Source organism: Flavitalea antarctica, from assembly GCF_054461535.1.
This window is the reverse complement of sequence record NZ_JBTLQG010000003.1, coordinates 115,344-173,014: the sequence shown is the minus strand read 5'-3', so window position 1 is coordinate 173,014 and position 57,671 is coordinate 115,344. Positions and strand designations below refer to the sequence as shown.

At 44.3% G+C, this 57,671-nt stretch carries 45 protein-coding genes and 2 tRNA genes (2 of these 47 cut by a window edge); 15 read left to right on the top strand and 32 right to left on the bottom strand.

Translation table 11 applies throughout. From position 1 onward, the window contains the following. Window positions 1–914: the 5' end (the start) of a putative type IX secretion system sortase PorU2 gene (gene porU2 / locus ACX0G7_RS05155; RefSeq protein WP_458922362.1), read on the bottom strand. It extends 4,141 nt beyond the left edge of the window; only the first 914 of its 5,055 coding nucleotides appear in the window; its start codon is at window positions 912–914; its stop codon lies off the left edge, out of view. A gap of 41 nt (window positions 915–955) precedes the next feature. Beyond that, on the bottom strand, window positions 956–2,065 hold the full coding sequence (locus ACX0G7_RS05150; RefSeq protein ID WP_458922361.1) for a putative type IX sorting system protein PorV2: 1,110 nt from the start codon (window positions 2,063–2,065) through the stop codon (window positions 956–958). Window positions 2,066–2,458: 393 nt separating this feature from the next. On the opposite strand from ACX0G7_RS05150, the gene tyrS reads away from it, so the two are divergent. Then, window positions 2,459–3,736 carry a tyrosine--tRNA ligase gene (tyrS, locus tag ACX0G7_RS05145; RefSeq protein ID WP_458922360.1) on the top strand — a complete coding sequence of 426 codons (1,278 nt, stop codon included), beginning with the start codon at window positions 2,459–2,461 and terminating at the stop codon, window positions 3,734–3,736. Between the two features lie 85 nt (window positions 3,737–3,821). After that, a tRNA-Gln gene (locus ACX0G7_RS05140) sits at window positions 3,822–3,892 on the top strand. A gap of 151 nt (window positions 3,893–4,043) precedes the next feature. Here ACX0G7_RS05140 and ACX0G7_RS05135 read toward each other — a convergent pair. The 6 genes from ACX0G7_RS05135 to ACX0G7_RS05110 form a co-directional block, all read right to left on the bottom strand. Further along, a complete protein-coding gene (locus ACX0G7_RS05135) occupies window positions 4,044–5,180 on the bottom strand; it encodes a cytochrome-c peroxidase (RefSeq protein WP_458922359.1) in 1,137 nt (378 codons plus the stop codon). 7 nt (window positions 5,181–5,187) lie between these two features. After that, a complete protein-coding gene (locus ACX0G7_RS05130) occupies window positions 5,188–5,544 on the bottom strand; it encodes a hypothetical protein (RefSeq protein WP_458922358.1) in 357 nt (118 codons plus the stop codon). A gap of 291 nt (window positions 5,545–5,835) precedes the next feature. Continuing rightward, a complete protein-coding gene (locus ACX0G7_RS05125) occupies window positions 5,836–7,206 on the bottom strand; it encodes a sugar porter family MFS transporter (RefSeq protein WP_458922357.1) in 1,371 nt (456 codons plus the stop codon). Between the two features lie 141 nt (window positions 7,207–7,347). Continuing rightward, complete coding sequence (locus ACX0G7_RS05120) at window positions 7,348–9,768, bottom strand: hypothetical protein (RefSeq protein WP_458922356.1); 2,421 nt, start codon at window positions 9,766–9,768, stop codon at window positions 7,348–7,350. A 19-nt stretch (window positions 9,769–9,787) separates the two neighbouring features. Then, a complete protein-coding gene (locus ACX0G7_RS05115) occupies window positions 9,788–11,467 on the bottom strand; it encodes a RagB/SusD family nutrient uptake outer membrane protein (RefSeq protein WP_458922355.1) in 1,680 nt (559 codons plus the stop codon). Between the two features lie 58 nt (window positions 11,468–11,525). Further along, the gene (locus ACX0G7_RS05110) at window positions 11,526–14,549 is read right to left on the bottom strand and encodes a SusC/RagA family TonB-linked outer membrane protein (protein WP_458922354.1); all 3,024 of its coding nucleotides are present in this window, start codon (window positions 14,547–14,549) and stop codon (window positions 11,526–11,528) included. Window positions 14,550–14,715: 166 nt separating this feature from the next. On the opposite strand from ACX0G7_RS05110, the gene ACX0G7_RS05105 reads away from it, so the two are divergent. Beyond that, the gene (locus ACX0G7_RS05105; RefSeq protein WP_458922353.1) at window positions 14,716–16,080 is read left to right on the top strand and encodes a hypothetical protein; all 1,365 of its coding nucleotides are present in this window, start codon (window positions 14,716–14,718) and stop codon (window positions 16,078–16,080) included. 85 nt (window positions 16,081–16,165) lie between these two features. On the opposite strand, the gene ACX0G7_RS05100 is transcribed toward ACX0G7_RS05105, so the two are convergent. Both ACX0G7_RS05100 and ACX0G7_RS05095 read right to left on the bottom strand, forming a co-directional pair. Beyond that, window positions 16,166–18,712 carry a glycoside hydrolase family 95 protein gene (locus tag ACX0G7_RS05100; RefSeq protein WP_458922352.1) on the bottom strand — a complete coding sequence of 849 codons (2,547 nt, stop codon included), beginning with the start codon at window positions 18,710–18,712 and terminating at the stop codon, window positions 16,166–16,168. Window positions 18,713–18,847: 135 nt separating this feature from the next. Then, window positions 18,848–20,698 carry a PAS domain S-box protein gene (locus ACX0G7_RS05095; protein WP_458922351.1) on the bottom strand — a complete coding sequence of 617 codons (1,851 nt, stop codon included), beginning with the start codon at window positions 20,696–20,698 and terminating at the stop codon, window positions 18,848–18,850. 572 nt (window positions 20,699–21,270) lie between these two features. Here ACX0G7_RS05095 and ACX0G7_RS05090 point away from each other — a divergent pair. Further along, window positions 21,271–22,440 carry a S8 family serine peptidase gene (locus ACX0G7_RS05090; RefSeq protein WP_458922350.1) on the top strand — a complete coding sequence of 390 codons (1,170 nt, stop codon included), beginning with the start codon at window positions 21,271–21,273 and terminating at the stop codon, window positions 22,438–22,440. Between the two features lie 40 nt (window positions 22,441–22,480). Next, window positions 22,481–23,596 carry a lipid-A-disaccharide synthase gene (lpxB, locus tag ACX0G7_RS05085; protein WP_458922349.1) on the top strand — a complete coding sequence of 372 codons (1,116 nt, stop codon included), beginning with the start codon at window positions 22,481–22,483 and terminating at the stop codon, window positions 23,594–23,596. 3 nt (window positions 23,597–23,599) lie between these two features. On the opposite strand, the gene ACX0G7_RS05080 is transcribed toward lpxB, so the two are convergent. The 8 genes from ACX0G7_RS05080 to ACX0G7_RS05045 all read right to left on the bottom strand — a co-directional run bounded on the left by ACX0G7_RS05080 (window position 23,600) and on the right by ACX0G7_RS05045 (window position 33,325). Then, window positions 23,600–23,788 carry a DUF6728 family protein gene (locus ACX0G7_RS05080; protein WP_458922348.1) on the bottom strand — a complete coding sequence of 63 codons (189 nt, stop codon included), beginning with the start codon at window positions 23,786–23,788 and terminating at the stop codon, window positions 23,600–23,602. 2 nt (window positions 23,789–23,790) lie between these two features. After that, window positions 23,791–25,089, bottom strand: coding sequence for an MFS transporter (locus tag ACX0G7_RS05075; RefSeq protein WP_458922347.1), 1,299 nt, complete (start codon window positions 25,087–25,089; stop codon window positions 23,791–23,793). Between the two features lie 7 nt (window positions 25,090–25,096). After that, the gene (locus ACX0G7_RS05070; protein WP_458922346.1) at window positions 25,097–25,759 is read right to left on the bottom strand and encodes a bifunctional 4-hydroxy-2-oxoglutarate aldolase/2-dehydro-3-deoxy-phosphogluconate aldolase; all 663 of its coding nucleotides are present in this window, start codon (window positions 25,757–25,759) and stop codon (window positions 25,097–25,099) included. Beyond that, a complete protein-coding gene (locus ACX0G7_RS05065; protein WP_458922345.1) occupies window positions 25,752–26,771 on the bottom strand; it encodes a PfkB family carbohydrate kinase in 1,020 nt (339 codons plus the stop codon). Before ACX0G7_RS05065 ends, ACX0G7_RS05070 begins: the two co-directional genes overlap by 8 nt. Further along, entirely contained in the window at window positions 26,771–28,171 is a 1,401-nt protein-coding gene (gene uxaC, locus ACX0G7_RS05060; protein ID WP_458922344.1) for a glucuronate isomerase, read from the bottom strand. The genes ACX0G7_RS05065 and uxaC overlap by 1 nt, the downstream gene beginning before the upstream one ends. Before the next feature lie 101 nt (window positions 28,172–28,272). Next, a complete protein-coding gene (locus ACX0G7_RS05055) occupies window positions 28,273–29,790 on the bottom strand; it encodes a tagaturonate reductase (RefSeq protein ID WP_458922343.1) in 1,518 nt (505 codons plus the stop codon). Window positions 29,791–30,097: 307 nt separating this feature from the next. Then, the gene (locus ACX0G7_RS05050; RefSeq protein ID WP_458922342.1) at window positions 30,098–30,532 is read right to left on the bottom strand and encodes a response regulator; all 435 of its coding nucleotides are present in this window, start codon (window positions 30,530–30,532) and stop codon (window positions 30,098–30,100) included. A 57-nt stretch (window positions 30,533–30,589) separates the two neighbouring features. After that, complete coding sequence (locus ACX0G7_RS05045) at window positions 30,590–33,325, bottom strand: sensor histidine kinase (RefSeq protein ID WP_458922341.1); 2,736 nt, start codon at window positions 33,323–33,325, stop codon at window positions 30,590–30,592. Window positions 33,326–33,485: 160 nt separating this feature from the next. On the opposite strand from ACX0G7_RS05045, the gene ACX0G7_RS05040 reads away from it, so the two are divergent. After that, the gene (locus tag ACX0G7_RS05040; RefSeq protein WP_458922340.1) at window positions 33,486–33,650 is read left to right on the top strand and encodes a phosphatidate cytidylyltransferase; all 165 of its coding nucleotides are present in this window, start codon (window positions 33,486–33,488) and stop codon (window positions 33,648–33,650) included. 241 nt (window positions 33,651–33,891) lie between these two features. Here the strand turns inward: ACX0G7_RS05040 and ACX0G7_RS05035 are convergent, their stop codons facing one another. From ACX0G7_RS05035 to ACX0G7_RS05020, 4 genes are all read right to left on the bottom strand, one after another. After that, window positions 33,892–34,290 (bottom strand): GlcG/HbpS family heme-binding protein, encoded by a 399-nt coding sequence (locus tag ACX0G7_RS05035; RefSeq protein ID WP_458922339.1) that lies wholly within the window; start codon window positions 34,288–34,290, stop codon window positions 33,892–33,894. Between the two features lie 34 nt (window positions 34,291–34,324). Beyond that, on the bottom strand, window positions 34,325–36,874 hold the full coding sequence (locus ACX0G7_RS05030) for a phosphocholine-specific phospholipase C (RefSeq protein ID WP_458922338.1): 2,550 nt from the start codon (window positions 36,872–36,874) through the stop codon (window positions 34,325–34,327). 4 nt (window positions 36,875–36,878) lie between these two features. After that, complete coding sequence (locus ACX0G7_RS05025) at window positions 36,879–39,152, bottom strand: cation:proton antiporter domain-containing protein (RefSeq protein WP_458922337.1); 2,274 nt, start codon at window positions 39,150–39,152, stop codon at window positions 36,879–36,881. Between the two features lie 80 nt (window positions 39,153–39,232). Then, window positions 39,233–40,051 (bottom strand): ion transporter, encoded by an 819-nt coding sequence (locus tag ACX0G7_RS05020; RefSeq protein WP_458922336.1) that lies wholly within the window; start codon window positions 40,049–40,051, stop codon window positions 39,233–39,235. A gap of 129 nt (window positions 40,052–40,180) precedes the next feature. On the opposite strand from ACX0G7_RS05020, the gene ACX0G7_RS05015 reads away from it, so the two are divergent. Then, complete coding sequence (locus tag ACX0G7_RS05015) at window positions 40,181–41,167, top strand: nucleoside hydrolase (RefSeq protein ID WP_458922335.1); 987 nt, start codon at window positions 40,181–40,183, stop codon at window positions 41,165–41,167. 107 nt (window positions 41,168–41,274) lie between these two features. Here ACX0G7_RS05015 and ACX0G7_RS05010 read toward each other — a convergent pair. From ACX0G7_RS05010 to ACX0G7_RS05000, 3 genes are all read right to left on the bottom strand, one after another. After that, window positions 41,275–41,347 (bottom strand) — tRNA-Ala (locus tag ACX0G7_RS05010). Window positions 41,348–41,541: 194 nt separating this feature from the next. Next, on the bottom strand, window positions 41,542–42,867 hold the full coding sequence (locus tag ACX0G7_RS05005) for a citrate (Si)-synthase, eukaryotic (protein ID WP_458922334.1): 1,326 nt from the start codon (window positions 42,865–42,867) through the stop codon (window positions 41,542–41,544). A 221-nt stretch (window positions 42,868–43,088) separates the two neighbouring features. Next, window positions 43,089–44,189 carry an LptF/LptG family permease gene (locus ACX0G7_RS05000; protein ID WP_458922333.1) on the bottom strand — a complete coding sequence of 367 codons (1,101 nt, stop codon included), beginning with the start codon at window positions 44,187–44,189 and terminating at the stop codon, window positions 43,089–43,091. Between the two features lie 109 nt (window positions 44,190–44,298). On the opposite strand from ACX0G7_RS05000, the gene ACX0G7_RS04995 reads away from it, so the two are divergent. After that, window positions 44,299–45,084, top strand: coding sequence for a carboxylesterase family protein (locus ACX0G7_RS04995; RefSeq protein ID WP_458922332.1), 786 nt, complete (start codon window positions 44,299–44,301; stop codon window positions 45,082–45,084). Between the two features lie 50 nt (window positions 45,085–45,134). Here the strand turns inward: ACX0G7_RS04995 and tgt are convergent, their stop codons facing one another. After that, window positions 45,135–46,274: a tRNA guanosine(34) transglycosylase Tgt gene (gene tgt, locus ACX0G7_RS04990; RefSeq protein ID WP_458922331.1), complete on the bottom strand. Its 1,140-nt coding sequence runs from the start codon at window positions 46,272–46,274 to the stop codon at window positions 45,135–45,137. 158 nt (window positions 46,275–46,432) lie between these two features. Between tgt and ACX0G7_RS04985 the strand changes: the two genes are divergently transcribed. From ACX0G7_RS04985 to ACX0G7_RS04975, 3 genes are all read left to right on the top strand, one after another. Further along, window positions 46,433–47,572, top strand: a complete 1,140-nt coding sequence (locus ACX0G7_RS04985) for a glycosyltransferase (RefSeq protein ID WP_458922330.1) — start codon at window positions 46,433–46,435, stop codon at window positions 47,570–47,572. Next, window positions 47,542–48,210 carry a 16S rRNA (guanine(527)-N(7))-methyltransferase RsmG gene (gene rsmG, locus ACX0G7_RS04980; RefSeq protein WP_458922329.1) on the top strand — a complete coding sequence of 223 codons (669 nt, stop codon included), beginning with the start codon at window positions 47,542–47,544 and terminating at the stop codon, window positions 48,208–48,210. Before ACX0G7_RS04985 ends, rsmG begins: the two co-directional genes overlap by 31 nt. A gap of 66 nt (window positions 48,211–48,276) precedes the next feature. Next, window positions 48,277–48,939 (top strand): response regulator, encoded by a 663-nt coding sequence (locus ACX0G7_RS04975; protein WP_458922328.1) that lies wholly within the window; start codon window positions 48,277–48,279, stop codon window positions 48,937–48,939. Window positions 48,940–49,162: 223 nt separating this feature from the next. On the opposite strand, the gene ACX0G7_RS04970 is transcribed toward ACX0G7_RS04975, so the two are convergent. Next, complete coding sequence (locus tag ACX0G7_RS04970) at window positions 49,163–51,145, bottom strand: M1 family metallopeptidase (protein WP_458922327.1); 1,983 nt, start codon at window positions 51,143–51,145, stop codon at window positions 49,163–49,165. Between the two features lie 231 nt (window positions 51,146–51,376). Here ACX0G7_RS04970 and ACX0G7_RS04965 point away from each other — a divergent pair, with 231 nt between their 5' ends. The 4 genes from ACX0G7_RS04965 (at window position 51,377) to ACX0G7_RS04950 (ending at window position 54,955) form a co-directional block, all read left to right on the top strand. After that, window positions 51,377–52,609: a TlpA family protein disulfide reductase gene (locus ACX0G7_RS04965; protein WP_458922326.1), complete on the top strand. Its 1,233-nt coding sequence runs from the start codon at window positions 51,377–51,379 to the stop codon at window positions 52,607–52,609. Between the two features lie 149 nt (window positions 52,610–52,758). Beyond that, a complete protein-coding gene (xseA, locus tag ACX0G7_RS04960; protein WP_458922325.1) occupies window positions 52,759–54,162 on the top strand; it encodes an exodeoxyribonuclease VII large subunit in 1,404 nt (467 codons plus the stop codon). Next, window positions 54,159–54,377, top strand: a complete 219-nt coding sequence (xseB, locus tag ACX0G7_RS04955; protein WP_458922324.1) for an exodeoxyribonuclease VII small subunit — start codon at window positions 54,159–54,161, stop codon at window positions 54,375–54,377. Before xseA ends, xseB begins: the two co-directional genes overlap by 4 nt. A 41-nt stretch (window positions 54,378–54,418) precedes the next feature. After that, window positions 54,419–54,955 carry an NADPH-dependent FMN reductase gene (locus ACX0G7_RS04950; RefSeq protein WP_458922323.1) on the top strand — a complete coding sequence of 179 codons (537 nt, stop codon included), beginning with the start codon at window positions 54,419–54,421 and terminating at the stop codon, window positions 54,953–54,955. Between the two features lie 19 nt (window positions 54,956–54,974). Here the strand turns inward: ACX0G7_RS04950 and ACX0G7_RS04945 are convergent, their stop codons facing one another. The 5 genes from ACX0G7_RS04945 to ACX0G7_RS04925 all read right to left on the bottom strand — a co-directional run. Continuing rightward, window positions 54,975–55,427, bottom strand: coding sequence for a PepSY-like domain-containing protein (locus ACX0G7_RS04945; protein ID WP_458922322.1), 453 nt, complete (start codon window positions 55,425–55,427; stop codon window positions 54,975–54,977). Between the two features lie 111 nt (window positions 55,428–55,538). Next, window positions 55,539–56,204: a 16S rRNA (cytidine(1402)-2'-O)-methyltransferase gene (gene rsmI / locus ACX0G7_RS04940; protein WP_458922321.1), complete on the bottom strand. Its 666-nt coding sequence runs from the start codon at window positions 56,202–56,204 to the stop codon at window positions 55,539–55,541. A 67-nt stretch (window positions 56,205–56,271) separates the two neighbouring features. Beyond that, window positions 56,272–56,517, bottom strand: coding sequence for a phosphoribosylformylglycinamidine synthase subunit PurS (gene purS / locus ACX0G7_RS04935; protein WP_458922320.1), 246 nt, complete (start codon window positions 56,515–56,517; stop codon window positions 56,272–56,274). A gap of 10 nt (window positions 56,518–56,527) precedes the next feature. Continuing rightward, entirely contained in the window at window positions 56,528–57,292 is a 765-nt protein-coding gene (pssA, locus tag ACX0G7_RS04930; protein WP_458922319.1) for a CDP-diacylglycerol--serine O-phosphatidyltransferase, read from the bottom strand. A 9-nt stretch (window positions 57,293–57,301) separates the two neighbouring features. Then, on the bottom strand, window positions 57,302–57,671 hold the end of the coding sequence (locus ACX0G7_RS04925; RefSeq protein WP_458922318.1) for an aminopeptidase P family protein. It continues 926 nt past the right edge of the window; only the last 370 of its 1,296 coding nucleotides appear in the window; its start codon lies off the right edge, out of view — the gene reads right to left on this strand; it ends in the stop codon at window positions 57,302–57,304.

The following is a 57,671-nucleotide window of genomic DNA, read 5'->3' as shown; positions in this document are numbered from 1 at the left end:
TTGCTTGCATTTCCGAAATCAAAAGTCCGTGGATAGATGATTTCATAATAAGAAGATACAACGCGATCAGTAGAGACGGCTGAATTATTAACCATCTGGATGGCAGCAGTACCGGATGCTATCAGGCTGGTTGGTAAAGGTATCGTTGCATTGATGTCATTGAAATAGTCCATCAGCGTGTCATTAACAACTGATCCGTTCACGCTCACCCGGATAGTTCGTGCATTTAAGGCATTACCCGATGCACCATACTTAAATGTCGATTGTGGACCTGCAGCATATACGGCCAAACCCCCAATGGATGAATTCAATGGGGAAGAAGGGGTGAAAGGCGGACTTGACCAATACTCACCTTTATCATACGATGATGAATAAACATATTCTCCGACCACTGCGGCAAAACCGGGATTCATCACGTTTGTGAAATAGTTGCCCGCAGTATGCATAAAATATGGCTCAACAGGCAAAGCGCTGATGTCTGGGTTATGTGCCTGATTTTTAAATTGAAACCCGGTCTGCGAAGTGTTTACACTAAGAAAATAGCTGGCAACTCCTGAAATAAGACTGGTCTTATCTGTGTGTTGGGAAGCCGGTAAACGGTATAGTGGCTTATCGGCTTTGCCATCGTTTATATCTGCCCAAAATTCCAGGAACCCGTTGGCCGGTAAAACACCCGTTGGTACAGACGGATAAAATGGAACCATTTTTCCATTGGACCATAGTTCGAAAAATTCCACTGGGGTATTGCCTATGCCGGCAGCATCAAGAACAGATTTCGGAATGCGGTACATACCCGCCGTTCCGATCTGGAATTTGTAATAGGTCTGATCAAACCGGATCCATTCATTATTGTACTGCTGTGCAAACCCGTTAAGACCGCAGAGTAAAAACAATAATGTAAAAAATCTTTTCATAAAATGAACTTTGTTCGTTCTCATGGGGGATAAGGGTAAGATTATTTGCTTTGTTTTTTCTTCAGATCAAGTTTCAAAGAAAAAACATGCGTAAATAAAGGATTTGATTGATTAGCCAGGTTGGTAAAGGCATAATCTATCTGAACAGTGGATATACGGAACCCAGCACCTACACCTGGCTGATATATCCAGACTTTTTTTGTGTTTGTGATATCGGCGTCATCCAGGGCCTGTTGAAAATTGTTAATACCACCTCTTACAAAAAACACGTTCTTATACCCCAGCTCAAGTCCGATCTTTGGGTCAGCACTAACGGTAGACCCCGAAAGCACAGTGTTCCGTCTTCCATCGAAATTGAGGTCCACATTTATTTCTGTAAGGAGATTCAGATTTTTGTTGATGGGAAAATTGTAAGCTCCGCCGATGATAAGCTTAGGCGCGGTAAGTTCAGTTGATTTTACTGGAATCTCATTCTGCGTCACATAAAAGACTTCGCGCATTTTGTCATTAAGGCTGAATGACCAGGCATTGAATGTTGTAGTGACATCACGTGCCATAACAGCCACCCGCCAACGCTTATCAACCAGTTGCACACCAGCGTCAAAACCAAAGCCCCAGGCAGTTGCAAAATCACCGGCCTTACGGTGAATCACCTTGGCATTGAAGCCCATATTGAGTTTACGTTCCTTCTTTAATAATTTCTGCTGAGCCATTGAAATCATAAAGGCATAATCCGCAGAAGAAAAGGTCTGTACGTTACTGAAGTTGATGGTACCATCGGGTTCTACAAGAAAGATGGTATTCGGAATATCATCTACTGCAAAACGAAGGAGGGATAAACCGATTACCCGCTTGTTATTTTTTAAAGGAAGTGTAACATTAGCATAGTCGTACTTGCCTATACCTGCGAAATATTCGGCATGCATAAGATTTACCTGGGGATTGTCTTTTACATTCACCAGTCCGGCAGGGTTCCAGTAGCCAGCGGTACCATCCTCCACCGAAGCAATCTGGGCCCCCGCCATCGCCAGTCCTCTCGCCCCTGCACCTATATTTAAAAACTCATTGGAATATTTCCGGAATTGAGAAAAGGATTGCTGCCATAACAGCAGTGTTAAGGAAAAAAATAGCAGGGAAAGGTTTTTTTTCATCGACCCGGGTTTCTTAATAAGCAATTAATTTCAAGACTACTTGCCATTTTCCGCACCTTTCACATCAATCATAGTTCGAGACTAAAAATGAAATAGTTCGGTATTGGAAGTTCAACAATGGCAAACGAACGGCAGGTGAAATTATTGCATATTTCAACTAAAGTTGCGCTATTCGTTACATTTGCGTAATTCGTTGATTCCCTTGATTTATGCAAGTGCTTTTAAACGAAATGCTACAGTATTATCTTTACAAAATACAGTTTTCCAGTCAGCGGCGAAAGCCCGGCGGATACCGGCGCGTCGCTTCTGATATTGTTTTTATTGCAAAATGCCAGATAACAGCCTGACTATTACTGTGATGGAGAATTCTCACAGAAACTATAATTTATATATATGAGTCTTTTAGAAGAATTGAAATGGCGGGGGATGTTACAGGATCTGATGCCCGGCACTGAGGAACAGCTACAAAAAGAAATGACGACCGGTTACATCGGGTTTGATCCAACCGCTGATTCTTTGCATATCGGCAGCCTGGTACCAATCCTTCTCCTGGTTCATCTCCAGCGGGCCGGACACAAACCCATCGCGCTGGTCGGTGGAGCTACGGGCATGATCGGCGACCCTTCCGGTAAAAGCCAGGAGAGAAATCTTTTAAACGAGGAGGTTCTCGAAAAAAATGTAAACGGGATAAGGAAGCAGCTTGAAAAATACCTCGATTTCAATCCCGCTTTGCCAAATGTTGCCGCGCTGGTCAATAACTACGACTGGTTCCGGACCATCAGTTTTATCGAGTTCCTGCGCGATACGGGAAAATACATTACTGTCAATTATATGATGGCCAAAGACAGTGTGAAAAAAAGGATCGAAGGAGAAGTGGGACTGAGTTACACCGAGTTTGCATACCAGCTGATGCAGGGATATGATTTTTATTGGCTATATAAGAACATGAACTGCAAACTCCAAATGGGTGGAAGTGATCAGTGGGGAAACATAACTACCGGCAGCGAGCTGGTCAGGCGCAAAGCAGGCGGCGAGGCTTTTGCATTTACCTGCCCCCTCATAAAAAAGGCCGATGGAGGTAAATTTGGTAAAACAGAAAAGGGAAATGTTTGGCTTGATCCTGAGCGGACCACTCCCTATGAGTTCTACCAGTTCTGGCTCAATGCCAAGGATTCCGATGCCGAAGAATGGATCAGGATCTTCACGTTCCTTGGCAAGGCCGAGATTGAGGCACTGATAGAAAAACATTATGAAAACCCGGGAAACCGTAGTTTACAGAAAGCACTCGCGAAAGAGGTGACGACATTCGTTCATGGCCAGGGAGAGTATGATAAAGCTATAGCGACTACTGATAAGTTGTTCGCAGACATGTCCGCGCCCGCGAGCGCTTTGAGTGAAGAAGATATTGCGTCGATGGAAGGTGTTGTGCGATTTGATTATCCTATTGATTCTATCCGGGCCGGCGCTGATCTGATCGGTTTTCTTGCGGAGACAAAGATCTTTCCAAGCAAGGGAGAGGCACGGAAGATGATTCAAAACGGTGGTATCAGCATTAACCGGGTGAAAGTGCCTGACATTGCCAGGCAATTATCAGGTGATGATCTTTTACATGGAAAATATATCCTTGTACAAAAAGGAAAAAAACATTACTATCTGGTTAATGGGATCTGATAAATAAAACTGCATTATTTGGAATGAATCATTCGATGCCTTATTTTTGCAGTCCTTTTTAGAAAATAAGCTAAGAAGAACGGATTGCCCGATAGTATAATGGCAGTACAACTGATTTTGGTTCAGTTTGTCTAGGTTCGAATCCTGGTCGGGCAACATACGGGACATTACAGGTAAGCTGTTTTGTCCCGTTTTCATTTTTATAGCCAGCTTCATTTAATGACCGATGAACTCGTGGTCAGCATTGACCGATAGCTTGCTGCTCTTCTTTTACCACATCCTTAATTTCCTGTTCTTCCTTGTCAGATTAAGGTGCTTTTGTTACATGATGAGGTCGAGGTGCTTTCACTAAACTATCAGGCCGCGTAGTGCTTGATACATTATCAGATCGCGGTGCCCCCCCATGGTTATCAAATCCCAGTGCCATATTTACCCCAGTAGATCGCGGTGTGGTTTCTTTATTATCAAACCCGGGTGCCGTTTCTTTATTATCAGATCCCCCTGCCTTTGCAAAGCGTTTATCAGTTAGGGATAAAAGGAAGGCCCTGATATCCTTTTTTTCTTCATCAGTTAATCCAAGCGGCCTGGTAAGAACGGTGTCGGTATATAAAGCATCCGGAACGATGCTTTTTGGATCATTGTAAAAATCAATTACCTCCGTTAATGTTTTGAATTTGCCATTGTGCATGTAGGGTGCAGTAAGTGCAATGTTCCTTAACGTTGGTGTTTTAAATTTCCCGACATCATCCGCAAGCCTTGTTACCATTGCGCGGCCGCTATCGTTAAGGTCATTACCATTGAAAAGACCGATATTACGGAACTCGTTCGCAGTGAAGTCAGCACCAAAATGACATTGGTTACATTTACCTTTTGTATTGAATAATTCAAAGCCGCGTTTTACAGAAGCGCTGACTGCATTTGAATCACCTGAAAATTTCCATTCATCAAAAGGGCTTTCACTTGTTTCCAATGTTCTTTCAAACGCAGCTATCGCAGTACTGAGGAGTGTTTTGTCGGGTGGTGCTCCATAAACTTTTTGAAAAAATTCATTATACACGTGATTTTTTCTTAGCCGGGCAACAGCGGAATCAATTGATAAATCCATTTCATCCGGGTTCTCGATCGGTGCTAATGCCTGTTCTTCAAGGGTCTTTGCCCGACCATCCCAGAACAATGAAACCCGCAACAACACATTCATAGCAGAAGGTGAATTTCGTTTCCCTTTTCGTCCAAACACCCCGGTGCTGACCGTAGCTGTATCTGCAAATGCAAATTCCGGAATATGGCAGGTTGCGCAACTGATCGTCATGTCCCGTGATAAGATGGGATCAGAGAATAACATTTTGCCGAGAGCAATTTCCTCCTTGCCTGCTTTGATCTTAAAAGAACTAAGCAATGGCATAGATGAAATAACAATTATAATAATTAGTATGAGCTTTCTCATTTCTCCACTATTTGACCCTGCCAAATATCAACCGCTCCATTCCTGCCTTTCTCTGTTCACAACTGTCCGCGACTGGCTGGAAACGAAGCGAATCGTTATTACTGAAGAAGATCATTTTGTATGTGCCCCTGGCTCCGTTACAACCATTATCTGTGAATGAAAAGATGTTTTCACTTACGGTGAACTTTCCGGAAACAAAAGGCTTCCTGTTAATAAAAGCTTCAAAGGTGTTGTCTTCCGTGAAAACTATTCCCGTTACATTGCCTTTTTCAGAAGGCTTGGTCTGCCAGCGTCCTGTAAGTTTATCATTGCCACCAAAGGCCAATGCAAAAACTGCTACAAAAGAAATGAGTCCTGTTTTCATTGTGATTTGTTTGAATTTTTTTTGAGATAAGTACTGCATGTCAGTTTACCAACTGGCGATTTAACTATTGAACAGATCAATTACCTCGCTCAAAATTGCAAGGAATGCCTGGCTGAAAAAATCACCACTATTAAGCTTTATCTAACCGCAATCGGGGAAGTATAAGATTGCCGGACCCACAATCCTTAGAAAGCAAAAAATTATCGATCCGCAGTTGGGAGCCTCCAGAAAGTAAAACACCCATGAACGATGTCATGGGTGTAAGGCAAAATGTTGAAGGATCATATAAGGTCAATGTTGTTTAAGATCATGCTCAATCTCTTCCAGCGTTCGTCCTTTTGTTTCAGGCATAAATTTCCAGATAAAAATAAATGACAACAGCATCATCAGGCTGTAAAAGATGAACGAATAAAATCCGCCGTTTTTACTCCCTTCAACAATGATGGGAAAAGTCCATGAAATTATTGCGGCCATTATCCAATGGGTAAAACTGCCAAGAGACACACCCTGGGAGCGCACCGAGTTTGGAAAAATTTCGGAGATGAACACCCATATAACCGCACCCTGGGAGAATGCAAAAAATGCGATGAAGCCAATCAGGTAAACAATTACTGCTGTACCTCCCCCGCCTTCTGACTGAAATGCCATAGCCGTTAATGCCAGGAAAATAAAATCGCCGGCCGCACCAATCAGCAACAATTTTTTCCGGCCAAACTTATCAATGAAATTCATGGCAAGTAAAGTAAAAAACAAATTTGCGGCCCCGATGTAAACAGATTGCTGAAATGCATTTTCCTTATTAAATCCAGCCATCTCAAAGATCCTTGGTGCATAATATATGATAGCATTGATACCCGATAGCTGGTTAAACATAGCCAGCAGCACAGCATAAAGAATCGGCTTATTGTATTTTCCACTAAACAAAGCCTCCCTGGCAGCAGGATCGATAAGCGCCTGTTCTTCCTTGATCATTCTTACGGCGTCATGCTCCCCTGTTTTTGCAAATACAACACCCGCTTCTTCTTCTCGTTTATTCAAGACCAGCCACCTTGGGCTCTCCGGAATAGTACGAAGCAGGATAGCAAACAGTGCTGATGGCACTATCATAATTCCAAGCATCCACCTCCAGCTGTCTTCTCCAATGCCCGATAACAGATAATTCATGAAAAAAGCGATCAGGATTCCCAATACGATGTTTACCTGGAAGGATCCGGCCAGGCGCCCACGAATTTTTGCAGGCGCTATTTCAGATATATACATGGGCCCAACAACCGAAGAAGCGCCAACTGCAACCCCACCTATGAATCTGAAAACGATAAAAAGCCCCCAGACCGGCGTAAATGCACAACCTATAGACGATAGCAGGTAGAGTATTGCGATAAAGGACAATACTGGCTTACGACCATATTTTTGCGCCGGTACCCCGGCAATCAATGAACCTACAACAGTACCGATAAGGCTGGCTGCAACAGTGAATCCGAGCCAGCCGGAACTGAGGGACCAGAGCTCCTGTATTGTTCTTTCTGCGCCGGAGATAACAGCAGTCTCAAAACCGAAAAGAAAACCGCCCAATGCCGCAATCAGGGAGGCCCTGACCGGATAACCATAACCTTTTAAAGAAGTGCTGGCGTTTGACCGGTCAGTTGCGGTATGTATTTGCATGGGGAATCAATTAAAGTTGGTTAACAAGTATCGTTCCGTTAAAGCTAATCAATCCAAGTGATTCTTCGATTTACATCATAAAAAAACCGCTGGTCTTTAAAAAAGAATCCAGCGGTTATCAACTGCCAAAACAAACCTTCGTTAAGTATATTTTATCCAGGCGGTGGCCTTGCAATTTTTGTCAGCTTTCGCTCTTATCCAATGAGCATTGAAGCCATCAGGAAAGTCAAAGTCAACCGTTTTGCCTGCTGGTACCCTGATCTTTTTGAACTCATGAAAACCATTATGGTCCACATCAACTTCAAGCGTAAATTCCACATCAGTATCAGAAGTAAGGCTGATACGCTTTTTGTCATAACCTGTCATCAGGAAAGGCAATGAATTTTCACCGGCTTTAACAGCCGCATCTTTCCAAAGACCACCTTCACCTACTGGCTTACCCAGCTTCCACAGATCATCAATGGCTCCGAACCACAAGCCGGTTGTTTTGTCGTTGTTGGTGAAATAATGGCCGTCGGCTGTAGCATCACTTTTTGCTCCACTGATCACCAGTAAACCTCTCCACGTGCAAAAATCCATGATCTTTTTCTTATGCGTCGTTACTGGTTTAATAGCTGCGAACCCACTCTCACGGCCTATTTCATACAATGTACCATGAGCATTAAACATATATCGCTCTGATTCAACTTCTCTTTTTGCCCTTGGCCAGCCGGCAGCGAAAGGCTTATCGTAAACGGCCGATGTTTTTGGTAGGCGGTAGGATCCCGTTCCATCTTTCACAATAACAGAGGCGGCATCGGTTTCAAATTCCTTTTTCAAAGCAAGGATCTTTGCAACCCGGTCAGAACTATCTGCCGCCGGAATTGAAAACTTAAGTTTTTCATCTACTTCCTGGTAGAGGGCACCGTTAGAAGCAACGTTAAGCACCTGGAGGTTTTTATTATGACCTGCGGGTCTTAGCAGTGAAGCACGTGCCTCGCCGGGACTTTCGATATCTGCCAGGCTGGCAAACATCTGGTCAGTCTTTTCATGTCCTTTTCCCTGGTAGTGAAAAAATGCGGACGCAGTACAGTTTTTATCTGATTTGATCCTGATCCAGTTAGCCTTGAAATCCGCCGGGAACAACAGGTATTCATATCCCTTGGCTCCAACTGTAACTGTTTTGAAAGTTTCCCATTTGTTGTTGCCATCACGGTCGATCTCCAATGTAAAGATCACCGGTGATGTGTTAGTGTGACTCAGGTGCAACACTTTCTTACCGGCGCCGTTAATCAGGTAAGCGTCTGAAGGTTCACCAGCTATAACTGCATCATTTATCCATGGCCCGCCCCAGCCGTTAACACTACCCCAGGTCTTCAGATCATCAAATTTCCCGAACCACAAATTAGACTGCGACCTGCCGGGATAAGCATTCTGAAGAATGGTTGTTTCATCAGTTGATAAGACCAGTCGACCGTTCCAGTCACAAAAATCAGGGATATAACGAAGATGGCTTCCTATCGGTGTGATGCCACCACTGTTGGCTCTCGTAAATGTTTTTGGAAAATCATAGAACATACCATGCATATCCATGAGCATCTTATTATTTCCTACTTCACGGATTCTTGGCCACTCGGTGTACCATCCGCCCCAATGGTCATAGGTATGTGTGGCTTTAGGCATACGATAAGTAAACCATTTACCACCGTCGAGTAATTTCAGGATCACTGATCTCTTGTCCCACCCAATGCTCCAGGCAGGTGCATTATTATCAGGACTGCCATAGATACCACCAGGTCCGGTAACATCAGTAAACTGTCGTCTTTCAACGATCTCCCATTTCTTGCCATCCCAGGTGGCCAGCACTCCCATCTCTTCTTTGTTTTTTGGCTCTCCGCCAACCTGCAAAAGCGCGGGATCAATATCAAACTTCTGGTGTTCGCCATTGTTGGCAAGTATGAGCCTGTTTTGTGCCGTGTAACCCCCTTTCCCATGCCACCCTGGAATGGGTTTCTGGAACAGTTTCTTGACTGCGAGTGTATGCACATTCACTTCAAACAGTGCACCTTCCATATCGTACATGTATACCATGTTGTCCGGATCAGTCAGGTGCGTGGCAGTTGCAGTCCAACGTCCAGGCATAACCGAAGGTGGTATAACACGTACCTTCCCTTTTGAGTCAATAAAATAAGGACCGGTTATCAGTTGGTCAGACTTTGTATGAATCAGCCTGTTGGCAGGAGTGCCCCCGACACTTTCAGGATGTATATGTAACTGTAGGTTTTCATCGATACTGTACAATTTGTCAGAACTTCCGCCGGGGCAATGTGCTGAATAAGTGACCATCCACAACTTGCCGGCCCAGGGTGTCACTGCACCAATTCCACCTTCGCCTCCGTTGCCCGCACAAAACAAGCCACCACCCTCATTGAAAACTGCAAGGTGCGGATAAACACCACTGATGTTCAGGTATTTTGATTCGGAGTTCTTTTTACCTGTAGTGTTATCACCGGATTGGGTAACACCATCAGTGCAACTCAGATGAAGGACGGACATTAAAAATATTACTGATAAAATCTTCATGCTCATTATTTAAAATTTGTTAATAGTTTGGATTCTGAGTAAGGTTTGGATTTACGCGCCTTTCAAGTGCGGGTATAGGCCACAGGTATTGCCGGTTCTTGTCGAAGCTTCTTTGTGCAACAACTTTTACGTCACTACCAAATACAGCATAATCTGCTATCCCGTCATCATCAATCGGAGTTATTCCGGGGAAAGGCCATTTGGCGCGATTTTGCGCCGCAGGGTCAGGTAACCCGATAACTGGTTTTGTCAAAGCTTTTTCAGCAAGTTTCCAACGGATAAGATCCATATAACGCAAACCTTCTTTTGCAAATTCGACCCTTCTTTCTCTTCTGAGGATCTTTCTTAGTTCGGCAGGAACCGTAGTTGTAACCGCAGGATACAAAGTTGTTTGTCCTACTGCCACGCCATACCCTCTTGCTCTCACGAGATTGATAGCATTGAGCACGGTAGCGTCTACCTGGCCCAGTTCAATCTTTGCTTCAGCATAGGTCAGTAGTATTTCGGCATAGCGTATGATCACTGCATCATTATCTTCAGAGACCTTATCAGCCCAACTCTGGTCTATCCCTTTTTTCCAGAGAAAACCAGTATAGCTGGCGAAAGTGGCTACGGTACGGCTGTCCCTGTTTGAAACTCTGCGGTTTTCTTTTGAACTGAATACGGTGAGGGTATCAGGGTGTGGCTGATAAGAATAGCCAAGCCATTGGGTGTTGAATTCGACAATCGTAGCCAGCAGCCGCGGGTCACGGTTTCTGAAAGGATCCAGCGGGTTATATAAAGGACTCTCATCTATGGGTCTTCCGTCACGGCATTCATAAGCGTCCATCATTTCTCTTGTTGGAATCTGTGCTCCGAATCCGCCTGCGTTTCTTGCGGTCTGATCCTGTACAACGCCACCTGCTGTAAACACCTTCTGCGCTTCATCTCTTGGAACACTGATGATCAATTCTGGACTTAACTCACCTGGTTTAAGAAACAACTGAGAATAATCTGCATGCAGGGTATATGCTCCTGCGCCGGTAAACTGCATAATGGCAAGTGATGCATCACGCGCAACCTCATACTTACCCATATATAAAGCAGTCCTCGCTTTAACGGCAAGTGCAGCACCCTTGGTGAGCCTCTTCACTCCTGTTCCATAACTCTGGGGAAGATTGGCTGCGGCAAAGTCTAGTTCCGAAAATATAAAAGTGAGGATCTCGTCTTTATTTGTTCTTGCTATGTCGTAAGACTCCTCAAGTGCAATAGGTTCTAACAGGAATGGCACATCCCCAAAATGCGTGATAAGCCTTGAAAACTGGTAAGCCCTGATCAGCCGCATCTCAGCTTCCAGGCGGGTCATTACCGCCGGTGGAGTTGTGGCCGCAGCGCGATCCATATTTGCCAGGTAAGTGTTCACCCTTGCTATCGCTTTGTAGCAAAGTGTCCAGTAGGCCTGCACGTTAGGATCTTCAGAGTTCATTGTGCCAAAGGTCACCGCGTTCCCCAGTTGTCCCCGGTGCCAGTAATTGTCTGTGAATTGCTCATTATCGTTACCCCAGAAATCAAGCCGGTACAAATCGTTTACCGCAAGTTCAAGCTCCGTTTGATTAGAGTAAAAAGTCTCGGTAGAAGGCTCTGACAATGGGGTCAGATCCAGTTTTGTGCAAGCTGGGATAATCGCAATGCAGGTTATGATGTATAATATCTTTTTCATGATTTTGATTTGTCAGTTGATGTTTTCTTTTCGCTTGATAATCCTGAGTTATGTGGTCTCAAAACCTGATTGAAGCACCGGCCATGAGTGTTGTAACCATGGGATAAGATGCACTTTCAGATTCGGGATCCCAATACTTTGGAAAATTGTGTTTTGCAAAAACATCATTTGCCGATACATAAAAGCGGAGTGACTGGATACCGGTTCTTTTCATCTTTTCCGCTTTGATGGTGTAGCCCAGCGTGATATTCTTTATCCGGAAATAGGAGCCATCAATCAGCCAGAAATCCGACATCTCATAGTTATTTGAAATTGATCTTGTCGACAATCTCGGATAACGCGCCTGGAGATTTTGTTCAGGCTTATTGGATTTTGTCCAGAACTTTCCGACCATTTCGAGTGGAACATTGCCAAAAGCTTCTGCAAAAGGTTGAACAATATCGCCACTCAAACGGCTGTTTCTCTTGCCCACACCCTGGAACACAAATCCGAAATCAAAGCTGTTGTAATCGAGCCTGATTGTGCCACCATACAGATAACGCGGTAAGGAACCTCCAAGCAAAACCTTATCGTCAGGTGTAAGCCGACCATCTTTATTCATGTCTACATATCTTACATCCCCTGCCGTGACATTTGTATTTAAACGGGGAGAGCCGACCGTATCTGCAATTGTCTGGTATAGCCCGTTTGACCGGTATCCAAACCATTCATTGAATTCACTTCCCTTGATGGTTGACTGTGCACCCAATATCTGCGTACCTTTCAGGTCGATGATCTCAGATTTTGCATCAGACAGGTTGAATGCAACGGAATAATTGACCTTGCCAATCCTGTCTCTCCATCCCATTTCAAGTTCCCATCCTTTCACATCGAGCTGGCCAGCGTTCTGGCTGGGTTTATCAAAGCCGAGATAAAGGGGTATATCAAGCGCCAGCAGTATATCAGTGGTCGTCTTTTTATAATAATCGGCAGTAAGCGTCAGGCGGTTATTGAAGAACGCAGCATCTAAACCTATGTCAGTCGTTTTGGTTGTTTCCCAGGAAATATTGTTAACAGCATAATCTACTTGTGCGCCACCATTCAGGGGAACCACTACTCCATTCTGGTAGAATAATGCATTTGTGAAACTGATGATTGCCTGGTAAGGATAAGTTCCGATCCTCTCGTTGCCAACCTCTCCATAGGAACCCCTGATTTTTAGAAATGAAAGCCAGCTTATGCCTTTCATAAAGTTCTCTTCGGACAGGGCCCAGCCCGCTGATACAGATGGGAATAATGCATCACGGTATTCTTTTCCGAAACGGGATGATTTGTCATAGCGGAGGTTACCCTGGAGATAATATTTATTCTTGAAATCGTAGGTCACCCGGCCAAAAAATGAACGTAACGCGAATTCACCGGCACTTCCTGAATTATCCCGTAATTCCTGGGATCCTGAATTGAGGTAAGGGAAATCGGTTAAGGCAAAACCACTCCTGGAGGCCGTCATCGATTCGAATGAGTTATAAATTTCTTCATAACCGCCAAGTACTCCGAGGCTATGTCCACCTGTGAACTGTTTGTTATAATCTGCCAGGAGTTGTCCTGTTAATACGATGTTTTCATTACGGCCCTCATTGAGAATAGTTCTTGGCCGGTTAGTAAATGAGCTAGCCGATCCATCGGGGTTGGTAAATGTAAGTCTCTTTGAAAAAGATTTGGTCTTATCGAAATCAAACGTTGGTGAAACAAGTGCGGTCAGCACAAGATCATTGATTGGTTTATAACGAAAGACCAATCTTCCCTGGATCTGGTTATAAGTTGATTTCAGTGTGCCTCCTTCGTTAAGTTCTGCAATCGGGTTCCTGCCATCTTTTGCCAGGGCATATCGTCCATCACTATAGAAATCATCATAAATACTCGGCATAACACGAGCCTCACGGATCGGATTGACAACAGGATTTTCACTTTCGGTACGCTTGAAGGCAATATCCAGGTTAGCGGAAAGTTTGTTGTTTATCTGGAGGTCGTTGTTGACACGCACGAGGTATCTTTCATAGTTACTGTTCACGTAAAACGCATCAGCATTGGAATACCCGATAGAAGCTTTCGTTTTTACTTTTCCTGTTCCCATCGTGAAAACAAGATCATGCCTCACCCTGGGAGCATAATCCTTTGTCATGATGGTTTCCTGCCAGTTAGTATTACCGAAAGGAAACTTATCCGGGTAAAGGCGGTTGCTGTCAGCGAAATTATCTATAAAGGCCTGGGGATAAGATCCCGTTGTCGCACCATCGTTTGTTTGTTGCTCATTGAAGTAACGCATGTATTCCGGAGCACTTGCATATTCGGGCAGCGCTGTCGGCTTCTGCCATCCGTATTCAAAGTTATATTCAAAACTGCTCTGGCCATCTTTAGCCCGTTTTGTTGAGATCAGGATAACACCTGCCGCACCCCGGGAACCATAGATCGCTGCTGAGGCTGCGTCTTTTAATACGGTGATGGTTTCAACGTCATTTGGGTTTACGTTGTCTATGTTGCTAACTGGAACGCCATCAAGTATGATCAGCGGACTATTGGTTCCCAAAGTGGTGATACCTCTGATAAGGATAGTACCACTGCTTCCCGGAGCTCCACTCGTCCTGGTAACGGATACACCCGAAACGGCACCCTGCAGTGCCTCGGAAACCTGGATCGTTTGCCGCCCGGCAACATCCTTACTTCCCAGTGTTGACACAGCACCTGTCAGGTCTTTTTTCTTTTGTGTGCCATAACCGATCACAACAACTTCATCCATGGACCGGTTAGCGGATTTCATCACGATAATAAGATCGTCAGTGCCGGAGACGTCGGCTACGACTGTTCCATAGTCAACCAGGGACAGTGTTATAGAACGCGTAGCTGTGGGAACTGTTAAACTGAATTTTCCTTCATCATCGGTGGATGTTCCGGACGAGCTGCCGGGTACCGTTACACTCACTCTTGGTAGTGGCGAGTTGGTTGCTGAATCAGTGACCGTACCCCTTACCGTCCTGGTCTGGCTAAAAGCTGGTAAGACGGCGATCAGCATCATGGAAAAAACAAAAAGCATTTTTTGTCTCATATAGGCAATCATTTTTATTTCCCTTTTTAAGGGTAGTTTTAGGTTTTGAAGCTTTAGCAGTTTAAATTTAGTTTTATAAGAAGGCGAACTGTTAAAACAGATTAACCAATCTGTTATCCAAAAATTTGGACAACCTAAACAACTGTAGATTAGTATCTTACACAACATGAAGCCGGGGAATGGACAATATGAAATCAAACAATCATTTTATCATCTTGATATTTCATGTCATGCCGTTGCTGATAAATTCGGCAAACCGGATTTTATACAATGGACCAATGGTGATTATTTAAGACTTAGCAGTATCCTGTTGCACGCCACTTCAGTTCAGATCAGTGCGAATACGTTGAAGAGAATTTTCGGTAAGTTAAAAACACCGGAAAGATATTACCCCCAGAAAGCTACAAGGGATGCCCTTGTCCAATACATTGGTTATGAGAACTGGGAACTCTTTGTTTTAAGCCATCCATTGCCGTCAAGGATCAGTCATGAAGATGATCACGATGAGAAGTTACCTGATTATGAGCCCGTCCCACAACAGGAGATCCATACGGTTATAACAAAAGCAAGGAAAGGCAAACAGAATCAATATATTATTGGTGGAATAATTACAACGCTTATCGTTGCATTGTTGATCTGGAAATTCAGTGGTACTGCTTCACCGCTGAGCCTCGATGATATTGATTTTTCATGTAAAAATCCCCAGGGAAGCAACCCCCACTCTGCCGTATTTTCTTTCCAGGTGGATAAAGATTTCGGGGGCGACCCGGGCAAGTTCACTATCAATTATGGCGATGGCCGGCCTGAAAGGCCAGTAAAGCAGGGAGTGTTGTTCACCCACTATTATGAAATTCCGGGAAGATATTTTGCAGTGCTTAAATATGATGGAGTGGCTGCAGATACGATACCAGTATATCTCAGAACCAACGGTTGGACAGCCACCGCAACGGTAGAAAGAGACACTATGCGCGTCTATCCTGTGCCCGGGGATTCGCTTTTTGTTTCCCAACATCTGTCTGTCTCCACTCTGGCGCTGCAACATGCGGGAGTGGATACAACAAAGACATTTTTTGTCGAATTCGTGAACACGCAGCCCACAAACATCAGTGGTGATAACTTTGAATTGTCGTGCCGGGTTAGTAGTTCCGAGGAAAGACCGGGAGTGAGGTGTTCACAGATCATGACAGAGATTTATGGTGAGAAAAGTTGTCACAGATTACTCATGATGAAGCCAGGATGTGAAGCCTGGACCAGGCTGACATTTTCCGAATTCTACCGGGACGGCCGCGAGGATGATCTGAATTTCCTGGCCGCGGATTTGTCCAAAGGTGGAAATCTGAAACTCAGGATTGAAAATAAAAAAGTCAGCGTTATCCTCAATGACGTTGAAGTCTACAAGGCTCAATATAATTTCCCGCTTAATAAGATCTACGGAATAAAAATTGCTTTTGCCGGCATTGGACACATTTATGATGTTTCAATAAAGGACCTGCAAACAGGGCTGCCCTTTAACAGCGGAATGGTCAACTAAATGATGACGCTCGTACAACTCAGGTATGACGCTCGTACAACTCAGGTATGACGCTCGTACAACTCAGAGATGACGCTCGTACAACTCAGGGCTTGAATGTATAAGTCTTTCCGGCGACGGTCGGAAAATCATATACATGGTCAATGTTGGTGTCAGTTGAAACGTGTAAGGATTCCGGGAAGAATTTATTGGGATTGCGACCCCTGGCCGCGGTTAGCGATCCGGATGATGTCTTCAACGGATGTGGCAACCTCAGCCGGCAATTACCACCGAACTTCGATTTAATAACCAGCTTTTCTATTCGCCCGCTTTTCCAGCTTAATTCAGTCAGCTCGAAACCACCACGTGCCAACAATCCTTTCACAGTACCTTCAGACCAGGCGGATGGTAACGCCGGAAGCAAATGGACCGTTCCGTCATGAGACTGGACCAGCATCTCACATATCCCGGCGGTCCCTGCGAAATTCCCATCAATCTGGAACGGTGGATGTGCATCAAAAAAATTCGGATAGGTTCCACCGCCGCTCATGTTTGTCCCTGAAACATCAACATATTTTAATAACTCTCTGATAAGTTTGTATGCATGATCCCCATCATGTAAACGTGCCCAGAAATTAATCTTCCAACCTTTACTCCAGCCGGTACCCTCATCCCCACGTATCGCCAGTGTTTTTTTGGCAGCTTCAGCAAATACGGGACTGTTGACAGGACTGATCTGTCGGCCCGGGTGAAGCCCATACAAGTGTGAGACGTGACGATGTTTTGGATCCGTCTCCTCATATTCTTTTGACCACTCCAATAACTGGCCCTTTGATCCGATCTGCAACGGGAAAAGATTTTTCAATGTTTCGGTTAACCCTGCCCGGTAGTCGTGATCAGTACCAAGTGCTTCCGAAGCTGCAATCAAATTGGTAAAAAGATCCCAGGTCACCGACATATCCATTGTTGCGGCAACCGAAACGGATTGTTGTTTTTTGTCAACATCAAAGAATTTATTTTCCGGTGATGTAGATGGAGCTGTGACCAGTTTCCCTGAGCTATCTTTTACGAGCCATCCCACGGTGAAAAGCGCAGCAGATTTCATGATCGGATAGGCAGTCTGGGCAAGGAACTTTTTATCTCCTGTAAAAAGATAATACTCCCAAAGATGCCTGGCCAGCCAGTTCCCGCCCATGAACCAGTTTGCCCACACAGGATCCCCAGTGCCCATATCACCAACTGCATTCGATAATGCCCAGATATCACTATTGTGATGCGCCACCCAACCATCAAGGTTATAATATTCTTTAGCCGTCTTTTTTCCGGATTGCGCCAGCGAGCCGATCCATTCATTCAGTGGCACCTGCATTTCATTAAGATTGGCAACACCAGCGGGCCAGTAATTCATTTCGGTGTTAATGTTAATGGTGTAGTTGGAACTCCATGGCGCTCTTAACTCGTGGTTCCATATGCCCTGGAGGTTTGCAGGTTGTCCCCCCGGCCGTGATGATGAAATTAAAAGGTATCTGCCATATTGGAAATAAAGTACCTCCACTCCCGGATCATAGGCACCGCTGGCATATGCCTTCAATCTTTTGTCAGATGGTAGCCAGGCATTCGTGTTTGTATTTTTCCCGCTATTCCTGGTAGTGGTGTCTTTAATTGCTAAGGATACCCGGCTAAAAAATTGTTGATAATCTTTTTTGTGTGCCTGGAGCAACTCGTTTGCACCAGCAGCGATTGCTTTATCGAGATTTGTTTTTACAATCTTACCTTCATCAACACCTTCCTTGTCAGGGCACTTATCAAACCCATTAAAGCTCGTGGCGGCGGTAAGATAGATGGTAAGTTCAGTCGCACCCTTAACCTTGATACCTGAAGTATCAGTATCGACATCACCATCCTTACTTGTGACCCTGATATTGAACTGAAAGCGCATACCATTACATCCCGAAGCATCCTCATAAATTACGGGCTGACGGCCTTTAGGATTATAATAGCTCGGATCAACTTTTGCCGGTGCTTTGCCTTGTAACCGCAACTCTGTTTTTCCCGCAGAGGAAACCTTGTAGCGCAATTGTGACGATGCCTTGATATCGAGGTTCAAACCTCCGCTTACTGAAGACCTCAATACAATCACCATTACGTTTGATGGCGCATTGATAAAATACTGCCTGGTAAATTTTGTTGAGCCAATCTCAAAAGCAGTGCTGGCAACTGCGGTATTAAGATCGAGATCCCTGTAATAGTTTTTGATCTCCCCACCGGGAAGGTCCTGGTGAATACGAAGATCTCCCATCGGCAGAAATGATTCCGTAAAACTTCCCTGCATCTTTCTTAACAGGCTGTCGGCGCGACTGAGATCATTATCCTGGAGAAGCGCCTTTCTGATTGCAGGCAGATGCGCTGATGCGCCAGGATTTAGATTACTTTTCACCGGGCCACCGGACCAAAGTGTTGTTTCATTCAACTGAATAAGTTCATCTCCTGCCCCGCCAAAGATCATAGCACCTATCTTCCCATTGCCTATTGGTAAAGCCTCAACCCAACGGGTTGCGGGCTGTTCATACCACAATTTAAGATCATGCTGTGCGGAAACTGCTGAAACAAAGAATAATAAAAACGCGAACGGGAGAAGAAATTGCTTTTTCATCTGGCTTTTAAACTTTACAACAGCCATAAATATATAGAAAATAGGCAGGTTCACTCCGTTAATCAATCTTACCCTCAAGGGTACAAAAAATTCCCCCGCTTTACGGCCATCAATCAGGACATAATAGAACGTTAGTTACAATCCGCTCGACTGTGGCATTACCGACTTGGTATTAAGGATCACTTTGAGTCTGCAACCCTGTCCCGGCATTGAATCTATTTCCATCTTCCCATTAAACACCTCCGCCCGGCTCATCATATTAGTGATACCAACTCCTTTCTGAACATTCTTGACGTTGAAACCTTTGCCATTGTCTTCGATGAAAAGAAAAATCTTTTCGCCTTCGGTACTTAATATAATATTGACATTGGAAGCATCCGCGTGTTTGAGGATATTGTTTAATTGTTCCTGGACAATGCGATATAAAGCCTGTTTCTGATCTTTAGTTAGCAGGTCCTCATCAAGGTCCTTTGCATCAATTGTGAAGCGCATTTTTTTTACTTCGTGGATGTTGCGGGTAAGTTCCTTGATTGACTGTTGCAACCCAACATCATCCAATACAGGCGTAATCAGCGATTTGGAAATCTTCCTGATCTCCTCGATAGCAAGGGTAATATTCTTCCGGCTTTTTTTAATCAATGGATTGCAATCTTCTTCTTCTTCGAGTATTACATCCAGGTATAACTTCGAAGTGGCCAGGATCTGGTTGATATTATCATGCAGTTCGCGACCAATATCTGATCTTTCTTTTTCCTGCGCACCGAGCACTGCTTCCGTAATCTGCTGACGTTTTATTTTCTGTTGCCGCACCAGTTGTTTTTGCAGGCGTCGCTCTTCAGTGATGTCATGAATATGTTCCTGAACCGCATTTTTTCCGAAATAATCTATCGGGTAATAGGTTACTTCAGCAATCATAGTTTCACCGCTTTTCTTCCGATGGCGCCATAATTTGGCTTTGTAGGTTCTTGACGGATAAGAAAAGTCGTTTCCTTCAGTGAGTTTCTGAAGATCCTCGTTCAGGTAAATATTGTTAAGACTCAGCGTCATAAATTCTTCCCGGCTATAACCATAGGTATCGATGGCGGCATCATTCACCTCAAGTATCCTTAAACTTTCGGCATCATATATCCATGCCGGATACGGATTGCGGTAAAACATCTGGCGATATTTTGCTTCAGAAGCCAGCACGACTTCTTCAACTCTTTTTCTTTCAGTTATATCCTGTGTTGACCCGATCATTCTTACAGGAAGATCGTTGTCGTAAATGATATAACCCCTGTCATGCACATAAGCGTAATCGCCGTCTTTTTTGCGCAATCGATATTGATCCTCCCAGGTGTTACCGCTTCCTTCGCGGATAGTCTGGGACAGCTTTTGAATCACACGGAGCTGATCCTCAGGATGAAGAAAACTTTCCCATTGTCCTCTTGGGGCATAGTTGTCTACAACGTCGTGGCCGAATAACCGCTTATAGGAATCACCCACCCAGAATATATTGTTGGAAGTAAGGTCCCTGTCCCAGATGGCATCATTTGTCGCCCGGACGACCATATTAAACCGTTCGTTACTCTGCGATAAGTTTTCTACCTGGTATTTTCTTTCCAGGCTATATTGAATGGATTTAGAAAGCAGGTTTTTGTTAAACTCTCCTTTTATCAGGTAGTCCTGAGCCCCGAGTTTTATTGCTTCCAGCGCAATATTTGCATCTGATAAACCCGAAAGTATGATCACAGGAATTTTATCAGTCACCCGGCGAAGGGCCAGGAAGGAATCAAGGCCTGAACTGTCTGGTAACGACAGGTCCAACAACACGAGATGTATAGTATGATTCTGAATTATTTCAGCGGCGTGCTGCACGCGGTCAGCCGAGTACAGATGTTCAATCCGCAGTTGGGTGGATCTCAACATGTCTTCAACCAGGAAAAGATCACCTGGATTGTCTTCCACGGTAAGAATATTTAAATAGCTGTAGGAGGTTACCTGCATGCAAGTTTTATTAATAAGGTAAATAGATTTAGTATGCGGGTTACCGCATAGTTGTCCGGTGTTGGAAGTCTGGAGGAGTTAAGGGGTATCAACTTCTTCCTGAAGGTAGCTGGCTTCCCGGTGCTGAGAATCAGGTAAATGGACAGAAAGGATGACGATACTAATTTAATAGTTAAAAGGCGCATACCAAAGCCGGGAGAGAGATATTTTACCTCCGGTCAAAAAAATTAATGTTGCATTGCGCTTTTTATATCTGTATAAAAGCGCGCGCATTCCGAACTAGTAGTTATCTGGGGACATATTTAAATGTTAATACTTATGTCGTTGATTATAAAACCGCCGGAAGAATGTCAGGACTGAATAGTTCTCCCCCGGAATAAATATACTGGTCGTAATGATTATTCCCACGCATTATCGACTAACCGTTAAAAGTTGGAACATAGTTTGCCGTATCAAGGCAAAGTTGTTAGCTTAACTCCTTTTCGATTCATAAGTCTTAACTCCATGTTAAACCTGCAGTTTTCTCTTACATCCTTACGCTATAAATCGTTTATAGTTGACAAATGATCGCTATGCATCAATTCGCTAAAATATCACTGGTCGCAGCATTAGCGGTTTCGATAATTGCCTGCAAAAAATCCACGGACGAGGGTTCGACAAGCCAGGAGATCTGTATTGTCGGTGCTGGTATCCGCAACGGCGTTGTTATCGATAGCCAGTATATAGTTTTGTATAAAACGTCTGCGTCGGATGAACAGACGATAACAACCCTGTCCGGCGATACCCGGCTGAATACGATGTTGAGAAGAAATAATCTTAGCAGTTCCCGGATCCTGACAAGGTTCGGGGGAGGTCGTTCCGGATTTATTGCGCGGATCAACAAAGATGAGGCTGAAAAACTTGCCGGTGATCCGATGGTCGATAGGATTGAGCAGGACCGCATCATTGCCCTGGGTTCATGTTTCACAGTTGCTGCACCTACACTGTTAACCTGGAACGTGAAGAAGACCGGGTATGGGGATGGTACAGGCAAAACTGCCTGGGTGATTGATACGGGGATTGAATCCACGCATCCGGACCTCAATGTCGATCTTTCACGCAGCCGCTCATTTATTACCAACGATGCTTCATTCGAAGACAAAAACGGACATGGAACCCATGTAGCCGGAATAATCGGGGCTAAAAACAACCTCTTTGGTGTGATGGGAGTGGCCTCAAATGCGACACTTGTTGCACTTAAGGTACTGAATGAAGAGGGTGAAGGTACCCTCGGCGGGATCGTTAAGGCACTGGCCTATGTGAATGCGAACGCAAAAGCAGGTGACGTTGTTAACATCAGCCTGGGGGAAGAAGAATCCTCGGATATTTTTGATAGCCAGGTAAAACAGACTGCCGCGAAAGGAATTTTTGTGACAATTGCTGCGGGGAACGAGGGGAAACCTGCCTCAGACTACTCGCCGGCAAGAGCGAATGCCCCGAATATCTACACGGTTTCAGCGATCGACAGCCTGAACAACTTCGCTTCTTTTTCCAATTATGGAAATGATGCGGTTGACTTCGCGGCGCCCGGCGTTCATATCCTTTCAACCTACACCAATAAAAGATATGCTTACCTGAGTGGTACTTCAATGGCTGCACCGCATGTTGCCGGCTTGTTACTGTTAAGCGGCAAGGGCATACAGATTGCGGGATATGCCAAAAACGATCCCGATGGCGACCCCGATCCTATCTCCATGAAATAAATGCTTTTCAGTACTTTGCAAAGAAAAGCAGGGACAAGGAATGCGTTATTACATCATTGCGGGCGAAGCCTCAGGCGATCTTCATGGCAGCAACCTGGTAAGGGAAATGAAAAACCTGGAAGGCGGTACCGAATTTCGCGGTTGGGGCGGCGACCTGATGCAAACAGCTGGTGTAGACATCATAAAACATTTCCGGGACCTCGCTTTCATGGGTTTTATCGAGGTCGTAAAAAATCTCCCCACAATTTTAAAGAATCTCTCATTCTGCAAACAGGATATTCTGCGTTATAAACCTGACGTGTTGATACTTATCGACTATCCGGGTTTCAACCTCCGTATTGCTGAATGGGCAAAGGAGCAAAAAATTCGCATAGTGTATTATATCTCCCCCCAGGTTTGGGCCTGGAAAGAATCGAGGGTGAAAAAAATACGCCGCCACGTGGACAAGATGCTGGTTATTCTGCCATTTGAAAAGCAGTTTTATCAAAAATGGAATTACAAGGTGGAATATGTCGGCCATCCCCTTGTCGGGGTCATTGAAGAGTATAAGAAAACGGGCAACAAGTCGCGGCTTTGCGACAAGCCAATTATCGCCCTTTTGCCCGGTAGCCGTAAACAGGAGATATTGGTGAAGTTGCCGGTAATGCTCGCTATGGCAAACCAATTTCCGGCATATCAGTTTATTGTGGCACAGGCACCGGGCCAGGAAGATGAATTTTACCGGCAACTGCTAAAAAACTATTCCAATGTCTCGGGCGTGACCAACGAGACCTATCGTTTGTTGTCGCAGGCCAGTGCAGCTTTAGTGACCTCTGGTACGGCAACACTTGAGACGGCATTGTTTGGCGTACCCGAAGTTGTTTGTTACAAAGGCAGTAAAATTTCTTACGAAATTGCCAAGAGGCTCATAAAGATCAAATATATCTCTCTTGTTAACCTGATCATGGACAAGGAAGTTGTTAAAGAACTGATCCAGGACGAGATGAATGAAAGCCAACTTGAAACCGAGCTCACAAAACTCCTGGAGGATCCGGCAAAAAAGGATCAACTCCGGCAAGACTATGCAGCATTAAAGCAACTGCTAAGCGAAGGTGGTGATGCTTCAAGGAATGCAGCGGAGTTAATCCTTGCCTTCTCCAAAGAGAGCCATACCTGATTTCTAGCTTTTCTTAAACACAAAAAACTTCAGGATCATTATTATTATCGCAGCAAGAAACATCAGGATAGAAATCCTGTTGATGCCATGCATGTATTTCATCCACTGAGTCTGCGGCTCATTGGGGTCTCTTTTTCTTAGATATAAATATTCTGCCAGTTTTCGACCGATACCCATACTTTCACTTTCCAATACTACAACTTAACGGTCTTCATTGTTGGCACCAGCAGGTGCATTATAATCCAGCTTAACAGGTAAGCAAAACCACAGGCAACGAACATGATCATGTAACCAGTGACAATGTTTCCCTCGGCTTTATAATAGTCGAACAACCAGCCGGCTATTTTGGCCACAACCATACCCCCCAGGCCACCGGCCATGCCGCCGATACCGGTAACTGAACCGACAGCTTTCTTCGGGAACATATCGGAAACCGTAGTAAAGATATTTGCACTCCAGGCCTGGTGCGCCGCTGCAGCGAAACCAATAATGAATATGGCGTACCACATGGCGGTGTTGCCGAAAAGCTGTGCAGTTACCACCGGCAAAGCACAGAAGGCATAAATCAGCATTGACGTTTTTCGTGCTCTGAAAACCGGCCAACCCTTGCGAATAAAATGGAGAGGTAACCATCCACCGAAAACACTTCCAAAGCCGGCGATTACATACACCACGGCAACAGGGATAGCTATTTCTGTCTGGCTCAAGCCATAACCGCCCTTCAAGAAGCTGGGTAGCCAGAAAAGATAGAACCACCAGACACCATCGGTCAGAAACTTACCTATTGCAAACGCCCAGGTTTGTTTGAACCCAAGCAATTTAACCCAGGAAACTTTTTCCTGTACTACCGTCTCGTCCACTTTTTCATCCTGGTCACTATGGATGTATTCATATTCAGCTTTCCCTAATAACTTATGTTTTTTGGGAACCTCATAAAATATGAACCAGAACAATAGCCAGATGAGTCCAACTGCGCCGGTTAATATAAAGGCCCATTTCCAGCCCCAGTTTGCTGCAATCCACGGGACAGTCAAGGGTGCTATTATTGCACCTATATTCGTCCCGGAATTGAAGATACCGGTTGCCAACGCCCGTTCTCTTTTGGGAAACCATTCTGCTATCGTCTTTATGGCGGCCGGAAAGTTACCCGCTTCGGTTACACCTAGTGCGGCCCTGGCAACAAAAAAGCCACCGGTACTGTTTACCAGTGCGTGACCCATGGCTGCTAAACTCCATAAAAACAAGGACGCTGCGTACCCCATTTTGGTCCCGAGTTTGTCGATAATTCTGCCGACAAAAAACATCCCGAAAGCGTATGCAAGTTGAAACGCCACTGTAATGTTTGCATAGTCAGTTTCGGTCCAGTTAAACTCTTCTTCCAGGTCGCTTTTTACGAGACTAATCACCTGCCTGTCGAGATAGTTGAATGTAGTAGCAAAAAAAACGAGGGCGCATATCGTCCACCGGTAGTTGCCGATTTTTGTCTGAGTCATGAAGGTGTTAGTTTTTAACAGAGTGAACGATGGCTAATGCTTTTGCAGAAGTTTCGCTTAGGGCCTTATATGATGCTTTGTCTAATACTTCTTTGGTGATTAGTTTACTCCCGAGTCCCACCGCAACTACACCAGCCTTGAACCAGGCACTGATACTTTCTTCAGTCAGATCGACACCACCGGTTGGCATAAACAGTATATCAGGAAATATATCCCTGATGGCTGAAATATAAGAAGGTCCCACCAGGCTTCCCGGAAATATTTTAACCAGTTTCGCGCCCGCAGTTTCGGCAACTGCAACTTCAGTAGGCGTAAGGCATCCGGGAACCCACAACAATCCGGCGGATTGTGTGAGTGCTGCAATTCCGGTATGAACAATTGGTGATATAATGAAATCTGCCCCGGCATCTATAAACGCCCTGGCATCCTGTTCGGTTTTGATGGTGCCTATACCGAGGTACATGCCCGGAAGTTTATCGTTAACAAGCTGCCTTATTATCCGGAAATTAGCAAGTGCCTGCGCTCCCCTGTTTGTAAACTCAAGTATACGCACTCCGCCTTCATAAAGTGCATTCGTTATGCCTGCGCATAACACCGGGTCTTCGTGATAAAAAAGTGGCACTACCCCCTGGGCGCGCACCGTACTTAGAATGTCTGTTGTATTAACCATGTTTTTTTATTGCAGCTTTTACCTGCCCGACTGATTTATCTGTTGCATCGCCCATTATGAAAAGCTTTTCATAAGCAGCGGCCGTGGCGAAATCCAGTGTCTCCTGGCTTGTATTGTTATGATAATGTCCATAGATGAGGCCGGCCATAAAACAATCACCACTGCCAACCTTATCGACCACATGATCAGTGTGATATTCTTCTGAAACAAATAACTTGTCAGATTCATAAAGAGTCGTGTAGTACTTTATTCCTGTTGCACCTTTATCAAAACGAAAAGTGTTTGCAACTGATTTACACACGGGGTACTGTTCACGTATGTAAGCCGACGTTCTCACCGATTGTTCAAGATAGGCATTTTTGTCATTCTGTTCATGAAGCGTGTGATCAATCGGAACGTTAAGCATGGTATTGGCAGCCCACACATTTCCCATCACCAGGTGACAGTACTGCACTAGTCCCGGCATTACGTCTGCACTGTTTAACCCGTATTTCCATAGTTTGGCGCGGTAATTCAGATCAACCGAAATAGTTATGCCTTTTGCTGTTGCAGCCTCGAGAGCTTCGCGGCAAACATCCGCGACTCCCTGGGAGATTGCCGGACAAATTGCACTGAAGTGAAACCACGTGACATCGTTCAGAACCTGGTTCCAATCGATCATTCCTGGCTGAAGTTCGGAAAACGACGAATGGGCACGATCATAGATCACCCCTGCGTTTTTTAGTTCCGATCCTACCGGAAGATAATAAGTCCCGATCCTGGTGCCACGGTATTGCATAACCGAACAGTCGATATTTTTTTGGGTGAGATAGCTGACGATCTGTTTTGATAACAGGTGATCGGGCACTGCCGAAAGATATGATACCGGTACATCCCATTTGGCGAGCGCCTGGGCAGCATTTAGTTCAGCCCCGCCCACGAAAATGGGAATAGACTGTTCTTTGATCCAGTCACCGCTCGCAGCGGGCGATAGTCTGAGCAGCAATTCGCCAAAACAAAGCACCTTTCCCATTACCAGTTAAAATAGTTTTTTGCGTTGTTAAAACAAATATCTTCAATCATTTTCCCTATCCAGGGAATGTCGTTTGGCAATTCGCCGTTTTCTATTTCTTCCCCAAAAAGATTACACAATATCCTTCGGAAATATTCATGTCGCGGATAGGAAAGAAAACTTCTTGAGTCCGTAAGCATACCAACAAACCTACTGATTAATCCCATGTTTGAAAGCGCATTCATCTGTTCGATCATCCCATGTTTCTGATCAAGGAACCACCATCCGGACCCAAATTGTATTTTGCCGGGAATAGTTCCATCATTGAAATTGCCCGCCATGGTCGCCATGAGTGCATTATCTGCCGGGTTCAGATTATAGACGATTGTTTTTGTGAGTTGATTTTTTGAATCGAGCCTGTTGAGGAACCTTGATAACGACTGGGCCTGGGGGAAGTCACCGATAGAGTCCCAACCCGTATCCGGTCCAAGCTCGCTAAGACGTCTCGTATTATTGTTACGGAGCGCACCTACATGGAACTGCTGGACCCACTGTTTCTCATGATCCCAGGTGGCGAAATGAACAAGCATGGCCGATTTGAATTTTTCATTTTCCTCTTCGCTCAGTGCTTGCCGGCTCCTGATTTTAGTGAATATGTTTTCAATTTCTGCGTCCGTATAGTCAGCGGCGTGGAGTCTTTCAAGGCCATGATCAGAAACGGTACATCCGTTTTCAGCAAAAAAATCGTGACGCTTTTTTAAGGCATCAAGGTATTGTTGAAAATTACCAATGGAAGTATCAGCAGCAGCTTCTACACGGTCGATATATTTATTCAGCACTGAAACATCATCAGACTGCATCGCCTTGTCGGGCCGGAAAGCGGGAAGAATCCTGATCTCAAAGCCTTCATTTCTTAGCTTTTGATGATGAGAGAGATCATCTAAGGGGTCATCTGTTGTACAGATCACCCTGACCTTCATTTTTTTTAGCAGGTTGCGGATAGAATAATCCTTTGTTTGAATTCTTGCGTTACACTCGTCATATATTCTTTTTGAGGAATCCGGATTCAGCACTTCACGAACTTCAAAGTAACGCAGCAATTCAAGATGCGTCCAATGATACAACGGGTTCCGCATCGTATAGGGGACAGTCTCCGCCCATTTGTGAAACTTTGCTTCGTCCGGCTGATTACCGGTGCAGTAACTTTCATCAACGCCATTTGTACGCATCGCGCGCCACTTATAGTGATCGCCGTAAAGCCAGCCCTGTGTTATGTTTTCAAAATTGTTATCCGCGGCAATCTGGTCAGGAGGCAGATGACAATGATAATCGATAATAGGCATTTTTACTGCGTAATCATGATATAGCTTTTCAGCAGTCTTCGATTGCAGCAGAAAATTTTCATCAAGAAATCTTTTCATATGTCAAAGCAATTTGAATTTGGTTGTTTTCAGATCAGGCAGGCAATTTGAATTCGGTTGTTTCAAATCAGGCAAGCACTTTCTATCTGGTTGTTTTCAGCTCAGGCAAGCACTTTGTTTTGTTGAAACTCGTTCAGCGCCTGTCTTGCCCCTTTCGCTATCAGGGCCTGCAGATGATCGTTTACTGCAACTGCGAAACCTGGTAATGCCGAAAGATCGGTTCCCCATAGCGTTGAGTCCTGTAATACTGATTCAACTATGCCGGAGCTTCCATGCTGTTGCCACAAGGCATCGAGTCGTGCAGCCTGGTCGTCCTGTATGGGATAAGGCTGACCGTTTAGTTCACCATAATATTTTCCATCTTCAGTTTTTGCCGCTTTCATAAATAAGATATAGGCAGCAAAACCAAGTGCTATAGAACGGGGCGGAGTGTTGTGATCTTCATAATATTTTGTGAGCACCGGCACGTTCCGCATCCTCATCTTCGAACTGTATTGCATAGTAATACTGATCCACTTGTGTTCGATTGCAGGATTTCTAAACCTGTCCAATACTTTTTTTCCGAAAGCGGAGGCCGTTCCCGGGTCGAGATGATAAGGAATACCGGATGCAATTTCATCCAACATAAGTGAAGCAATAAATTCAGACATATTGCCATCACTCATTGCTGCCTTAACCGTTTCGAATCCTGCCAGCACAGCAAGACCACAACTGAGGGTGTGAGTGCCGTTTAACATGCGCAACTTCAGTTCACGGTAGATATCTATATCGGGTTCAATGATCACACCTTCATCTGCACCGGCAAAAGAAAGCACTTCACGCACCTTATCATCGCCCTGAATTGCCCACAGGCGGTAAACTTCTGCCATAAGCATCAGTTCATCTTCAAAACCAAATTTTTGCTGGATTTCCTGCCTGATTTCTGCTGATGGTTTGCCGGGAACAATCCTGTCGACTAACGAACTGCAGAATTTGTTTGCAGTATTCAGCCAGTTGACAAATTCGTCCTCAAGATTATTAAAAGCACAAAGATCATTGAGTATCGCCTGTAATTTTTTGCCGTTATCAACGATTAGTTCGGTTGGAATAATGATCGTTCCGTTTTCAGGATCATTACCCAATTTTTTATATCGCTCGTATAAACAGGCAAGTAGTTTTGCAGGAAATGAAACCGGGGGATTCCCGGATATCGGTTCATTAACCAGGGTGATACCCACTTCGGTGGTATTTGAAATGATAATATTCATTTCAGGCTTCGCCGCACAATCAAGGATCTCCTTCCATGAAGACTGTGCTGAAAGCACCCGGCTGATTGACGAGGAGATAATATTTTCCTCGACTTCTTTCCCTGCGTCGATACCACGTACACAAATAGTATATAATCCATCCTGTTTTTCGAATGTTTCGGATTCGCTACCACTCATGGACTTCACAACCACGATGCGGCCATTGAACTTACCTGTCCGGTTTGCTTTATCAACAAAATAATCCGGCAGGCCCCTAAGCAGCACCCCGGTGCCGAACTGCAATATCTTTTCAGGTGTCCCGAAAATCCCCTCCGGAGGTAATTGAATATTATCGTTCTTTATAGATGAAACAGCACTTTTTGAAAGTATCATGACTAATGTATTAATTATACAACCACAATAGTTGCTTCAAGTTAAGGGTAACCGCTGTAAACAAAACCATTTGCAGGGAAAACAAAAGCGCGTTCTGAGATTCTTTTTCGACCTGTACAGAGATAGACCGGCAATCGTTTTCTAAACATTGATAATCAAGCAAAATACGAGTTACTAAGACAAGTCTACTCATATATTTGCACTTCGGCCCACTATTTTTTTAGTTTTTTTATGCAAACGTTCCCGATAACGTTGTAGTTGAGTGCTGGTGTTTACGATCTGCTTTAAACATCAGATGGGCACTGGCTTAATGGTGTGCAGGCAATTTGACAAGTGTGATCCAGAAATCTTTGATCATATGGACCACCTGCATAAATTTATTGAAGTCTACCGGTTTGGTAATATAACAATTTGCATGGTTGGAATAAGATTCCGTCACATCTTTTTCGGAATCCGAGGTTGTGAGGATAACCACTGGTATGGATTTTAATCTGTCATCTTTTTTGATGCGGGCAAGCACCTCTTTTCCATCGATCCGCGGAAGATTTATATCGAGTAAAATAAGATCGGGCTGGTCGGCACCGGTGTATTTCCCCTCCCGGTAAAGAAAAAGCAGCGCTTCTTCCCCATCCCGAACGACAACTATCCTGCTTGTTATATTCGCAATTTTAAGGGCCTCCACTGTTAACACAATGTCGCCTTCATTATCTTCTACCAACAATATCGTTACTTCTTTTTTCATGGGATTAATGTGCTTCAGTACCAGGTACGAGTTAACAATATATTTGGTTCGAAAGCCTTAAAACTTTGGCAATCTAATGAAAAAAGTGCTGCCTTTGCCGTGTTCGGATTCAACCCAGATGCTACCACCATGTCTTTCGACGATCTTTTTACAAATTGCGAGGCCTATGCCGGTGCCGGTATATTCGTTTTTGTTATGAAGCCGCTGGAAGATCACGAATATCTTTTCAAAGAATTTCTGATTTATGCCGATTCCACGATCTTTTACATAGAACTGCCAGTATTCCCGCTGGTCCTCATAGCCGACCTCGATATGAGGAGGCCCGGTATTGCTGTATTTAATGGCGTTACCAACGAGGTTTTGAAACAATTGATGTATCTGGCCTTTTTCCGCCTTTATCACCGGAAGTGGATGAATGATGAGTTCCGCCCCGGTTTCGCGGATGGCAAGGGTAAAAATGTTTCTGACTGATTTCAATACTTCGTTACAATCTACATCCACTGCAAGTTCCTTACTTGTTCCAATCCTGGAATATTGCAGTAGGTCCTGGATGAGGGTTTTCATCCTTTCCGCACCATCGATGGCAAAGTAGATATACTTCTTCGACGTGTCATCGAGATTACCCTCAAGCTTTTTTTCCAGCAACTGCAGAAAGCTGCTTACCATCCGCAGCGGTTCCTGCAAATCGTGAGAGGCAACATAAGCGAATCGTTCCAACTCAATATTTGAAGCCTGTAATTCCGCCGCCCGTTTTTTGAGGATCTCATTCAGTTCGGTAAGTTGCCTGGCAGTCATTTGCTTCTCAGTGGCATCTTTGAGTATCGCAAAGAAGGTACGATTTTCAGGTGACCAGATAGCGGTTGCTAACAACGAAATGATCTTCCCATCCTTTCTGAGATACCTGTTTTCACTATCCCTTACTATTGTTCCATTCATAATGGCGGTTTCCAGTTCAACACTGGCTGCTCTCTCTTCCGGATGCAACAGTTCGGAGTACTTCCGGCCGGTCAGTTCATCTGGTTTGTAGCCCAGCAGCCTTTCACAATTTGCACTTATCTGGATAAACCGGCCTTGTTCATCAAACAGGCATATGATGTCAAGGGAGGCTTCCATAAGATCCTGGATGCCATTCAATATTACCTGTTGTTGTTTATGTGCCTGTTCTAAAACTACCTGGGCTTCTTTGATGGCGGTTATATCTGTGGACATTGAACAGACTGCATAAACATTCTGATCCTGATCGTACAACGGAAATCTTACCACCAGGTAATGCAGCTTACCATTTTCAACCTGCCGTTCCATTTCGATGGAAGTGAGCTTTCGTTCCCTCGCCACTTCCTGCTCCCCTGCCATCATTGAATCAGCAAGATCCTTGGGAAAGAAATCATACGGGGTTTTGCCAAGAATTTCTTTCTCCGAACGATTGAGCACCTGCTGACTGCCTTTATTAACGAGCAGGTATCTTCCACTAAGATCACGTATGCTGATGATGCTGGCCGCATTGTCTATTACACTCCTCACAAAGAGCTCGCTTTTTCGCAGCGCAGCTTCAGCTGCATTGCGCGACATAGTATTACGGTAGATGATTACAAACATCGCAATCAGGATCAGTAAAACGATTATCTGTAGTATCGCAATTGTTCTTTGAGATCCCTGGACAGTTTTAGCATTGTCAAGGTTGCGGCGTCGCAATAACTCCTCCTCGGCCTGTTGAATTTCAGCAACCGTTTCCCTTAACCGGTCCATCAGTTTTTTTTCAGCACCCATCAACATCGTTGCGACCAGGGGCTCGACATAGCCACCTTTTTTGAAGTCGATAAGACGCTTCCGAAGAATGATGTTTTGTCTGGCGAGGCTCAACAAGGTATCCACCCGTTTTTTTTGATCCGGATTATCTTTAGTTAATTTCTTTACGTCTTCTATTATTTGAAAAATATCGACCGAACTTTTGTTATAAGGTTCCAGGAACTCTTCCCGACCCGTTATCAGAAAACCGCGGGTCGCGTTTTCGATATCCTGTGCTTCGTTCAGCACAAGCGATGTTTTAAGCAACACATCTTTTGTATGCCCGGTCAATTCTGAGCTGGCAATCAGTTTCTGATTATTAGCTGAAAATGAGAAAAACACTATTCCCAATAGCAAAATAGTCACCGCAAAATAGGCTGCCATCTTTTTTTCGAACGAAAACCTGATGTCCCTCAGGGGGCGGCTGTAAAAAATCCCAACGCAAAGCGCCATTAAGCTCAACGAAGTAGTCAGCGCTATATTGACAGCAAAGGGCATGCTTTCGAGATAGCTGAGACCAGAGATATAGTTGAAAGTAATGAACAGAGCAACAAAAAATACAAGGGGCAACAGTATCTGGACAAGCAATCGGGAAGTTGATCGTTCCAGTTTGATAAGCATTATGCCAACCGTCAGGAACATCAGGCAGGCCACCAGTTCTATCCGGCCGGGATGCGCATCGCCACCTACATCGTTTACAATCACCTGGTCGATCCCGATTTTTATCCCTGTAATATATTCAAGTAAGGTAAGTGAAGCGATGATCAGTATCGCATAAGCACAGGCAATGCCGACCTTAGATAAAAACCTTGTTTTTTTGCTCCTGTTGGAAATATATAAAGCGATCGCAGAAAATATCAGGCAAACGGCGGTATTGAATTTTGTAGATGCGATGCTTGAAAGGATGGGCCTGATATTTCCGAGGTCCGAAAACCAGCCGCCAACTGCAATAATGCCTACGGTGATAATGATAACAACAATAACGTTTGTCAGATAATTACGGATCATAGATTGTAAGCAGCTTTATAATGCTAACGAATCATTCAGTGGTTGTCAGGAATCATCCCCGGGGTTGGCCAAATGTACTGGATTTGATGAATATAGATTCAATGGCATGAATTTTATATCTCCATAATGGCATTTCTACTCATCATTACAAACTTGAAATATGAAGAAGCTCACCCTTAATCTTGGACTTTTTGCCCTGGTCTCGTCTTTTAGCAGTTGTGAATTGGTGGGAGACATTTTCTCCGCCGGAATGTGGGTTGGAGTGCTGATCGTGGTAGCTGTTATTGCACTGATCATCTGGCTTGTTGGCAGAGGAAGAAGATAGTGGTATTCAAACGCGTTGTTTTTAGAACTGATACAGCAACAAACACTGGTAAAAAAACCGGGGACCATTCTTTGCACCAAAGAAAGATCCCCGTTTTGTTATTGTGAGAAATGTTATTATCAGAACCGTTGCTGCCTGAACGCCAGGACATCTGCTTAAGAGGAAGACATCCGCTAAGACGAAGATATCCGGTTAAGAAGAATACATCGGGTTAAGAAGAATTCACCTTAACAGGAATAGATCAGACGGCTTTTGCCCCGGCCATGGCTACCGCATGATCGTTTTCCACACTGTCGCCCGAAACTCCGATGGCGCCGATAATGTTACCCGACTGATCCTTTATACATACACCTCCCGGAAATGAAATGAGTCCACCGTTCGAATGCTCAATATTATAAAGCGGACCACCGGGTTGAGAAAGTTTTCCAATTTCACCCGTATCCATGTTGAAATATCTTGCCGTACGTGCTTTCTTTTGTGAAATGTCTATAGATCCCAGCCACGCGTTATCCATATGCGCAAAAGCAATAAGGTTAGTGCCGGAGTCAACAACAGCAATGTTCATAAGCGTCTTAAGTTCGGTCGCTTTTTGTTTGGCTGCCTTAATTGCAACTTCTGCCTGTTCAAGTGTAATGTTCATTTAAAATGTATTTTGTTACGAAATGGAAATTTGATCAAGCCATTGCGGGATCAGTAGAACTGAACTTACCTGTTTCAACATGCCCGGCGAATTGTTTAAGAAAGGCGGGCTTGCTTCGTTCCTTTAAGATCACATCATACCAACCAAAACTTTTCGTAGTCGGAACAATTACTGTTTGGATCGCTTTTGCTGTACCCACAGCACCCAACGTGATTGTCTTATCAATGTTCTTATAAGTCTGATCAACAATCACTATGGTATATTGTTCGGTGCCAAGGTTGGAAATTTTAATCGCCACTTCTCCTGTTGCTTTTTTCTTGCCCCCGGTTGATAAATACAGGCACTTTACTTCAATTAAAGGATCGCTTGCATCACCCTGGAACCTGCGATAGAATCCATTCGGGCCATACAGTTGAAGATCGTATATACCGGATTCAAAATCTTTGAGCTGCCATTGATCAAACAATTGATCTCCTGCCTCTAATGCATAATTCCACAGCCGCATCTTTTCATAGCTTTCCTGGTTGATCGTTCTGTGTGAGGCAGCTGAATAGATCATAAAAGGACAGCCCGCGGAGGCCGCTCCAAAAAAAGCATTTGCCGCAGCCATGGTGATCTCAAAATCTTTCTTACCTGGTTTAAGATTCCCGTCTGCATATAACTCGTAAGGCAGTGGACAGGCAGTACGGGCCCCTTTTTCCTGGACCAGTAACGGAGACTGATTCGGATTCCTTTTTGCCTGTTCAATTTCTGTTCTTGCCAGCACGCGGTATCCTGAGGGATCCTTTTTAAACTGGGCCTTATGAACACTTTCATAAAATTCATTTTTCTTAACCGCAGCCGGAAAAGACACTTTCTGATTGCTATAGTCTTTGAATACTGCGGTAAGGTCGCCACATACCGCGCGTCGCCATGCAGAGATATTGGGTTCACTGATCTTTTTCCCTGTCTTGTGGCTCAGAAATTTTTCCAGGAAACGAAGTATTGAGGTATGATCAAACACCTGCGAACAGACCTGCCCTCCCCTCGACCACGGTGAAGCAATTACCAGCGGCACCCTGTAACCAAGTCCTATAGGACTTTCACGACATTCCGCCTTGTTCTTGCGTTTCATATCTTGTTCCAGGGTCACATACTCAACCTTCGCGTCAATATTTTTGGATACCAGGCCCGTTCCCCGAGTATATGGATCCGGCGGAACAAAAGGTGGCACATGATCAAAATAACCATCATTCTCATCGTAACACAGAATAAAAATGGTCTTTTTCCAAACCTCTGGTTTTTGTGTCAGGATGTCCATGACCTCAGACACATACCACGCGCCATACCATGGTGCACCCGGGTGATCACTGAAGTTCTCGGGCCCGATCAACCAGGAAACAGTTGGAAGCTTTCCTGAACTTACGTCGGTCCTGAACTGATGCAATACATCACCCTGGGGAAGATTCATTGTTCTTTCCTTATCACCATCTTTATAGGTGTAGGGACTTATGGTGCGGTAGTCTTCGCTGCCTGAATTTGTCACAAACGCTCTCCGGTGTATGTTTTTTTGTTTATCCGTCAGTTGTTCAAATGCCTCGTCTGTGTACTTATCCCGGACGATCGATGCCTGCTGAAGCAACTTCTTCATGGACTCCAGCTTTTTTTTCATTGCCGCGACAACTTTTTCATCCTGGCCGGGAGCATCCAGTTTTGTTTCAAGCTCGCTGATCCGGGATGGTAAAACTTTCAGCATTTCTGACATATACCGGCGATGGCTATCCGAAAACCGAACATTAAACTGGCTGAACCACTCGATTGGATTATCTGTAAAGTTTGCGAGCCATGCATCTTCTTCGCTGCTGAAACCCGAGTCCAGGCTTATTTCATTCTGGTAAATCTTCCACGAAATGTTTTCATTCTCTAATCTTTCAGGGAATGTTGTCCAGTTCACCTCTGAGTCATAGGTGACATTTTCATTTCGCACGTTCGCATATGCCCCGGCGTTAGGTTGCTCCCTGATTGTTCCGGTCCAGAGATACAAACGGTTTGGGGTGGTACCTGTAAGCGATGAACAAAAATTCTGATCACAGACGGTAAATGCGTCCGCAAGTGCATAATAAAAAGGGATGTCCTCACGGTTATAGTATCCCATTGTTAACGGCGCCTTTGCGAACTCCTTGTGACCGGATGGTTTTGCTATCAGCCACTTGTCGTATTTCCCGGCATTCCTTGCATCCACCTGGTTGGTCCATGAATGTGGAAGTGATCCGGTCCAGGTTGATTTGGTTTCTTTTATATTGAGCCTGAAAGGAGCATACGCTTCTCCTTCGGCATTTTTTTGAAACCAGGCCGGGTCGCCATCCGGAAGGGTTATCACGCGGGGATCTTTAAAGCCGCGCACACCATTGAGGCTACCATAGCAATGATCGAAAGACCGGTTTTCCTGCATCAGGATCACGACATGCTCAGCATCTAAATAAGTTGATCCGGCTACCGGATCTATCGCGAGTGCGCGTTGAACAGCAGCTGGTAAACCCTGGAACAAACCGGTGCCACCTGAAACCAACGCTGCTTTTTTTAAAAATTCTCTGCGTGAGTCCATTTATCTAAGGTTTAATGATAAGCACGGAAGGTGATCGCGATAACCAGTCGTTCTGTTCTTCAACCACTTTCCGCCAGCTGTCGAGACTGATCAGCATAAGGTCCTGCTGATCCAGGAACGCTCTTTCAATGCTATTGACACTTAAAAGCTCAACGGAACCGGGGTTAGCTGCCTGGATCGACTGAATGCTCACGCTAAGTTCAGGATTCTGCCTGAGCACCCCCGCAAGGTCCAGGATAGTAACACGGGAGAAACTATTATAAATAAATTTCTGAGCGAAAATAAAGAGGTAGCTGTCACTGATAGAATATACAGGCACAAATATATGTTCCAGTTTGTCCGCCCGTTTATTGATGTAGATGCCAACAGGTATCCGGGAAGCTCTCAGTATCTGCCTTACCCTATCATCAAAAAACGCATTATCAAATAACCTTTCCTTCCCTGTTATGGTATCGTATAGTTTTTCAGGGTTGATAATCTTACTGGTGATCCCAAGCAGTTTTCCGAGGAAGGTGCCTTCAAAAACAGAACTTCCGGCCCCAATTAAAAGCAGATCATAGTTCCCGGCGTTAACTAATGATGTAATCTCGTGATTGACATCTAAAGCAGGCTTAAAGATCGTCTGCAATCTGAGGTTAAGCTTTTTTGCTTCCTCGATCACGGGGCTGAAACTCTCCCGCTCATATTCTTCCTCGTTATACAAATTGAGTTCATTGCTTGAGGAAACATGTAACATAGTTACCTGCGTTGAATCCATTGACCGCCGTGCAAGACTATGTGCCAGCTTCAGAATTGATATGCCTTTCCTGGCGGTACTGAAAGAACCAATGATATTGTACCTGGGTGAGTAGCCAACAGAGGGTTCAGCAGCCACCGATTTGTCCGGAAGAAACTTGTTAATAAGATCAAGAGCCGGCCCGGTCATAAATGTGGTGACCAAGGCCATGATCACCATCATCGCAAAGATCTCCGGACTGAGTACACCAAGGTCATAGCCTATGTTAAGCACAATCAGTTCCATAAGACCCCGGCAGTTCATCAGGGCGCCGATAGCGAGGCTATCCCGCCAGTTCTGGCCAACAAACCTGGCAGCAAGGGCGCTTCCGAGAAATTTACCGATCACAGCTACCGCTATTATAGCGAAGCATATCTTCCAGAGATAAGGTTCATTAAGTAACCCGATCTCTGTGCGCAGACCCGTGAAAACAAAAAATAAAGGCAACAACAATACTAATGCAAGGTCTTCTACCTTTTCGATAAAAATGTTCCTGAAGTTTGTATTGGCAGGCATGATCACGCCTGCCATAAAAGCCCCAAACAGGGCATGGATGCCAATCACCTCGGTAGCATAAGAAGACAGCAGCAAAGTGATGAAAAATATGGCAACAACCGGTTTGCTGAAAGACTCCTTGTTCTGATACTTATCGCCAATTTTTTTCAAAAATGGTTGTACCACCTTTATCATGATCAACACATAGGCGATAGCAATCAGGATCGTATAAAGTGCACTAAGTATGGAACCGGCTTTTACAATAGCAATCACCACTGCCAGTATACACCAGGCGGTGATATCGTCCGCAGCAGCACAAGTGATGACGATGGTACCAAGCTTTGTTTTTGAAAGTCCCCTCTCCTGCACTATTCTCGCCAATACTGGAAAGGCGGTAATACTCATTGCTATCCCCATAAAAAGCGAAAACGCAAGAAATCCAATATTGGCAGGCGCAAAATGCTGGTAAATAAAATAAGCCAGCCCTGTTCCGAGGGTGAAGGGAAATATGATACTTGCATGGCTGACAACTATCGCATCCTTCGCTTTGCTCTTTAACACATTGAGATCGAGTTCCATTCCTATCACGAACATAAAAAGGATCAGACCAATCTGGCTGAGGAACTGCAGATTCGGGAGGGACTGTGCAGGAAAAAGAAATTCGGCATATTGAGGAAAATAGGTCGCCAGGAATGAAGGGCCGAGTACTATTCCGGCAACGATCTCTCCTATCACGGTGGGTTGTCCTATCTTTTTACAGAAAAATCCGAATATCCTGGCAACAATGATGATGGTTAAAATCTGCAAAAGCAGGATTGCAAGCGGGTATTGCAAGTTGTGAACAAAAGTATCTTTAAACTGATCCCAGGTAGATGCATTGATCTGGGGAACAAACTCTTTTACCCTGCCGGACTGAAGAAATGTTCCCTGTTTAATAACCAAATAAATAATCGCTGAAAAAACGACAATTGTTACTGCATAAAAAATGAGATTCCTGTTTCTTTTCATCCGTACGTTCTATTAAAAAAATCAACGCAATATAAACGAAATACGGTAGGTGTTACCCCGGAAAACAAGAGATTACGATCTTATAACTTTGCACCGCAAAATTTACAATGAACAGCGTCCTCATCGTGCCCTTCCCGGCCGCAGTGCGGACAAGCATCTGTGCTATGGCGTTTACTACGGGCTGCAATAGCCATTTCAGTGGTAATAATGCCGGTGGGCACAGCAATAATTCCATAGCCCATCAACATAATCACACTTGCTACAAATTTCCCTAATGGGGTCACCGGCGAAATATCACCATAGCCCACAGTAGTGATGGTTACAATTGCCCAGTAAATACTGTCCGGTATACTGGTAAAACCATTTTCACCGCCTTCAACGAGGTACATTACGGAGCCAAGTACAATAACGGTAGTAAAAACCATCATCATGAAAATGCTGATTTTTCGGAGACTGCCCTTTACGGCCTGGACCAGGAATTGCATTTCGTTCACATAATGCATAAGCTTGAAGATCCGGAACACCCGGAGCAACCGCAGCGCCCTCACCACAAGTAATGTCTGCGCACCGGCATAAAACAATCCCAGGTAGGTTGGCAGGATAGAAAGAATATCAATAATCCCGAAAAAACTAAATACAAATCGAAAAGGTTTTCTGATACAGATCAGTCTTAATATAAACTCAACAGTAAATAAAATGGTAAAGCCCCACTCCATGGTCAGAAAAAAATTGCCATAGCGGCTGTGGAGTGACTGAACGCTGTCAAGCATCACGACGAGGACGCTTGCCACGATGAGGAACAACAAGGTGACATCAAAGGCCTTGCCCGCTGGCGTAGCAGATTCGTAGATGATCGAATGAAGTTTTTCCCGCCACGATGTAGATCCCTGTTGTTGCATAAAGTCTCTGTTAATGTGCCAGGAGATAATATTTCACAAATTAATGGATTATGAGTTTAGCATAAATTCTATCTTAATGGTAATTTACCCTGGCTCTGTGTCATGGCAACAAACCAATTAAAATACCTTATGCAACATTTTGTAATGAAGTACCTGACCTGTTTATTGTTGATGTTCAGCATTTCCACTGTTTCGGCCCAGGAAAAAACGCCACTCATTTTTGATACTGATATGGGTCCGGATTATGATGATGTAGGCGCCATAGCCCTGCTACATGCACTGGCCGATTCCGGCCAGGTAAATATTCTTGCAACAATAGCGAGTACAAAATATCCGGGAGTGGTACCGGTGCTCAATATCTTCAACACTTATTTCAACAGGCCGGGGCTACCGATCGGTGTTCCCAGGGGAAAAGCAATTGAGCAACGTGATACACAACATTGGTCCGATACGTTGGTAGCGAAGTATCCACATAGTATCAGATCGAATGAAGAGGCCATGGAAGCAGTGGAGTTATACAGGAAAATTCTTGCATCCCGGCCAGACAATTCCGTCACGATTGTCACGGTTGGCTTTTTTACCAATCTTGCCGGACTGTTACAATCTAACGGGGACAAGTACTCGCCGTATCCGGGTACGGAACTTGTTCGCCGGAAAGTAAAGTTACTGGTCAGCATGGCCGGTAAATTTCCTTCAGGAAATGAATTCAATGTCCGGGAAGATGCCCCGGCAGCTAAACTCGTATTTGAAAGATGGCCGTCCAGGATCCTTTTAAGTGGTTTCGAAATCGGGCAAAAAATAAAAACAGGTCTGCCGCTGGTTAACAACAAGGCAATCACGAACAGCCCTGTCAAAGATGTTTACCGCATTTCAATTCCGCTTTCAAAACAGGATTCGGCCGGCAGAATGAGCTGGGATCAGACGGCGGTATTGGTAGGCATAAAAGGTTATTCACCGTGGTATAAACTTCAACAGGGTGCGATGGTGGTGAACGATGATGGTACAAATAGCTGGACCAATTCTGGAAACCGGCACGCGTACCTGGTAGAAAATCTTCCTTTTTCAGTTGTTGGTGCATATATTAATAAACTGATGCAACATCAACCGGTAAAATAAACTCCGGGGTTGTGGCATTCAACCATGTACACATTCGACACCATACGATTATCATCAACCTCAAAATACAAACGGTCAATTTCTACAATGGAAATTGACCGTTTTAGTGGAGGATACCGGGATCGAACCGGTCACCTCAAACATGCCATGCTTGCGCTCTACCAGATGAGCTAATCCCCCTAAGGCTGATAAGGATTGCAAATATATACCTGCTAAGATATTTGACCAAAAGAAAAAGCCCTTTGGAAGTTTGGCGGCAATCCGCAGAAATTTAAGCCGTAGCATGATACATACCGGTTCAAAGAAAAACCCCGTCAGTTGACAGGGTTTATCTTTCAGTTACTTTAATAACGAAGCTTACTCGTCTCCGGATCCTAATCACCCCAGATCACATCTTCTCCCTTGATCCATTTTTTGACGAGCTCTGTAGTTACAGATTTTGGCCGCTCGATAGCAAAACCAAGTGCCCTGTCCCAGATCAGGCTGGCAAGAACTCCCAGTGAACGGCTGACACCAAAAAGCACTGTATAGAAATCATATTCAATCATTCCGTAATGAACCAGCAATGCTCCGCTGTGCGCGTCGACATTGGGCCACGGGTTTTTCACCTTTCCCAATGATTCAAGGATCGGCGGCACCACCTCATACACGTTCCAGACCGTTTGCACCAGTGGATCATCGGGCATGTGTTTCTTTCCAAATTCCATCTGTGCCGTAAAGCGCGGGTCCGTCTTTCTCAACACCGCGTGCCCGTATCCAGGTACTACCTTTCCTTCTTTCAGGGTTTCCTGTACATAGCTCGCAATCTGTTCTTTTGTAGGGGACTCGGTTTTAAGCTTCTCTCTCAGTTCAAAAATCCACTTGATCACTTCCTGGTTTGCAAGTCCGTGTAATGGTCCCGCCAGCCCGTTCATGCCAGCTGCCAGTGAAAGGTATGGATCGCTTAAGGCTGAACCTACGAGGTGAGTGGTATGCGCCGAAACGTTACCGCCTTCATGATCGGCATGGATGGTCATATACAAACGCATCAGTTCCTTAAAACTTTCATCGTTATATCCAAGCATATGCGCCAGGTTTCCGGCCCAGTCCAATAATCCGTTTGGCTGAATATGCTGGTCCTTCTTGTATTTTCTCCTGTATATATACGCAGCAACCCTTGGCAACCGGGCGATCAGGTCAAGACTATCATCAAAAGCTGCAATCCAGTAATCTTTTTTATTCATCCCTTCTGCATACTGCTTGGCAAAATTGCTTTCAGTCTGCAGGGCCATGATCGCACTCACAAACATCGTCATGGGATGCGACTCAATCGGAAATGCATCAATCACATCAAAAACATGTTTGGGCACATGCGACCTTCGCTGAAGTATGGATGTTACATGATTGACATCTTCTTCAGTCGGCAGTTCACCGATCAGCATCAGGTAAAATAATCCTTCCGGCAGCGGTTCTGTTCCACCTTTGGCTTTTGGAAGTTTATCCTGCAATTCCGGAATAGAATATCCCCTGAAACGAATACCTTCTTTGGAATCAAGCAATGAAGTTTCGGATACAAGACCAGTGATACCGCGCATTCCCTGGTAAATCTGTGATAGTTGAACCTCACCGATTTTTTTGTGGCCATGTTCTTTGAGAAGTGCTTTAATTTCCTCAGCTGAAGCTGTTGCTTTCTCCCTGAACCGATCTTTAAGTATTCCCATTATATTCTGATTATATATATTGATAAACAATCGTAATTATAGCCTTACTAATTCAGAACACACATACTCGCCTGTCGCTAAGGCGCTTAAAGTTAAAACAAAACAAGGGAACTATCAATCCGGTTTAACTTGGAGAAATGATAATTTAATTTACTGTACAGCAAAAGGGGAAGTTTTTAATACCGGCCAAAACCTCAAAGGAACAAGCTGCGGAGGCAATTTTATTTCTGGGCCCGGCGGTAAATATAGGCCGTAACGAACCCGAAGATTATGTTCGGCATCCACGCCGCAAGTAAAGGCGAAAAATTACTTTTTGTCGAAAAGGTCAGTGAGAACTTATCCATTACCACGAAAAGGGCAGCGATCACGATTCCCACCGCCAGGTGAAGCCCGCTTCCGCCCCTGGTCTTTTTCGCAGCTATGATTGCTCCCATGATCGTTAAGAGAACCACTGAAAATGGTGTAGCGTCGCGCCGGTAGCGTTCAACTTTATAGTTATTCAACCCCTCGGTACCTTTGATTTCTTCTGCCCTGATAAAAGACATTAGCTTCGGGGTGGTCATTTTATCCTTAAGATACTTATCCTCAATTTCTTCCGGACGCATCGAAAGATTTATGTTCCTTGATTCCGCATGACTGATTTCTTCCTTCAAACCGTCAAGCTTACGTTCCACTACATTCGTCATCTGCCAGTTCTGTTTCGCAGTATCCCATCTTATATTGTCTGCCCTGAGATTATACACTACCTGGCCATCTTTAATCGTTTCCATAAAAAACCCACTCCTGGCTGTTTTTGTGCTGGAATCATAATTACGCATGCCGGCATAAGTATCAGCATTGAGCCGGTAGTAATAGTCTCTTCTTTTTTTGTAATACTCCTGCTTTTCGTAAGAACTTTCAGAGTCGATATACCGGGCCTGGAAATTTCCACGGAGAACATTGGCGCGAGGAATCAGGTACTGATTTGCCAGCCAGAAACTTCCGCCAAGAATCAACGCCCCTATCAGGTATGAGCGCAGCACCCGGTTAAAACTGACGCCGCCCGCCAGGATCGCGATGATCTCTGACCTGCCGGCCATTTTCGAAGTAAAGAGTATCACCGCAATGAATACCATCAGCGGGAATATCATGGAGATGATAAATGGCACAAAGCCGGCATAGTACTCAGTAAGAATGGTGTACGCTGAAAGCCCGGATTTAACAAACTCGTCGGTTTTTTCGCTCGTATCAATCACCACAGAAATAAGCGAAAAGATCAATACCATGAAAATGGTAGTAGATAAAAACTTTTTGAGAATGTACCAATCGAGCTTTTTGATCATCTGCAAATATCACGATTATTCATTATTATAGCTGAATAATCAACAGTTTAGCTTTAATTTTTAACTTGACCTTTTCATCATATCGCTATTAAATAATTATCTTTCGTTCATGCAAAAAGTTTTGTTGTTCCTGGTTGGATTTATGTCGTTGATTAATTTGGAAGCGCAGGAAAATGGAGTTTATGAGAAAAGGACCTTTATAAGGGATAGCGCTGTTTTACAGTACCGCATCATGTACCCGGAAAACTACACACCGCTGGTTAAGTATCCGGTCGTTCTCTTTCTGCATGGCGCAGGAGAAAGAGGGAATACCAATGAGAGTCAACTGAAACACGGCGGGAATTTTTTTGCGGATGCTGCAAACCGGAAATCATTTCCGGCAATTGTCATCTTCCCCCAATGTCCTTTCACTGACTTCTGGGCGAGGATCTCGCTAAATTTTAAGGGAGATGATTCCCTTGGAAGATTGGTTTTTCCCGGAAATGTTCCGGTAGGAAAAACGCTTGACCTCGTCAGTAAACTAATGGATTCGCTGGCTTCCGGGACCAACGTAGATAAAAACCGGATCTACCTTGGTGGCCTGTCTATGGGGGGAATGGGAACTTTCGAATTACTCTGGCGCAAACCGGGATTTTTTGCAGCGGCCTTTGCCATTTGTGGAGGCGGAAATCCCGAAAAAGTGTCGACCTACGCCAAAGGATTTCCCATATGGGTGTTTCATGGTGATAAGGATCCTACGGTTAAAGTGGGCAATTCGAGGCTGATGGTAAATGCATTAAAGCAAGCCGGGGCGAAGGTCAGGTATACCGAATATCGGGGTGTGGCCCACAATAGCTGGAACAATGCATTTGATGAACCGGAATTGCTGCCGTGGTTGTTTGCGCAAAAGAAATGACGGTGACTAACCGGAGAAAAACGACGGGTAACCAATAAAAGAACAGCAGCTTACAAACGCTGCTGCAATCGCGAAACCATTTCGGTCTTCCATGATTTAAAAGAACCCTCGACAATTTTTTTCCGTGCTTCGGTTACGAGGTGCATATAGAATGCAAGGTTATGCACACTTGCAATAGTCAGCCCGAGGATCTCTTTTGATTTCACAAGATGCCTCAGATATGCCTTTGAATAGAAATTGCTCACATGACAATCAATTCCTTCATCGATAGGAGTAAAATCATTCTCCCATTTCTTATTGTCTATGTTTATGATTCCATTGGAAGTAAATAACATGCCATTACGACCGTTGCGGGTAGGCATAACGCAATCAAACATGTCTATGCCCATACCGATACATTCCAGGATGTTCCATGGTGTACCAACGCCCATCAGGTAGCGCGGTTTATCATAAGGCAGATTTTCGCAACACAGATTACAGAGATCATACATTATCTCCTGGGGTTCACCGACACTTAACCCCCCGATAGCATTAGCAACGGCATTTTTCGAACTGATAAATTCGCACGATTGTTTTCTAAGTTCCGGGAAACTACTGCCCTGTACTATTGGCAACAGGTTTTGCGAGTATCCATACTTGTCAGGTGTACTGTTGAATCGTTCGAAGCATCTGTCAAGCCAGCGGTGTGTCAGGTGCATTGATTTGGAGGCGTAATCATACTCGCTCGGGTATGGGGGACATTCGTCAAATGCCATGATCATGTCGGCCCCTATTATACGCTGTATGTCCATGACATACTCTGGTGTGAACAGGTGTTTTGAACCATCGATATGTGATTGGAATATCACTCCTTCCTCGGTGATCTTACGGGTGCCCGCCAGCGAAAACACCTGGTAGCCACCACTATCCGTAAGAATCGGCCTGCTGAAGCCATTAAATTTATGCAGCCCCCCGGCCTGCTCCATTACAGATAAGCCCGGCCGGAGATAAAGGTGATAGGTATTACCAAGAATGATCTGTGATTTTACATCTTCGATAAGTTGTTGCTGTGTCACTGCCTTAACACTTCCTGCAGTACCGACAGGCATAAATATGGGCGTCTGAATCTGGCCATGGTCCGTTGTGATTGTGCCTGCCCTGGCATTGGTTGAAGTATCGCCGGTCTGAATTTCAAATGCTAAAGATGCCATGCGCTGCCGATTCCGGTTTAAGATATTGCTTACACGCTGCAATAACTGGTGAAAAACGGCAGCAAAAGTAAGTAAGAAATGCGGAAGCTTTCCAGCGATACCATCACAATTCCTTAATTTCGCGGACTGCGGCTAAACCGCCCCTCTAAACTCCCCGTATGGACATGATGGAATTGCTAAGAAACACGAACTGGTGGGCAATCGTTTTCTATATATTCTGCACAATCACTTTAATTCAATTATTTTACTACTGGTTTTTTTTCAGGCACCTCGCTTTCTACAAGGAACATACCAAAGAAAAGTCACAACAACATCCGGTCAGTATTATCATTTGTGCGCGCGATGAAGCAAATAACCTGGTTAAGAATTTTCCGGGAGTATTGGTACAAACTTATCCATCCACACATGAGGTAATTGTCATCAATCATAATAGCCAGGACGAAACGCGCTACTTGCTCGAAGAATTTAAAAAGACTTTCAAAGGACTCCATCTTGTTAATCTTGAACAGGAAGCAAAAGGGATCCCTGGAAAAAAATATCCCTTATCCATCGGCATCAAGGAAGCAAAACATGAAATCATTTTGCTGACCGATGCTGACTGTGTTCCTGCCAGTGAATTCTGGTTACAAAAAATGCAGGATGGATTTACAGATGGTATCGAAGTGGTGCTCGGTTATGGAGCCTATCATAAAAAGCCCGGCATGCTGAACCGCCTGATCCGCTTCGAAACGTTTCATACTGCCATACAATATTTATCATACGCAATTGCAGGCGTACCTTATATGGGAGTCGGAAGAAATCTGTCGTATAAAAAAGGTTTGTTTCTGAACAACAAAGGTTTCTCCTCATTGAACCATGTGCCGGGCGGGGATGACGATCTGTTTGTGAATAAGGTCGCGACCAGGACAAATACCCGCGTGGTGATTGATCCGGAAGCATTCACACTTTCTGAACCCAGAAAAAACTGGGCTGAATGGACACAGCAGAAGAACAGGCATTTTTCAACGGCTAAGTTTTACAAAACATCGCATAAGTTTCTGCTTGGGCTTTATACTTTTTCTCATTTCCTGTTTTATCCGCTGATGGTATTAAGCATCATTTTTTTTGATTGGAAAATTTCCCTCGGTGTGTTTGGCCTCCGGTTTATATCACAGGCTATCATCTATAACAAAGCCATGAAACGCCTTGACGAAAAGGATCTGTTTGCATGGTGGTGGCTACTCGATATCTGGATGTTTTTTTATTATATCATCTTTGCACCGGCGATATGGAAAAAGCCAAAGAAAACATGGAACTGATCACAAAATATTTTGCGGACTTTGATTCCAGGCAGATAGAACAGTTTACCGCCCTTGGTGCTTTGTATACTGATTGGAACTCCAAGGTGAACGTAATATCCAGAAAGGACATTGATGCCCTTTATGAAAAACATGTGCTCCATTCATTAAGTATAGCGGCAAGCTTCGATCTGCTGAATGGAATGGAGGTAATTGACATTGGAACGGGTGGTGGCTTTCCCGGAATACCACTTGCTATATTTTTTCCCGATGTCCGCTTCCACCTGGTAGACAGTATTGGAAAAAAAATTAAAGTGGTCGAAGATATTGCGGCAAACATTGGCCTGAAAAATCTCACGGCACAGCATACCCGTGCAGAAGATATCAAAAACCGGAAATTTGATGTTGCGGTTTCAAGGGCAGTTGCTCCGTTAAATGATCTGATCCGGTGGTCGACTCCGCTTTTGAGAAAGCGAAAACCGGTTGAGCGGAAATCCGAAGAAGACCTGGCTGTACCAAACGGTCTTATTTGTCTGAAAGGGGGCGACCTGGCCGATGAAATTTCTCAGACAAGGTCACGGCCGAGAATAATGGAGATCCACCAGATATTTCAGGAAGAATTCTTCCGTGAAAAATTTATTGTGTATGTACCGCTTTGATGGTTAATCCGTTAAATGTATACTCTTAGAGATTACCACAAAGTGGTAGTGAAAGACTAACTGAAAATGAGGACATTTGCGGACATGGATATTAATGTGTGTATTGTAGATGATAACAAGGATATCCGCTCGGCATTGGAACAAATTATTTCAATGTCCGAAGGTTATAACCTTGTTGGGAGTTGTCGGTCCGCCGAGGAAGCATTGCTTCATATTCCCTTGATCCAGCCTGATATAGTGCTGATGGATATAGACCTTGGTGAAGGAGAAAATGGGATACAGGTGGTCAGAAAACTGAAGTCCAGTTACCCCGAAATACTGTTCATGATGTGTACGGTATATGAAGATGATGAAAAAATATTTGAAGCACTTAGTGCGGGCGCAAACGGTTACATCGTAAAAAAAACTGCTCCCCACCGGTTACTTGAAGCAATCAGTGAGTTGCAACAGGGCGGGGCACCGATGAGCAGCCAGATTGCCAGGAAAGTAGTGAATGCGTTTCAGCTGCGAACTCCCGAGGCCTCTGCCACGAGAAGCCCGGATCTGAACTCTCTCTCACCCAGGGAAAAAGAAATTCTTGAACTCCTGGCGAAAGGCCTTCTTTACAAGGAGATAGCTGGCCAGTTGTTCATCAGCCAGGAGACAGTCCGTAAACATGTCTACCATATCTACGAGAAGCTTCATGTCAATAACCGGGTAGAAGCGATCAACAAGTTTTTCGGTCGTTGATTGATCAGCAACCGGAAGACATCTTTTGGTGTCTACCCTTTAACATAGTGATCGTAAAATCTTACCACTTCGTGGTATTCGCGGTAAAGGTCCCTTCGGTATCTTTGAAATGGCTGCCCCGCGAATACCTTAAATCATTAAGCTTATCCCGATCGTGAAAAAAAAAATGGCTACCTCCTTATCGGGCAGCCATTTTACTTTTAGCTTGTTTATATTATCTCCTTTAAAATGGAATCTCCAGTTTGTTGTTGCGCCTTTCCAGGTCAGCCATCCTTTGAGAAGGATCAATCTCTATAACCTTCATTTCAGATAATTTTCTCGGCAGTTCCACTACATAGGTGAGGTGAGTCCAGCGCCATGGCTGAAACACCTTGCGTGGCATTTTTTCGTCCTCTATGGGCTTTTCGCCGAAAGCCAGGTAGGTAGGTATATATGCCAGCTCCTGGGTACCATCTTTATAATTGATCACCAGGTCGATTGGCATGGGCATCTTGCCTATCATCTTCAACCGTATTTTTGATTTTCCGCCTTCTTCCCAAAGACTGTCAATTCCATAATCGATGGTCTTGGTGCTGTTTACAAAATACTCTTTGTACCAGTCAAGTTTAAGCCCACTGACATTTTCAGCGACCCTTATAAAATCATTGGCATTCGGATGTTTAAATCGCCATAACCTGTAATATTCCAGCAAAATTTTATCCCTTACGGCATCGCCGGTGATATAACCGAGCTGGGCAATAAATACACAACCTTTCGAATATGCGGCGGCACCGTAAGCTGCGTTTAAATTGAAATGATCTGCATGCGTTGTTAGTGGCTCCTCTATGCCACTTTTGGCGAGGTTCATATAGGATAAATAACTGGCCCTGTCATATTTCGGGAGAAGTTTTGAAGTTGAATCCAGCGTTTTCAGGTACGCAGGATTATTAGCGGCTCGCTTCATCAATACGTTTTCACGGTAAAAAGCCTGTACACGGTTTGTGGCAAAATCGGCGAACCCTTCATCCATCCATGCATATAATGATTCGTTCGAAGCCAGGATCATCTGGTACCAGCTATGCATCCATTCGTGGAAGGCCAGGCCAATTCCTGGTCCGGAAACCAATGTAGCCATGGGATACTCCATACCACCATCACCCCCATGCATAAACGAATATTGTTTATATGGATACTCTCCAAAGTTTTTTTCGATAAATGGCAACGCTGTATTTGCTGCATCAAGTACATCCTGCCACTGCTTGTCGACAGACTCCAGGTATTTGTTGAAATCATTACCAAGTTCGTTTTTGCGGGCTGCGCTTAATTTTTCGAACTGTTCTTTAAGAAAATTTTCATCGCGATTGTAGAATACATGAAGGGTTGGACCATTTGGAACATTTTTAGACAGATGCCTGTATTCCGGATCCGCGGCCCACATGAAATCATGTACATTAGGCGCTACGAAATGCCAGGTCATTTTGTTACCCGCCGGCCTCACCACTTTTGTTCCCGGGCTTTCATAACCATAGCCAATCTGGGCAGGGTTCTGCAGGTACCCGGTTCCACCGAGTATATACGTTTTATCAATATTTATCTTAACATCATAGTCGCCCCACACGCCATAGAACTCACGTGCTACATACGGCGTGGGATGCCACCCTTCGTAATCATATTCACACAGCTTGGGATACCATTGGCTCATCGAATAACGTACCCCGTTGGCTGCATCCCGGCCACTTCTCCTGATCTGCACGGGCACCTGCGATTCAAACTCCATTTCGAAAGTGACTTTTGATTTTGGAAGGATCGGGCGCGTAAGTCTGACTTCAAGGATCGTTTCACGCATCACATAATCCTGGGCGACACCATTCATCTTTAAAGAAAGGACTTTTTGATATCCGATCTCAGTTTCAGTGAGCCTGGAGATTCTGTCCCTGACCCTGGGATCCCAGTCTCCGCGACCCAGCTTTCCGAGTTCACGGCTCCTTACATCCATCATGCTACCGGGTTGGAAAGCATTCCAATAAAGATGATAAAAAACCTTTTTTAAAGTATCCGGTGAATTATTGGTGTATTCAAGTTGCTGCTTTCCGGTAAATCTGTTGGTGGTTACATCAACGTCTACATTCATCACATATTTAACCCTTTGCTGCCATCGGTCGGGCTGACTATAAGATACATTGCAAACTAAAAGAGAGATAATCAGAACAATAACAAGTTTTTTCATACCTGGTTTGAAAATTTTTTTTATGGAATCGCGGAAGATAATGCAAAATCTTATCCGGAGTAGTTAAGTAACCAATAAAGAGCCATTATCAGGTAAACCAGTTGCATGTTAAAAATTTTATTAATTCGTTAACAGCTTCTGATATTGAACGATATTTGAATGATCGGGGGTTACAACCGGAATTTTTGAAAGCATTTATAAGCGATGAAGATACAGCGGTCAAAAAAATGTATGCAGTTGTCGTTAGACTGCGTGTACGCAACCAGGTCAGTTTTATCGGGGATGCTCGTTGTTACCAGTAGGCTCTCATTTATAAGTAGGCTATTTGCTAAAGGCAGGCTCTTTCAGAATGGTTGCGCACTAAGCGTTAAGTTGCCCCTGATTATATTACTACAAATATGCGGTGCTGCCGGTAACGCTCAATCTACACTCGGGATCGCAGTTCATGGGAATCAAACAGTTGAAACGTTTTCATTTTTGCGGATAAACACCATTTCAGACACCCATTCTATCGATACTTTCACCAGGGTGAAAGAAACAGGTGATTATCGTTTACAGGTACGCAATGTCCTTATCCCGGGAACAGGATTTATCAGGCAAGGCAAAAGGAATCTGAGAGAAGTTTTTATAGCGCCGGGATATCCCCTGCAGATCATCATCAGTGACAACCCGGGGATAAATACAGAAACGGTTAAAGGGGCATGGGGAGAGCTCGACAGTGTTTTTCAGAAGGCGAAAAGCGGGCAACCGGCAGCAATCAATCCCGGGTACACTTCGCTGAAAGATCCGGCAGAAATCAGACGATATGATCAACTGCTGAAAACTATTGATACGGCAATCGATGTGCGGCACCGTTCACTCAAAGATTTTCTTTTTTATAAACTGATGCGCCAGGCGATCGACTCCTCGCAGGGGCTCCTGGAAATCAATAATCACAAAACGCTGTATCAACCTTACCTCAACCAGTTGTCATATGGCACCCTGAGAAATGATATTGACCGACGTTATCATTATAAGCTTAATCTGTTAACTAGCGTACAACTAGGAAGGCCTGCTCCCGTGTTCCGGTTGAAAGATACAACCGGCAAAATCTTTAGCCTTGAAAGTTTCAGAGGCAAGCTTGTTTACATGGATCTTTGGGCAAGCTGGTGTTTACCCTGCAGGCTGGAAACACCTTATATGCACAGTATAATAAACAGATATAACCAACGGGCAGATATCGCTTTCATAGGTGTGGCGGTAAGTGATAAAATGTCCGACTGGAAGCGTGCCCTGAAGCTGGATAAGCCACGGTGGTTGCAGTTGCATGATAGTAATACCTTTGTAGTAAATGCATATGCTGTAAGCGGTGTGCCACGGTATATACTGATCGATAAAAATGGGAACGTGCTTGATTTTAATGCCCCCCCTCCGAGCCAGCATGCTGAGTTAACCGCTATAATAGATAAAGCATTGAGCAATTGAAGGCGTTGAGAATTAAAGACACCGGGCAATTAAAAACATTGAGCAATCAAAAGGAATTAGTAGTCAATTATGCCAGATTAAAAACATCGAGCCGTAAATGCTTAAAGAAACCAAAGCATTGAGCAATTAAATGCAATTAGCAGTCAATTATGCCCGAAACGATAAATGATAAAAGAGTATTCTCATTACTGGAGGTGTCAAAAAGCATCCAAAAGACGCTCAATGAAAGATACACGAGTTCATTCTGGATCAGGGGTGAAGTAAACAAGTTGAATTTGTATGCGCAGTCAGGCCACTGCTTTCCAGAACTGGTTGAAAAGAAAGATGGGCGGGTTATTGCAGAACTGAAATCCGTTTTATGGCGTGATGATTACAACCGTATTAATCGTCAGTTCCTGGAAGTTTTGCATGAACCATTAAAGGATGGTATCACTATTCTTTTTTCCGCCCGCATTCAGTTTGATCCGGTTTTTGGCTTGAGCCTCCGGATAACTGAAATTGATCCGTGGTATTCTCTTGGTGAACTCGAGAAGGAGAAACAACTTGCCATTGCCCGTCTCCAGGCAGAAGGTATATTCGAGAAAAACAAGTCGCTGAGTTTCCCGCTTCTCCCCAAGAGAATCGCCATTATTTCAGTTGAAAGCAGCAAGGGGTATTCTGATTTTATGAAGATTATGAAAGGGAACAGTTGGGAATACAGTTTCTTTTCCATGTTGTTCCCTGCTTTCCTTCAGGGCGATAAAGCAGTGCCTTCCATCATTTACCAGCTAAAACAAATCAAAAAAGTAATCGCTCACTTTGACGTGGTCGCCATTATCAGGGGTGGCGGCGGTGATGTGGGTTTAACCTGCTACAATGATTATGAACTTGCAAAAACAATTGCACTTTATCCGATACCGGTGATCACAGGTATCGGTCATTCTACCAATGAAACGGTAAGCGAAATGGTTGCTTTCAAAAATGCGATCACACCTACTGAACTTGCCGATTTTCTGCTTCAACATTATCATGAATTCTCTGTGCCCTTGCAGGAAGCAGAAAACATGCTGGTCCAAAAAGCCAATCGTTTGATCCGCGAAGAAAAAACATCGCTGCTGAACCTTGCGAAATACCTGAGGTCCGTAACCAGGGCCGCTATAACCAGCGACAAACAAAAGATAGCGTTTGCTTCAAGATCATTATTGCAACACTCACGCAATGCAATTTTGATTTCTGAAAGATCACTCAATCAGTACAGCCGCCAGGTTTCAGGCGCTGCAAGTATTTGGCTATCCCGGAACCGGAGCTCAGTTGATGAACAGCGAAATGCGCTGGCAACAGCCAGCCGGGGACTTATCAAACAAAAAGCAGGAGATCTCCAAAACATGGAGAAGGTAATAAATATCCTGAGCCCTATGCAGGTGTTAAAACGAGGCTACAGTTTCACGACAGTCAATGGCAAACTGCTGACTACACTCAGTCAAATAAATAAAGGAGACAAAATCATCACAGCGGTTACGGACGGAACTATTGCTTCGACCGTAACTTCTACAAAAACTACCATAGATCTATGAACGAAATCCTGAATTATACCGACGCGTTTGAAGAACTTCAGTCAATCGTATCTGAAATGGAAGAAGGTGAAATTTCAGTTGATCTTCTATCAGAAAAGGTTAAGCGGGCCGCTTTGCTGATTAACATTTGTAAAAAGAAGCTCGCGGAAACAGAGGGTGATGTGAGCCAGATCCTGAAGGAACTGGAGGACACTGAAGGCAATGACAAACCGTGAATACCCTGCTACTGAATGGCAAGATTAATTTAACCTGTACCATGCAAAACAAAATCCTGATAGTGCCGGGAAGTCTAAGAAATAATTCTTCTTCACACAAACTTATTCCAGCTGTTTCGAAACATTTTCCCGCCAATTATGAAACCAGGGTGTTCGCAGGCACCGGTGAGCTTCCTCATTTCAATGACGCTGACGAACCTTCAGATGCTGTTGTCGAATGGAGAAAAACGATCGCGGATTCCCAAGCTGTAATATTTATTACACCTGAGTATGCCTATGGTGTGCCCGGCACTTTGAAGAATGCTCTTGACTGGATAGTCGGATCAGGTGATTTTGTAAACAAACCGACGATGCTTATTACTGCAGCAACCGGCGGCGAACATGCCCACGAGTCGCTACTTGCAATCTTAGGCGCTTTAACGGCTCCACCGGCTCCCGGGTGTGCGCTGTTGATCTCCTTTATCAGGTCAAAACTGGATGAACAGGGTAATATAAAAGATCCGGAACTCGAATTGAAAATTGGTGAAGCAGTGAAAACATTACTAGCTGACATAAGCAACCGAAAACAATCTTCATGACGTACCTGGAACCTTCGTTTTACAAGGTGATCTTATCTTTTAACAATCTTCCCTGCGAAGAGTACACTAAGTTCTTTTTCTGAATGTCGGTCTTGCCTACCAGCACCCGATACTGTACCTTATCACCCGGCAGTTGGATCTTGTGTATCTTTTCAATCTCCCAGTCGGCGTATTTACTTTTTTCAAAACCTTCTTTGACATCAGAAGGCAGATCATCAACAGCTAATTCACTTTCGGTATTCAGCCATTCTCCCTTCGAATTATATTTTGCTTCATAGCTGACCCCATCCCTGCTAAAGACAGCAGAAAACACTGATACCTTGTCGCGCCATTCCACGCCGTTAGCATCAGGATATTTGTCTTTAAATGAATCAGTAACTGCAGATGGGATCTTTCTGATCTGGGCTTGTATGGGAGCGGCGAAAAAGCAAAACGCAACTATCATGAACACCGCTGAAAATAAATGCTTCATAAATTTGATGATAAAAATGAGGGTTGGTAATAAATCCATTTCTATAATGCAAATATCAATCCCGCACTATCAAATAAAATCACAAAGTTTCATCGGCAGAGTTACAAAGCTTTATTCCAATCCTGCAACTACCAGTACTATCTCCCCTTTCACAACCTTTTGATTGAAGTGATCATACACTTCCTGTAATGTTCCGCGCACATTTTCTTCAAAGATTTTTGATAGCTCACGACTCACACTGCATTGTCTGCCCGGCCCGAGGTATTCTATAAAATCCGCCAGGGTTTTTACAAGCCGCATAGGCGATTCATAAAATATCATGGTCCTTTCTTCGAGTGCGATTTTTTTGAACATGGACTGGCGCCCCTTTTTTAGCGGGAGAAATCCTTCGAAGGAAAACCTGTTCGCAGGGAGGCCGCTGTTTACCAGCGCCGGGACAAATGCAGTTGGTCCCGGGAGACACTCTACTTTTACCCCTTCCCGTATACATGCTCTTACTAAAAGAAAACCCGGATCAGAGATAGCGGGTGTGCCTGCATCAGTGATCAGTGCCATTGTTTTACCGCCAAGCATCTGGTTAACCAGGTGCTGTACAACCTGGTGTTCATTGTGCTGGTGATAAGTGGTAAGTTGTTTTGTGATCTGGTAGTGATTCAATAACCTGGAAGAAGTACGTGTGTCTTCAGCAAGTATAAGGTCAACCGACTTCAGCAACTCAAGCGCGCGTAGCGTTATATCCTGCAAATTGCCAATGGGAGTCGGTATGATATAGAGCATAACGCAAAGTAAAATTCAGTGACATAGTGAAGCACTCAGGATTCATCACCAAAACCCAGGTTTAAATTCAGTTAACTTGTACTTCGAAATATTCCATAACCGGGTTGGCCAATAATTTTTTCGAAGCTTCTTCGGCAATCGCCCTGGCTGCGTCCGGATCAGCTGCTTCAACCTGCAGGGTAATATTTTTGCCAATCCTGACATCGGAAACATTTTTCAAACCAAGATTGGAAAGGCCGCCCATTACTGCTTTACCCTGGGGATCCAGCAACTCTTTTAACGGCATAACTTTAACCTCAACAGTATATAACATGATAATTGGTTTAATACCTTTTTTCCTTAAAGATCAAAGATACTATGATGTAAAGAATAAAAATAACGGGAACCGCCAGCCATTGTAAAAAAACTATTGCGATCACAGATAAGCCCAGCAGTATAAACTTGGAAAGGTTATTTTTCACAGAAAAGTCCGAAAACTTCATGGCCATCAATGGAAGACGGCTTACCATCAGCAGACTTAACACAAGAATTACTGCATACAACAACCACTTGTTCGTAAACAATGTATTGAGCTCAAAATTCTGGCTACCGAAGAGGATCAGTGGAAAAGAAGCAACAACCAACCCTGCAGCAGGTATGGGCACTCCCCTGAATCCAAACTGCTGGCTTTTATCAATATTGAACCTTGCAAGGCGGTAAGCCCCTGCGCAGGGAAAAATAAAGGCCGGAGCCAGTGCCATCATACTTGTATCCAAACCGGTTTCTTCCTGGATGTATGAGATCCTTAACAACTGGTAAAGAATCATTGCAGGAGCAACGCCGAAGCTGACGACATCGGCAAGGGAATCCAGTTGTTTGCCCATGGCAGAAGTTGCATTGAACAATCTGGCAACGAAGCCATCAAGAAAATCAATAATTGCGGCGATACCGATGAATACTGATCCCCACCAGATCTTTTCTGGAAATTGTGCAACCCAGCTTCCGCCATCCTGCATAATTAAAGACTCTCCCGTTTGAAGAATGAATACAATGGCTATACAACCGAAAAAAAGATTGAGTAGGGTAAATACGTTCGGGATCTGCTTCATAGATATTGTTTAGTTAGCTTTCTTCATAAGCGATTCAATGTCTTCTACCGTAACCGGAATATTTTCCATCAGGTCCTTGTTTCCATCGGCAGTCAGCCACACATTGTTCTCGATCCTGATACCAATCTGCTCCTCCTCGATATAGATTCCGGGTTCAACGGTCAACAACATTCCTTCAGTCAAAGGTTCAGTCCTCGTGCCGAGATCATGTACATCAAGCCCGAGGTGGTGGGAAATTCCGTGGTAAAGAAATTTCCTGTATAATTTATTTTCGCCGTCTTCATTTTTTGCATCGGCTTCGGAGATCAGGCCAAGCTTTACAAACTGCGTGGTCGCTTCCTTCCCTACCCTGTCAGTATAATCATTCAGTGTGATACCA

What these genes read in the sequence shown, in the direction of transcription:
- ACX0G7_RS05150 (WP_458922361.1), bottom strand. Translation starts at nt 2,065, where the DNA reads ATGAAAAAAAACCTTTCCCTGCTATTTTTTTCCTTAACACTGCTGTTA.
- tyrS (WP_458922360.1), top strand. Translation starts at nt 2,459, where the DNA reads ATGAGTCTTTTAGAAGAATTGAAATGGCGGGGGATGTTACAGGATCTG.
- ACX0G7_RS05135 (WP_458922359.1), bottom strand. Translation starts at nt 5,180, where the DNA reads ATGAGAAAGCTCATACTAATTATTATAATTGTTATTTCATCTATGCCA.
- ACX0G7_RS05130 (WP_458922358.1), bottom strand. Translation starts at nt 5,544, where the DNA reads ATGAAAACAGGACTCATTTCTTTTGTAGCAGTTTTTGCATTGGCCTTT.
- ACX0G7_RS05125 (WP_458922357.1), bottom strand. Translation starts at nt 7,206, where the DNA reads ATGCAAATACATACCGCAACTGACCGGTCAAACGCCAGCACTTCTTTA.
- ACX0G7_RS05120 (WP_458922356.1), bottom strand. Translation starts at nt 9,768, where the DNA reads ATGAAGATTTTATCAGTAATATTTTTAATGTCCGTCCTTCATCTGAGT.
- ACX0G7_RS05115 (WP_458922355.1), bottom strand. Translation starts at nt 11,467, where the DNA reads ATGAAAAAGATATTATACATCATAACCTGCATTGCGATTATCCCAGCT.
- ACX0G7_RS05110 (WP_458922354.1), bottom strand. Translation starts at nt 14,549, where the DNA reads ATGAGACAAAAAATGCTTTTTGTTTTTTCCATGATGCTGATCGCCGTC.
- ACX0G7_RS05105 (WP_458922353.1), top strand. Translation starts at nt 14,716, where the DNA reads ATGAAGCCGGGGAATGGACAATATGAAATCAAACAATCATTTTATCAT.
- ACX0G7_RS05100 (WP_458922352.1), bottom strand. Translation starts at nt 18,712, where the DNA reads ATGAAAAAGCAATTTCTTCTCCCGTTCGCGTTTTTATTATTCTTTGTT.
- ACX0G7_RS05095 (WP_458922351.1), bottom strand. Translation starts at nt 20,698, where the DNA reads ATGCAGGTAACCTCCTACAGCTATTTAAATATTCTTACCGTGGAAGAC.
- ACX0G7_RS05090 (WP_458922350.1), top strand. Translation starts at nt 21,271, where the DNA reads ATGCATCAATTCGCTAAAATATCACTGGTCGCAGCATTAGCGGTTTCG.
- lpxB (WP_458922349.1), top strand. Translation starts at nt 22,481, where the DNA reads ATGCGTTATTACATCATTGCGGGCGAAGCCTCAGGCGATCTTCATGGC.
- ACX0G7_RS05075 (WP_458922347.1), bottom strand. Translation starts at nt 25,089, where the DNA reads ATGACTCAGACAAAAATCGGCAACTACCGGTGGACGATATGCGCCCTC.
- ACX0G7_RS05070 (WP_458922346.1), bottom strand. Translation starts at nt 25,759, where the DNA reads ATGGTTAATACAACAGACATTCTAAGTACGGTGCGCGCCCAGGGGGTA.
- ACX0G7_RS05065 (WP_458922345.1), bottom strand. Translation starts at nt 26,771, where the DNA reads ATGGGAAAGGTGCTTTGTTTTGGCGAATTGCTGCTCAGACTATCGCCC.
- uxaC (WP_458922344.1), bottom strand. Translation starts at nt 28,171, where the DNA reads ATGAAAAGATTTCTTGATGAAAATTTTCTGCTGCAATCGAAGACTGCT.
- ACX0G7_RS05055 (WP_458922343.1), bottom strand. Translation starts at nt 29,790, where the DNA reads ATGATACTTTCAAAAAGTGCTGTTTCATCTATAAAGAACGATAATATT.
- ACX0G7_RS05050 (WP_458922342.1), bottom strand. Translation starts at nt 30,532, where the DNA reads ATGAAAAAAGAAGTAACGATATTGTTGGTAGAAGATAATGAAGGCGAC.
- ACX0G7_RS05045 (WP_458922341.1), bottom strand. Translation starts at nt 33,325, where the DNA reads ATGATCCGTAATTATCTGACAAACGTTATTGTTGTTATCATTATCACC.
- ACX0G7_RS05040 (WP_458922340.1), top strand. Translation starts at nt 33,486, where the DNA reads ATGAAGAAGCTCACCCTTAATCTTGGACTTTTTGCCCTGGTCTCGTCT.
- ACX0G7_RS05035 (WP_458922339.1), bottom strand. Translation starts at nt 34,290, where the DNA reads ATGAACATTACACTTGAACAGGCAGAAGTTGCAATTAAGGCAGCCAAA.
- ACX0G7_RS05030 (WP_458922338.1), bottom strand. Translation starts at nt 36,874, where the DNA reads ATGGACTCACGCAGAGAATTTTTAAAAAAAGCAGCGTTGGTTTCAGGT.
- ACX0G7_RS05025 (WP_458922337.1), bottom strand. Translation starts at nt 39,152, where the DNA reads ATGAAAAGAAACAGGAATCTCATTTTTTATGCAGTAACAATTGTCGTT.
- ACX0G7_RS05020 (WP_458922336.1), bottom strand. Translation starts at nt 40,051, where the DNA reads ATGCAACAACAGGGATCTACATCGTGGCGGGAAAAACTTCATTCGATC.
- ACX0G7_RS05015 (WP_458922335.1), top strand. Translation starts at nt 40,181, where the DNA reads ATGCAACATTTTGTAATGAAGTACCTGACCTGTTTATTGTTGATGTTC.
- ACX0G7_RS05005 (WP_458922334.1), bottom strand. Translation starts at nt 42,867, where the DNA reads ATGGGAATACTTAAAGATCGGTTCAGGGAGAAAGCAACAGCTTCAGCT.
- ACX0G7_RS05000 (WP_458922333.1), bottom strand. Translation starts at nt 44,189, where the DNA reads ATGATCAAAAAGCTCGATTGGTACATTCTCAAAAAGTTTTTATCTACT.
- ACX0G7_RS04995 (WP_458922332.1), top strand. Translation starts at nt 44,299, where the DNA reads ATGCAAAAAGTTTTGTTGTTCCTGGTTGGATTTATGTCGTTGATTAAT.
- tgt (WP_458922331.1), bottom strand. Translation starts at nt 46,274, where the DNA reads ATGGCATCTTTAGCATTTGAAATTCAGACCGGCGATACTTCAACCAAT.
- ACX0G7_RS04985 (WP_458922330.1), top strand. Translation starts at nt 46,433, where the DNA reads ATGGACATGATGGAATTGCTAAGAAACACGAACTGGTGGGCAATCGTT.
- rsmG (WP_458922329.1), top strand. Translation starts at nt 47,542, where the DNA reads ATGGAAAAAGCCAAAGAAAACATGGAACTGATCACAAAATATTTTGCG.
- ACX0G7_RS04975 (WP_458922328.1), top strand. Translation starts at nt 48,277, where the DNA reads ATGAGGACATTTGCGGACATGGATATTAATGTGTGTATTGTAGATGAT.
- ACX0G7_RS04970 (WP_458922327.1), bottom strand. Translation starts at nt 51,145, where the DNA reads ATGAAAAAACTTGTTATTGTTCTGATTATCTCTCTTTTAGTTTGCAAT.
- ACX0G7_RS04965 (WP_458922326.1), top strand. Translation starts at nt 51,377, where the DNA reads ATGCAGTTGTCGTTAGACTGCGTGTACGCAACCAGGTCAGTTTTATCG.
- xseA (WP_458922325.1), top strand. Translation starts at nt 52,759, where the DNA reads ATGCCCGAAACGATAAATGATAAAAGAGTATTCTCATTACTGGAGGTG.
- xseB (WP_458922324.1), top strand. Translation starts at nt 54,159, where the DNA reads ATGAACGAAATCCTGAATTATACCGACGCGTTTGAAGAACTTCAGTCA.
- ACX0G7_RS04950 (WP_458922323.1), top strand. Translation starts at nt 54,419, where the DNA reads ATGCAAAACAAAATCCTGATAGTGCCGGGAAGTCTAAGAAATAATTCT.
- ACX0G7_RS04945 (WP_458922322.1), bottom strand. Translation starts at nt 55,427, where the DNA reads ATGAAGCATTTATTTTCAGCGGTGTTCATGATAGTTGCGTTTTGCTTT.
- rsmI (WP_458922321.1), bottom strand. Translation starts at nt 56,204, where the DNA reads ATGCTCTATATCATACCGACTCCCATTGGCAATTTGCAGGATATAACG.
- purS (WP_458922320.1), bottom strand. Translation starts at nt 56,517, where the DNA reads ATGTTATATACTGTTGAGGTTAAAGTTATGCCGTTAAAAGAGTTGCTG.
- pssA (WP_458922319.1), bottom strand. Translation starts at nt 57,292, where the DNA reads ATGAAGCAGATCCCGAACGTATTTACCCTACTCAATCTTTTTTTCGGT.